The following is a 55,845-nucleotide window of genomic DNA, read 5'->3' on the forward strand; positions in this document are numbered from 1 at the left end:
CGACGCGGCTGCGCCGCTTACCCCTCACCGCGCGCCAAGTGGCGCGCGTGCTCTCCCACAAGGGGAGAGCGGGAGCTCGCTGCTCGCGCTCGACAACACACATGCGCCAGCGTTGCCGCGATGCGGATGCATCCGGGATTTGCTCCTTTCTCCCCCCAATGAGGGGGGTGGCGCGCCGCAAAGCGCAAACCTATGGCTTCCGTCTCCTTCCGGAGCCGGCGGGCGCCTTACGGCGCGCCATACCGCAGCGTTGGTCGGCAGCGGACCCCTCTTTCGAATGGCCTTGCATCGCGCTCAAACGCGCGACAGGCCAAGTCGTATGGCTCTTGCCGGGGGCTCATAGTGTAGCCCCGGGGGGTAGCCCGGTGCCGCCCGGAGGTCTTGGTCGCGTAACCAGACCCGCAGGCGCCGCACCCCGTCCCGCCACTCAAGACGCCTCATGAGCAACGCCCCTTAAAGCGGACGAGGTGGGCGAGAGTGTAGCGGGGGTTGCGAAGAGTGTCTAGGAATTTTTTCTTGATCGATCTTGACACCACAACGCATAAAATGTGGCAATATCAATTGTGTGACAGGTCGGTGTTGCCATAGTAGGGATATACTCCTAGAAAATCCCAAATGGACGCGGAAGATGCAAGAATGGAAACCGAGGTGACGCCCAGAATGGTTGAGGCTGGGCTGAGCGCCTACCTCAGCCATGAGGTTCGAATCCAGAACCGAAATCGTCACCCAGATTTTTCGGGCTATGGAGCGGGCTAGACTAGAAGAGGGGCGTGAGAAGCGGAGGCGCGTCTCGGCGTCTAACGCGGATCAACATATCTAGTACGAGTGCGCTGAGAATGTAGCGTTGCCGAGGATTTTTCAGCGTTTCATTGCGATTCTCTACACCAACTCTGACGATGAGTTTTTCCGGGCCAGAGGAGGACGTGTCGCGCTTCGATTCAAAGATGTATCTCTCGCGTTCGAACACGTAGCGCTCAACTAGGCCAAGGTTGGCGCAGAGGTCGCGTATTCGCTGAGAGTCAAAATCGATGATATCGAGATGATGGGCGAAGGCATTGCGAATGTTTTTAATAGTCATAAGGTCACGATGCGCTTCCGAGCCAATTAGGCCAAGGACGTAAGCCATATCTATTTTGACGCTAAACGTGCCAAGCGGGCCAGTAGAGCGGAAGAATGATCCGTGAATTTCATCGTGAGGGTGGAAGCGATAAGAGATAGCGTCTGTGAGTCGTTTGTCTAAGATAGCAGCTGCCACAATGGCAGCGGCCCGGTCGGTATCCTTGTCTAGGTTCTTAAGGACTTCCTGCTCTGAAGGATTTGAGATGAACCACCAATCCATAGCGGAGCCCCCGTGATGGATAAGAATCAGGATGATCAGTATAAGCCGGAAGAAGCCCAGCGCCGCCTGGAGGCTGCCCCTGCGTGGTGCCCGCAAGGTTGGCCCTAAGCCGATGAAGAATGTTCCGCCGAAACGGTCAAAGAAGCACAACAACCGTCGTAAATCCACTTAGCGCGAATGGACGAGCGAACTCGCGTTATCATTGCCGAGACGTTTCCCAATTTTCCCGAGCCGCTAGCCGAGGAATGGCTAGCGCCATTCGTTGCGGAGCTGGGCGCGCCTCGATTTCCTGGGAGGTGGCAGTACATTCTTGCCGGGCGCGGTATCGAATTTTGGAAGACTGCCTGTTGGACGTTGGAGCGTGTTGATCTGGTTGACGTAGTCACTGCGAAACTTAACCCAGCCACTATGCGCATGCTCGGCGAGATGGAGATGGCATATTTTGAAGGCATACGAACGCCGTATTCACAGATAACAGACGGCAAAGAACGAACCTTGCGTGCACTCGAATACCTTAAAGAGCATCATGTATTTCCGTCGCCTCCCGCGCTCCTGTATGACTCCACAGGCGCAGAAATCATGGACGGTAACCACAGAATACTGGCTTTCGTGCTAGCTAGAAGAATGCACCCGCCTGCTGCTTGTAGGGAACAGGAAGTGTGGGTTACTCAAGTTCCTGAGGTGGCGTGAGGTCAGTCCGACACTAGGTCAGTCAATCTCAGGCTGCGATTCGACCCACAGCTTTTAACACGCCTCCGCCGATGAGGGGTGGCAAGCCCGAGCGCAAACTGAAAAAAGAGTTCCCCACCGGCCGCCGAGCGCTCGCGCTCGGCGCCCACCCTCCCCTCCGGGAGGGATTCATCCTTCGAGGCGCGGCGCGAGCGCCGCGCGCCTCAGGATGACGACGAGCCTAGCAGCGGCGGCCGAGGGTGAAGACGCAGGCCGCGCCGCGGCCCACTCCCTTCGCCGCCGTCACCGTGCCGCGGGCGATGCCAGTACCGGCTTGCACCGCGCCTTGGCCGACGCCCTTGGCCGCCGTCGCCGTGCCTTGCACCGCGCCCTTGACCGGCTGCGCCGCAAGCGCCGGCGCGCTCATGGCGACAAAGATGAGCACCGCAAGAAGCGAACGCATGATCGTTCTCCTTCCTTGTTCCGACACGAGTTCCGTGATGGATGAACGGCGAGACGGGGGCGAAAGTTCCGCGGCGCCCTCTCCCCTCCTGCCTTCGCCGAAGCGAAGCCCTGTTGCGGGGCATGGTTGGTCACATGGGCGCTTCGGCTTCGCGCAGGCAGGTGGGGGAGAGGGCTTTCTGCCGCGATCTTGCGCGCGGAACGCGCCTGCAAGTCGCATGGCGGAAAGGGTGAGGGGGCGCTGCGTCCCGACGCGCCTCCGGCGCTTCCCCCTCACCGCGCTCGCATTTTCGATGCGCTCCCGCTCTGCTACTCAGTGCATTTGGTTTGCGCTACCGCTTCGCTACTTGAGCGCTGTGGAGCGCGTGCTCTCCCCCCAGGGGAGAGCGGGAGTTCGCTGCGAGAGCGGAGTAAACTGTCGAGCTTTCGAGGAGCTGCATGACCGAGACACATTCCGCCGATGAAGCGCCGCGCGCCGCATGGCGGGCGATGGGGATGAGCGACCTCGCCGCGGTCGAGGCGATCGCCGCGGCGGTGCACCCGACCCTGCCCGAGCGGCCGGACGTGTTCGCCGAGAAGCTCACCCTGTTTCCGCAAGGCTGCTTCGCGCTGGCGGGGGATGGCGCGGTCGTGGGCTACGCGTTCGCGCATCCGTGGCGGCAGGGCGGCGTGCCGAAGCTCGATGCGTTGCTCGGCGGGCTGCCGGAAGACGCCGATTGCCTGTTCCTCCACGACGTCGCGGTCCTGCCGCAAGCGCGCGGGCAAGGCGCCTCGGGCGCGCTCGTGGCGCTGCTCGTCGCGCTCGCGGGAGCCCGGGGCTTGCGCGCGCTCGCGCTCGCCGCGGTCTATGGCACGGGGCGGCATTGGGCGCGGGCAGGCTTCACGCCGGCCGGCGGCGAGAGCATCGCGGCGCAGCTCGCGCCTTACGGCGCCGGCGCGCAGTACATGGTTCGGCGGTTGGGGTGACCTACGCGACGATCTTGCGCAGCGTGGCGAGAGCGGCTTCGACCTTGGCCGCGGGCGGATCGGTGCGGGCGATGGCGTAGTCGAAGGCGAGCTGGACATCGGCGAGCGCGGCCATGGCCGGGACCGCGCGCGCGGGCGTGAACAGCGCCACATAGGGGTTCGCCGTGCCGGGCGGCACTTGCGCGTGCATCAGCAGCATCGCCTCGCAGAAATGCTGATTGGCGATGTCGTTCTGGTAGATGTAGTTGAGATAGGCAAGGCCGACGAGCGAGGTCTCCCGTTTCAGGGCGGACTGGACCGGCGCCTTGCCGGGCACCATGGAGTTGCCGGCAAGCGCGCAGGCCTTTACCGTCTCCTCGATCGATATGGTCGTCGCCATCTTTGTCCTCCGCCGTTGATCGGCGAGAGGTTTAGCAGACGGAGGTTGAGGCTTTGCCAACGGGCCGGCGCAGTCTGGATGACGCTACCGCTTCGCAGCTTGAGCGCGGGGAATCGCCATGAGCGATTGGACGTTCCGGGCGGTCAAGGCCCGCAACATGGCGCTCGAGGCCTATTGCCAGAACGCGGCGTGCCGGCGCTTCTCCGTGTTCGATCTCGATCGGCTGATCGCGGCGCTCGGGCCGGACTACCTCGTGTCGGATATTCCGCAATTGGCTTGCGAGGCCTGCGGCGGACCGATGGAGATCAAGCTCGCTCTTGTGCCGCCCGGACAGGACGAGTGAAGGCGCGGCCACCTCAGGATGACGGAACTTAATTATCCAGGAACGAGCGAAGCTTGCGGCTGCGCGACGGGTGCTTCAACTTGCGGAGCGCCTTGGCCTCGATCTGGCGGATGCGCTCGCGGGTCACGCTGAATTGCTGGCCGACCTCCTCCAAGGTGTGGTCGGTGTTCATGCCGATGCCGAAGCGCATGCGTAAGACCCGCTCCTCGCGCGGCGTGAGCGAGGCAAGCACGCGGGTCGTGGTCTCGCGCAAATTCGACTGTATGGCGGCGTCGATCGGCAGCACCGCGTTCTTGTCCTCGATGAAATCGCCGAGATAGCTATCCTCCTCGTCGCCGATCGGCGTCTCGAGGCTGATCGGCTCCTTGGCGATCTTCAGCACCTTGCGCACCTTCTCGAGCGGCATGGCGAGCTTCTCGGAGAGCTCCTCCGGGGTCGGCTCGCGGCCGATCTCGTGCAGCATCTGGCGCGAGGTGCGCACGATCTTGTTGATGGTCTCGATCATGTGCACGGGGATGCGGATGGTGCGCGCCTGGTCGGCGATACTGCGGGTGATCGCCTGCCGGATCCACCACGTGGCGTAGGTGGAGAATTTGTAGCCGCGGCGGTACTCGAACTTATCGACGGCCTTCATCAGGCCGATATTGCCTTCCTGGATGAGGTCGAGGAACTGGAGGCCGCGGTTGGTGTATTTCTTGGCGATGGAAATGACGAGGCGCAGATTCGCCTCCACCATCTCCTTCTTGGCGATGCGCGCCTCGCGCTCGCCCTTCTGCACGATGTGCACGATGCGGCGGAATTCGCTGATCTCGAGCCCGGTCTCGGCGGCGAGCTGGTGGATGGCGGAGCGGAGCTCCTTCACCATGCCGCGCTCGTCGTGGATGAAATCGGCCCAGCCGCGCTTCTTGAGGCGGCCCACCCGGCGCAGCCAGTTGGGGTCGAGCTCGTTGCCCTGATACTCGGCGAGGAAGTCGTCGCGGGCGACGCCATAGCCTTCGGCGAGGCGCAGCAGCCGGCCCTCATAGCCGAGCAGCTTCTTGTTGATGTCGTACAGGGTCTCGACCAGGCTCTCGATGCGGTTGGTGTTGAGCTGGAGCGACTTGATCTCGGTGACGATCTCGTCCTTGAGCGCCTTGTAGCGCTTCTCCTGGCTGGACGAGAGCGTGTCGTTCTTGAGCGCGCGCTCGACTAGCTGATCCTGGAGGCGGCGGAGCTTCTTGTAGTTGGTGGCGACGAGGTCGAAGGTCTCAAGCACTTGCGGCTTGAGCTCCGCCTCCATGGCGGCAAGCGACAGCGAGTTCTCGAGGTCGTCGTCGTCCTCGTACTCCTCCTCCTCCTCTTCCTCTTGGGTCTCGCCTTCGGCGGCCGGCGCGGCGGCACTGCCGTCGCCGTTGGTCTCGCCGGGGAGAGGCTGGGAGGGGACCTGCTTCGCGTCCGGGCCCTGATAGGTGGCTTCGAGGTCGATGATGTCGCGGAGCAGAATCTTGCCCTCGTTCAACTCGTCGCGCCAGATGATGATGGCCTGGAAGGTGAGCGGGCTTTCGCACAGGCCGGCGATCATCGCCTCGCGGCCGGCCTCGATCCGCTTGGCGATGGCGATCTCGCCCTCGCGGGACAGCAGCTCGACGGAGCCCATCTCGCGTAAGTACATGCGCACGGGGTCGTCGGTGCGCTCGGCGGGCTCGGCGCGCGTCGTCTCGGCCTTGACCACGGCGGCCTGCGCCACCACGGCCTTGCCGTCGGCGCCCTCGGCGCTTTCACCGCCGGCGGCCTCCTCGGCCTCATCGGTGTCGATGACGTTGATGCCCATGTCGGACAGCATCGACATGGTGTCCTCGATCTGCTCGGAGGACACTTCCTCGGAGGGCAGCACTTCGTTGAGTTCGTCGTAGGTCACGAAGCCGCGTGCTTTCGCGGTCTTGATCAGCTTCTTGACTGCAGCGTCGGACATGTCGAGCACGGGTCCGTCGGTGGTCTGGGCCTCGGGTTGCTCCTGGTCTTCGGCTTCAGCGGTTTTGGTTGCCATTCATGTCACTCCGGGGCGCATCCGTTATCGGGACGCCGGTTCTTCAGCCTTCACGGGAGGGCCTGTTCGCAACTCTTGATACGGGACGGCGCGCGGGGCACATCCCGAGAAGCGATTAACGGCCTCTCCCTTAATCGTCAATTAAGCATGGCCCGGTCGGGGTGCCCTCGCCTCGAATTTTTGCTTCTCGAGCGCCGGGCCTCCGGTCCTTGCCACTTCTCCCAGAACTTCCAGCCCAAAATCGAGACGAGAGACTCTGAGGCGCGCCGCAACTTCCGCAAACTCCCCCGGAAGGCCCCAAGGTTCCACTAAGACCTTGAAAGCTAAAACCTTCCGACGCGGGCACGCGGCGCGCTTTTCCGCTTGAACGGGATCGCGCGGGAACCCCGCGCCTTCCGTCATGACTTGGCGAGGGGGGTGCCCCCTGTCAAGGCCGCAAGCCCCTCCCGGCCAAGGAATTTCTCGTTTTGATCCGGATCAATGCGCGCCGAAAACGATGCAAGTTCGGGGCCGAACTAGGGACGGCCGGCCCCCCGCCCAAGTGCCTTTCGGGGAAGTAACTCGAAAGGATCGCCACGACAGTGTTAGTGTTGCGCGAGGAGCGCTGTTCAATTGACCGGTCCCGGCTCGGTTCTCCCGGCCAAGGCCGCAGAGAGATATCGGTGCCGCTCTACGACGGGTTCATTTCCTATAGCCATGCCAAGGACAAGCCGATCGCGGCGGCGCTGCAATCGGTCGTTCAGAAACTCGGCAAGCCTTGGTACCGCCGGCGGGCTTTGCGCGTGTTCCGCGACGATACGAGCCTTTCCGCCACGCCGCATCTTTGGCCTTCGATCGAAAAGGCGCTCGCAGAGTCCGGTCATCTGATTCTGCTCGCCTCGCCGGAGGCGGCCCGCTCGCCCTGGATCGCCAAAGAAGTCGCCTATTGGCTGAAACATAAGAGCGCGGACACGCTGTTCATCGGCCTGACCGACGGGTCGCTCGACTGGGCCGAAAAGAAAGGGGACTTCAAATGGACCGCCAAGACGCCGCTGCCGAAAATCCTCAAAGGGCGCTTTGCGAGCGAGCCGAAATGGGTGGACCTACGCGCCTACCGCGAAGGCGCCGACCCGCGCAACGCGCATTTCATCGAGCTCGGCGCCGATTTCGCCGCCGCCATTCGCGGCATGCCGAAAGAGGATCTGCTGTCGCAAGAGGTGCGCCAGCAGCGCCGGGCGCTCACCTTGGCAATGAGCGCTGCCGCATCCTTGCTCGTTTTCGCCGTAGCGGCCGGGTGGCAATGGCAAACCGCCGAATCGGAAAGAACCCTCAAGACTGAGCAACTACGCCAAGCGCAGATCAATGAGTCTCAATATCTCGGAGCTCGTGCGCGGCAAGCGGCAGAGAACGGGAATTTCGAATTGGCCAAGACTCTCATGGCGCTCGCTCTCCCGGAGCGTGTCGATATGTCCGACCGCCCAATCGAGCCGAGTGCGGCGGGCGCGATCGCCACTGCCATTGCGAAAGATCCGATCGACAGCATTCTTCTCGGCCACACCGGCCACATCAATAGCCTCGCGTTTAGTCCCGACGGAACAATGCTGGTGACGGCATCCGCCGACGGTACGGCGCGCGTTTGGAATGCGGCAACAGGTGAGACGCTTCATATCCTGCAAGGGGTTTACTCGGCGGCTTTCAGCAGTGACGGCAAGCGCATCTTGACTGCATCGAGTGATGCGACCGCGCGTATCTGGGACGCGGAGACGGGCGCACAACTTCTCGATGCCAACCCCGAACCCAACATCGACAGGAACGAAGGACGGTTCAGCAGAGATGGAACGAAGATCTTCATCGTATTGGAAAGCGGCGAAGGCAAGATTCTCGACGCAGCCACGGGCGCCGAGCTCAGCGTCCTGAAAAGCGATGACAACCCCATTTATGACGGGGACTTCAGCCCAGATGGCAAGCGTGTGGTGACTTCGTCCCGCGACAAGGTCGTCACCCTGTGGGACGCTGCGACCGCCCAACCGATCCGGACGGTGAAGGGTGGCAGCGACAAGGTCAGGCCAATCTACAGTCCCGACGGGCAGAGCATTTTGGTGACGACCACGGGCTATCAAGACACGGATCCAATCATGCAGTTGCTGGCAGCAACATCGGGAGAGACGCTCCAGATCGTCCGCTTTGGCGGGTACAACTCGCTGAGCGCGACGCCCGTATTCAGCGGCGACGGCAGTCGTCTTGCGGCCGGGTTCAAGGATGGCGCGGTCTATGCGTGGAGGACGGATCCGGCAAGCCCAGAGCGCGTCCTCGCCGGTGACGGCAAAACGGAAACTATCGCCTTCAGTCCCGACGGGAAGCGCGTATTGGCGGGAGCCTTCGACAGCGTCGCGATGTTCGACGCGGCAACCGGGCGGCGGCTTTACACGCTGCCGGATAGTTGGGGCGAGGCCTCCTTCAGCCCGGACGGTGGCCGCGTTCTCACGCGCCACCGCAAAAAATCGAGCATATGGGATTCGGCAAGCGGGAAACTGGTTGTCGCGCTGCAAGACGACAGACTTATGGATTTCGCGAGATTCAGCCCCGATGGCCAGCGTGTACTGACCATCTTCTACGATCACAAGCCGGTCCTTTGGGATGCAGTCACCGGCGAGCGGCTGCTTGAACTCGACTACGCGGGAGAGATCAGCGGCTACGCGGGAAAGATCCTCGACGCGGCATTCAGCCCCGACGGGACGCGAATCCTCACGGTAACACCAAGTGACAGCACCATCTGGGATGCGGCGACCGGCGAGCAGCTTCGGTCGGTGCAAGGAGGCGATCCTTCACGATACGAAGATCTAAACGCAGGCAATTTCAATCATGCGGGAACTCAGGTGGCGATGGGAGGAATCGGCGGTACCGGCCGAGTCTGGGACGCCGCCACTGGCAAGATGCTTCATTTGCTCGAGCCTCCCGGGCGCGTTTCAATCGAAGCACTTGCCTTCAATCCCGACGATACTCTTCTCGCGGTCGCATACGACGATGGCACGGTGCTCCTGTGGGATGCCACGAACGGCGAGCGGCTGAGAGCATTGAAGGGGCACGAATTCGGTGAGCTCGGCAAAATCACCTTCAGCCCAGATGGCGAGTCCATTCTAACGACTTCGAAAACAGATGGAACGGCGCGGCTATGGGACACGGCAACCGGGACCCCTATTGCGATCCTGGAGGGTTACGACAAGGGGTCCGAAGAAGGACGTAACGGATCTCTCAGCGAAATCACCGGCGCCGCTTTCAGTCCGGACGGCGACGAGGTGGTGGTCGCATCGAAGCAGAAGAAAATTCGCATCTGGCGGGTGCCGAGGAATTTGGAAGCCGCGGCCAGCTATCTGCGGGCTTCGATCAGCAGACACCTGTCCTGGGAGGAGCGTGAGGAGGTGGGCCTTGAGCAGCCGCCTGCACCCAAGGCTCAGAGCTGTGGCGAGGCCGCGGCCGATCCGTTCGATCCGCGCAGCGGCGGCATTGGCGTGTCCTGGGCAGAGCTTAACGAGGAGGCCTTTCCTCTCTGCGAGGCGGCCGTCTCCCGGGATCCGGCCGACGCCAAGCAGTTATATCAATTGGCCCGAGCCCAGCAGCGCGCCGACGCCTCCAACTGGGGCTGGATAGATTATTCGAGAGATTTCGCGTCGAGCTTCAGGACCGCGGCGGCGGCCGGCTATCCCATGGCGCTGCTCGCGGTGGCGGGCCTCAAGGACACGCCGCCGGACGAAGCGATGAAACTTCTCCTGCGCGCGCATGAGGATGGCGTGACCCTTGCGGCGAAATCCATCGCGCAGCGCTACGCCGAAGGCAATGGCGTTGCCAAAGACCCGGGCAAAGCGCTGGAATGGCTGCGACTTGGCGCGCAGCAGGGCGATCCTTGGGCGCATGGCGAGCTGGGATGGGTCTATCGCGAGGGAGATGCCAATTACGGCATCGTGCCCAATCGGGAGCAGGCCCTGCTTCATTTCATGCTTGCTCTCAACATATTCGATGCCCACGGCTACGAGGACGGCTTCGAAACCAAGCCGGCAATGCTGTATCGGGCGAGTGTGGCGCGGCAACTGCCGATGCATAAAGTCGCCGAGATCTGGAAGCTTGCGCAGGGCTGGAAGCCCGCCGATCCGCTACCGGAGCTCGCCACTACGTCACAGCAGCAAACCCCGCAAATTGGCGCCGCGCTTCACTAGAGTCCCTAATCTTCTTGCGCTGAGACTGGTTCGCCGCGCCCCTAATCGCGCTTTCCGGGCGGCGGCCGCCAAAGGGTCCCGGATGGCGCTTCGCTTATCCGGGCTACTCGGCTCAAGGGCGTCCGCCGAACAGGCCGCGGAACGGCCAGTTCCCGCGCCGCTGCCGCGGCGTCGCCGCCGCCGTCGGGATGTCGGTCGGGGCGTGGTAGCCGGGCGGGTCGGACCCGCGCACCACGACCGTGGTCCCGCCCATGCCCCGCGCCTCGACCAACTGATAGAGGGTCGCGGCATTCGGCAGCGACAGGCGGACGCAGCCATGGGACGCCGGCGTGCCCATCCCGGGATGGTTGGAGCCATGGATGGCGTGGCCGCGGGTGGTGAAGAAGATCGAGTGGGGCATGCCGGCATTGTCCCATTCCTGCGAATAGTGCATGCGCTCCATGCGGAAGGCCGAATAGGAGCCGGCCGGCGTCGAATATTTGGTGGCGCCGGTCGATACGGGCCAGCGGTATTGCACCTGGCCGTCGACCGTCACGGTCATGGTCTGGGTCGGTTTGTCGATCACGATGGAGATGCCGGCGCGCGCCGGCGTGGCCGCGGCGCAGGCGAGAGCGCTCGCAAGCAGCAGCGCAGCCAGAAGCCTGAGGCGTCCCATCCCCGTCACTCCCTCCACGGTCCGAGACACAGCCTTGCAAGCTCAAAGGCCGTGGCCCTCGGCTCGTACCCCACGAAGAGCCTAGTATAGCCGAATTGCGGTGACGACGCGGCAGCCGAAAATTGACGGCGCGCACCTTCGCGTCTGTCAGAGCAAAATCATGGCGGCGCCCCACACAATCACGGCGACTTTGGCCGCGCCGGCCCACTCGCCCCGGTCCCGATTGGCGCTGCGCACCACGCCGACCATCGCGGTCAAGATGTATGGAACGGGAAGCAGAAAGAGGGCGATGGCAACGGCTTCGGGCAGACCGGCCGCGACTGCCGCGATGGCGGCAGCCGTCGCCACGACGTTGGCGATCGTGCCATAGGCGATGGCGTGTCGCCAAAACGCTTCGACAAGCGGGATCTCCCCTCTCCACAGCGCTACCAAGTGTGCCACCGCAGGCCTCCATCCCGGAATCCTATATCTATCTGAATAGCATGCGTCGCCCGAATGCGCGGGGAGCGACATGCGCGGTCCTGGATTTCGCTTCGCTTCATCCGGGCTACGATTGCCGCCTCTGGGGCCGGCCGCGCTTCGGCTGCCGACGTCCCGTCAATACTTGGCGTTCAGCGTCACGAGATATTGGTCGACGTTCTCCAAGGTATCGCGCTTGGTGCCGTTCTGGTACTCGATCGCGATGGAGGTGTGGCCGCTGTCGGTGAGGTTATAGGCAAGCGCCGTGGTGAACAGGTCGATGTCGTCCTCCGACCGGTCGTCGAAATAATATTGATAGGTCGAAATCCATGTCAGCCGGTCGGACAGCACATCTGGGAGCAGAAAGACGTTGAGCCGCACCGTGCCGCCCCACCACCAATAGTCCGTGTCCGGTGTGAAATTGGTGAGCCCCGCATCATCGACGTGCATAGCCACCGTCTCGGCTTTCAGCTGGTAGAAATAGTCGAACCACGGCGAGAAAAGGCGATAAGAGCCGCCGAGCCGCCAATCGAGCTTGTAGGGCTCCCATGATGCCTGGAGGCCATAGGCCTGGGCCTCGCCGCGGAAGTCGGTCTGATAATAGGGCGTGAACGTTAGAGCCTGGAGATCGAACGGGCCGGCGGCGATCTCCACTTGCGCGTCGAACGAAGGCTGCAGGGCGCTCTTCTCAGTCGTGCGATCGGCGGTCAGAGTGCCGTCGGCGAGGACAGACACGGCGAAGGCATAGCCGGAGACGAAGGGCTTGCCCACCTCAACGCCACCCGGGCGCTGCCGGCACGGGTTCCTAGCGAAGACATAGGCGGCGACGGCGTGCACCTCTCCGGTTTCCGTCTCAGTCTCGGAATTGTCGGAGAACGCGATCGCCGCGCCCTTCGCGGCCGGATCTTCAAGGCTTGCGTTGTAGATGGAGATGTCGAGCTTGTCGCGACGGAGATAGAAGCCTTGCCCGGGGTCGCAAGCGGACTGCGGCTCTGTTGCTTGCACGGCAAGTTGTTCATGGGGAATGGCGCCGAATGTCGCCAAGTCGGCCTGTAGGGCTCCGATGCGGGAAATCTGGCTGTCGGTGAGGTTTGCGGCGTCCAGCCCTTCCAGCTTGAGATACGCTTTGTACTCCGCGCCGGGATCGAGCGCGCCGTTCCGATTGTAATCGATCTCTCTCAGTTGACCGCCGGTCGCTGCGTCTCCTGGACTGCTAGCCGCCATGATCACGGCGAGCGCGCACGCCGCCGCAAGAAGTCTGCACATGCCCCCGTCCCCCGTTCATATGACCACTTCGTACCCCTTCTTCTTGAACCAGCCGACCAGGACCGCGCCGATGTCGGCGACGGTCTTGACTGCGGCCATGTCGCCGGGGACCAGGCTGAGCTTGTAGCCGCTGAAGCCTGGCGCCTTGTTGAGGACGTTATGGAACGCGCGGACGGCGGGTTTGCCACCTCTGATGTAGCCGCCCGACGGGCCCGTTCCACTTGATCACGCGCCGCCCAGTCGGATCGAGGACCTGTCTTAAGGTCGCCATGACCCACTGGGCGCTGATGAATTTGCTGGACACGGTTGTGCCCCTCCCCGCTACACGCTTATAGCGGGTATATCGAACATATGCAACTTAATGGTGTAAAGGGTGCCGATGCGGACTTGCGGGCCGACGTATCGAGCCCGAAGGCAGCTCCAAGCTAATGGCGCTTTTCGGGGCGGCGGCCGCGCTTCAGGTGTTCGGCTTTGAGGCGGGCCACGGTTTCGGCGAAGCGCTTGTTGGCATCGCGCTCGCCGGCGTCGTCCGCCTCGTGGTGCTGACCGACGCTCGCCACCTGCTGCTGGAGCGCGGCGAAGCGCTCGAACTCGGCCTCGGACATGTCCGCCAGTTGATCGGCGCTCTCGGCGAGCTCCTTGTTGAGGGTCGGCAGCGCCCGCCAGCGATAGATGACGTCGGCGAACTGGGCCTCGACCTGGTCGCTAGGCGTCTCGGGCTGGAGGAAGGCGACGCGGGCGTAGGGGCTCTCGCGCATGAGCCGTTCAAACAGCGCACCGTGGCGGCCTTCGCTTAGCCTCGCGACGAGGCGTTCGCGGGTGATGAGGTCGTCCTCGAAGATGGCGCTGGTGACGGCGGCAAGAAGGCTTGCGAGCGGCTTATCCCGCACCTCCACGCTTGCCACCTCCTCGGCGAAATGATCGAGCAGCCAGGGATGATTGACGAGCGCAAGGGTGACGATCGCGGCGAAGCCGTAAACGGACGGCGGCGGCAGCTTCTCGCGCGGCGCGGGCGTGCGGGGCTTAACGCGCGGCGCCCTCTCTCCCTGTCGCGGGCGTGGCTGCTCTCGCCACAACGCAAAGAGGCGATTCTTGATCTCCCGCCGGTAATGGTCCCGCACGCGCGCATTCGTGATTTGTCCGAGCAAGGTCTCGAGCCTCGCCTCGAAGGCGGCGCGGCGCTCCGGCGTATCGAGGCGCGCCGCCTGCTTCTCCCTGAGCCAGAGAATGTCGATGAGCGGGCGCGCGCCGCCGACACACGCGGCAAAAGCAGCCGGCCCGGCGCTGCGGACGAGATCGTCGGGGTCCTGGCCTTGGGGCAAGAAGGCGAAGCGGAAGGAATGGCCTTCGCGCAAAGCTGGCAGCATGCGGTCGATGGCACGCGCCGCCGCCGCCTCGCCCGCGCGGTCGCCGTCGAAGCAGATGACGGGCTCGGGCGCGAGCTGCCACAAGATTTCCATCTGGCGCTCGGTGAAGGCAGTGCCCAACGTCGCCGCCACATTGGCAAAGCCCACCTGATGGAGCGCGATCACGTCCATATAGCCTTCGACCACGATCAGTTCGCCCCTGTCGAAGGCGGGGCCGCGCGCGCGCGCGAAGTTGAAGACGGTCGAGCCCTTGTCGAACAGTCGCGTCTCGGGCGAGTTCAGATATTTCGGCTCGGCTTGCGGGTCGAGGGCACGAGCGCCGAAGGCGACGACGCGGGACTTGGCGTCGAGGATCGGAATGGTGAGGCGGTTGCGGAAACGGTCATAGGTGGGGCGCCCATCGTCGGGCTTGATGAGGAGGCCGGCGTCGAGGAGCTGGACTTCGGTGAAACCCTGCTTGATGAGTGCCGATTTGAGCGCGTCGCGCGAGGATGGCGCATGGCCGATGCGGAACTCCTGAAGCGTCTCACGCGCGAGACCGCGCCCTTCGGCATAAGTCAGCGCCTCGCGTCCGGCTGCGGATTGGAGCGCCTCCTCGAACAGCTTGGCCGCGGCCTCGAGCGCATCGAGCAGGCTCAAGCGCTCCTTCGCCACGCGCTCGTATTGCGGGTCGGGCTTGGGTAGCGGCAGGCCGGCCTCGCCCGCGAGACGCTCCACGGCTTCCGGGAAGCTCAGGCCCTCCGTCTCCATGAGGAAGGTAAAGATGTCGCCGTGCTTGCCGGAGGAGAAGCAGTGATAGAAGCCCTTCTGGTCGTTGACGGTGAAGGACGGCGTCTTTTCGCGGTTGAAGGGCGACAGCCCCTTCCATTCGCGCCCGGCCCGCTTCAAGGGCACGCGGCGGGACACGACCTGGCTCACGGGAAGCCGGCCGCGGATCTCGTCGAGGAACGAATCGGAGAATTTCATGTGTTGGAGTGGGCGCTAGGCGATGCCCGAAAGCCACCTTTCACTTGCTGCTATTCCCGCAATTCACTATAGAACAAAAGGCGAACAGTTTGCTGTATATACAGAATGTATTGCGTAACGGCGGCTTTTGGCGTAGGTGGGAACTCGAATGCCCCCCCTCGCGACGAAGACGATTTCTTGTTCGAGGGCTTCGAATGGGACCCAAGGAAGAGACGGTCCAACGTCGTCAAACATCGGATCGACTTTACCAGGACGCAATTCGTCTTCTCGGACCCGGCGGCTGTGACGCTTGAGGCGCAGAGCCGCGGCGGCGAAATAAGGCAAATGATCGTTGGTGAGGTCGACGGACGGCTAGTAACTGTGGTCTTCACATTTCGCGAAGGACGTATTCGCATCATCTCGGCGCGGAGAGCGCAAATCGGAACGAAGGCGTTATGGCCAATAAGCGGAAGAAGGAAGAAGAAGACATCGTGCGCCTCGTCGCCTCCCTCGACGACGGCACCTACGTCGTCGAGCACGCCGACGGACGTCTTGAACGTGTCAAGGACGAAACCGACTGGGCGCGGCTCAAGGCGATGACCGAGGAAGAGATCGAGGCGGCGGCCCGCGCCGATCCGGAATGGGAAGGCTTGCTTGACATAGACTGGTCGAAGGCGGAACTCGTCTATCCCCGCCGCAAGGAGGCGATCTCGATCAGGCTCGACGAGGACGTGCTCTCCTATTTCAAGAGCCTTGGCACCGGCTATCAGACGCGCATCAACGCGGTGCTCAGGAGCTTCATGGAGCAGGCGCGGGCGAAGCGCAAATAGGCCAGCAAGATTCGATCAAGTAACTGAAAGCGGGGAGACTAAATGACAATCATCGTCGGTGTGCTGGTGGCGATTGCCGTAATCGCCGTCGTCGCATGGTGGTTCATGGATTTCGACGCACCCGAGGTTGTGGTCCCGGTCGCGGCGCCTGGGGCCGGCGCGCTGCTCATCTATTGGTACGGGACACCGCTCGCCTGGGCGGCAGGCATCGCGCTATTCGCCGTCGCGGGCGCGTTCGTCTATTTCCTAGTGCGCCGCGCCGGAAGCCGGAAGGCCGAGCCGCCGAAATAGAAGAAACAGGCCAGGAGGTTCGAAGAGGTCCGATGGAGACGGTCCTGATCATCGCGCTGGCGATCTTCGCCGCAGCTGCACTCATGGTGTGGTGGGTGCTCGATATCGATATCGCCGATATCGTGGCGATGATCGGAGCGCCGGCCGCGGGCCTCGGCCTTATCTACTGGTACGGCACGGCCCTGTCGTGGGCGGCGGCGATCGTGCTGTTCCTGGTCGGCGGCTTCGCACTTTATTATTGGGTGAACCGAAGGCAGCGGCCGCGCCTGTAGCGTGATGAGCCGGGCAGAGCCTCAGCCCTCCCCGGCTCTGTGTTGCTTATGGCGCCGGCTAATTGACGACCCGGGTGCAGGTGCCGAACTGGGCGAAGGTCTGGCCCAGTTGCGAGACCGAACCGGAATAGGCACCCGTTTGCTTGTTCACGACCGCGGTCCAGGTCTGGAGGGCGCGACGGCCGTGGAGGATGAGAACCTTCTCGTCCTCATAGACGTCCCCCGAATGCAATATGCCCTCCCCGCCGAACAGACCCGAGAACAGGTTCTTCTGCTTGACGTTGAGCGTCACGGCGGGCGGGAGATTGTTGTCCTGAGCCGATACCCGCTGACAGCCGCCGGCGGGTGTACAGGCAAACACCTCGGCAAGGGCACAATCGTAGGTCGCCGCAGCCTGCGTCGGCATCAAGCAAACACTTGCCAAAAGCGCCAACGGCGCGAACTTCCAAACTCGCATAACGTAACCCCTATGTTGAGATCCGATGACCTGGCACCATGCTGGGTCATTCGCCGCCGCGCCACAAGAAAACGGGATTTCGAGCAAAAAGAAAAGCCGGGCGGAGCGGACCGCTCCACCCGGCTCACCTCCTCGTTAGCGGATCGCTTTAGTCGGCCGCTTTGCTGGCCGAGCGCTTCACCTCGCGGCGATTTACGATTACGAGCTTGCCGGCGCCATCGCCGCAAGCAAGCGACACCGTCTCGTCCTTGACGGCGTCGAGATTGAAGGTCTCGCCCGGGCTCAAGCTGACGCGGACCCGCGTCGAGCCAAGCCCGCCGCCACCGGGCGATGCGTCGAACACCACGGCGCTCACCGTGCACTTGCCGCCGTCCGGCGCGTAGTAGGCGATGACGCGCTTGTCGCCGATCATGGCGAGGATCGGCTCGTACGGGCCGACAGGCCCGAGATTGGCTTCAGGCGTTTGAGCAATCGCCGGCGTCACGAGGGCGACGGCCGCGAGCGCACTCGCGGCAAGAGATGCGCATTTCAAAGATCGCAGCAACATCGATAGGCCTCCTTTGGAATCTTCGAGCACAGAATCACTCCGTGCTGCATTGCGTCGTAGGTAACGACGCATCGCGACAAATCGATGTTGCGGTGCACTGACAAACTGACGCGTGTCGGGCTGACGCAGGGTTTCACAAAAGAGTCGATTTGCCTTGCCGATTGCGCAAGCGATGCACACGCATTGTGCGAAGTGCATGTTCTGGATTCCGGCTTCCGCCGGAATGGCGCTTAACTAGGCAGCGCTTAGCCGAGCTTCGCTTTCACTGCGGCGCTCGCTTTGCCGAAATCCATCTGACCTGCGTAGCGGCTTTTCAGCGCGGCCATGACCTTGCCCATGTCCTTGACGCTTGACGCGCCAGTTTCGGCGATCGCTTCATCGATGGCCTTCGCCATGTCGGCGTCGGAGAGCTGCTTGGGAAGAAACTCGCGGATGATGGCGATCTCTTCCGCCTCTTGCGTGGCAAGCTCGGCGCGGCCGGCATCGGCGTAGATCTTTTGCGACTCCTCGCGCTGCTTGATCATCTTGGCGAGCAGTTCGAGGAGCTCGGCGTCGGTCGCCGCCGTTTTGCCGGCTGTGCGCGCGGCGATGTCGCGGTCCTTGATGGCGGCGCTCACCAGCCGCAAGGTCGAGACGCGGCGCGTGTCGCGCGCCTTGGTCGCAGCTTGCACGGCGGCGGTGATGGTCTCGCGCATCGATCTCGGTTCGGCGTTGCGGGAAGAAGCTCCCAAGGTAATCGACGTGGTCGGGCGGCGCAAGCGAATTTGCCCATCTAACATCTTGTTTTCACAAGAAAATATTTTGTCGTGTGGATTGACCGCGCAGCGGGGCTAACGTAAAGAACCGCGTGAGGTTGGCTTGCCATGGCGGCGAGCCGCCCATAGTTGGCACGCCCATGAACGACACACCTGACCCCCTGGCCGCGGAGGCCGTTCCTTCCCGCGTGCGGCGCGTGCCGCCCTGGGCCGACGCGGCGCCGACGGCGCTGCTCGTGCTCGCCGACGGCATGGTGATCGAAGGATACGGCGCGGGGGCCACGGGCGTCGCGGTGGGCGAGGTGTGCTTCAACACGGCGATGACCGGCTATCAGGAGATCCTCACCGACCCGTCCTATGCCGGCCAGATCATCACCTTCACCTTCCCGCATATCGGCAATGTCGGGGTCAACACCGAGGACATGGAGACGGCGAACCTCGCCGCCTCGTCCGGCGTGCGCGGCTGCGTCATGCGCGCCCCCATCACGGCGCCGTCGAACTGGCGCGCCGGCCAGAACTTCGATGCGTGGCTCAAAGCCCGCGGCATCATCGCCATCACCGGCGTTGATACGCGCGCGCTCACCGCGCTGATCCGCGAGAAGGGCATGCCCAACGCGGTGATCGCGCACGCGGCCGACGGCAGATTCGACCTCGACGCGCTGAAGCGCGAGGCGGCGGCGTGGCCCGGCATGGTCGGCCTCGACCTCGCCAAGGAGGTGACGTGCGGCCAAAGCTACAATTGGGACGAGACCGCGTGGCGCTGGGGACACGGCTACGGGCGGCAGGAGGCGCCGCGCTTCCACGTGGTCGCCATCGACTTCGGATTGAAGCGCAATATCCTGCGCGAGCTCGCCACCGTGGGCTGCCGGCTCACCGTCGTGCCGGCGACGACCAGCGCGGAAGAAATCCTCGAGCGCAAGCCGGACGGCGTGTTCGTGTCGAACGGTCCCGGCGATCCGGCTGCGACCGGCGTCTACGCCGTGCCGGAGATCAAAAAGCTCGTCGACTCCGGCGTGCCGGTGTTCGGCATCTGCCTCGGCCATCAGATGCTGGGAATCGCGCTCGGCGGACAGACCTCGAAGATGCATCAAGGCCACCACGGCGCGAACCACCCGGTGAAGGACTTTACAACGCGGAAGGTGGAGATCACCTCGATGAATCACGGCTTCGCCGTCGACCGCGAGAGCCTGCCGGAGACGGTCGAGGAAACGCATATGTCTTTGTTCGACGGGTCGAATTGCGGGCTCAAGGTGAGGGACAAGCCGGTGTTCTCGGTGCAGTACCACCCGGAGGCCTCGCCGGGGCCACAAGACAGTCATTATCTCTTCACACGCTTCGTGGCGCTGATGGAGGAAACCAAGAAGGGCTGAGGCGCGCGAGGCGCGCCTCGCGCAGATCAAGGAGGGTCCAGTCGATGATAAGCCTCAATATGAGAGTGCCGGGTACCGCCTTGACGGCAGTGGCGGCGATGAGCTTTTGCCTGGCAACGCCGGCTCACGCCAAGAGCAACACCGCCGCGGTGGTCGGCGGCATCATCGCCGGAGCGGCGGTCGGGGCGGTGGTGTCGAGCGAGATCAACCACTCAAAGAAGGTCTACGTGAGGGAGAAGCCCAAGCCGTCATCGTGGGATCAGTCGTTTTCGCCAAAGCCCGGCGTCATGTGCTATCCGGCGCACCGGGCCTGCTACAACTCAAACGGCGCCTATAGCGCCAACTGGACTTACAAGGTTTACGCGCGATGAGCACGATCATGACCCTCACATTGCAGATCCGCAACGCGCTGCTCGCGCTCATCGTTTGCCTCGCCGTGGGGCTTGTTCCGGCCCTGGCGGAGGACAAAGACGACGACCTCAGGCTCGACGACGCCTGGGAAGACGCCATCGGCGACCAGGAGCCGGTGCTGACCGAAAAGCAGTTCGCGCTGCTCAACAACCTTGCGTTCCAAGCGGCGGCGGCGAAAATCTGCGACGGCTTCAAGCTCAACCCCGACAAATTCTCCGCGGGGATCGCCGAGGCGACGACGCCAGCGCCAAAGAATATGTCCGAGGAGGACGCGCAGGCGTGGAACGCCGCGGTCCTCATCCGGTTCGGCATGAGCTACGGATTGCTGCTCGCCGAAGGCAACGACAAGCCGAAGAAATTCTGCGCGAGCGCGACGGAGCTCAAAACCGACGGCGAAGTGCCCAACGTCTGGCAGTAACTTCTACTCGGCGGCCTCGACACGCGGGGCCGCCCAATCCGCGAGGGAGAACGCGGCCTCCTCCGCCGCCTTTCTGACTTCGCGCGCGAGCTCTGCGTCATCGACGGCGCGCGCCACCGCCATGCCGCCGATACAGAGCGCGGCAACAGCTAACGCCCGCGACCTGGCATCGGGACCAGATAGGCACCGGCCGATGCTACTTCTGGATGTCGAAGCGCCGGATCAGCCCGTCCTCGATTTGGAACACGTGGCCGGCAATCTCGTCGAACAACACCTTTCCATCATGGTCGCGCGCCGTCAGATGAACCTCGACATGTGCTGTTCCATCGCCGCCGATGGAAAATCCAGCCGGCTCGGCGCGTGAGTCCATCATCGCCCATTGTCGCGTCCAGTATTCGCGAACGCCGTCACGTCCCTCTACGTGGCCGCCTTCCAGCCCGTTTGCCCACACGACGTCCGGGTGCATGAACGCCAGCGCCGTGTCTAGGTCGCGGGCATTGAAGCGGTCGTAGAGGCGCTCAAGCAGCCTTTTTGCATTGGTCATCGCGCGGTCCTTTCGGAACTACTCGGCGGCCTCGACACGCGGGGCCGCCCAATTCGCGAGGGAGAACGCGGCCTCCTCCGCCGCCTCTCTGACTTCGCGCGCGAGTTCTGCGTCATCGACGGCGCGAGCCACCGCCATGCCGCCGATACAGAGCGCGGCAATCGCCATGGCGCGCCGGCGCGAGGCCGGACCGGAAAGACCTTCCTCCAGATGCCCGACCACATAGTCCAGCACTTGGGCGTAGGCGCGCTTCACCGGCTCGCCGCTTCGCGCCACGTCGGAAGGCAGCGCCATCAGCGGACAGGAATTCTCGCGATCGTCAAAGCGCGCTTGCGACAGATAGGCGGCGATGAACGCGTGGGCGATGCCAGCTTCCGCGGTGTCGCCGGCGGATTGGCGCCTGGCTGAAGCGCAAGACAGGACGCCGGCGACCACCTCGGCATAGAGCTCGTCCTTAGCATTGAAATGATTGTAGAAGCCGCCACGGGTCAGTCCTGCCTCGGCCATGATCTCGTCGATCGACACGCCATTGAGGCCGCGGCGATTGAACAAGCGCCGAGCGGCATCGACGATGCGGCTGCGCGTCTCGGCCTTGTGCTGCGGGGTGTAGGGCATCGCTTATCTTCCCTCTTCAAGAATCATTCTGTCTTCCCACCGCTCGAGCAGGCGGCGGCAGATCCGTTCGGCCGGCCCGATCATCAGACGGAGCAGGAGGCGCCCAAGCACGCCCCATTTGGCGCGAGCGGCAAACTCGAGAATGACTTTCGATCCTTGCGGAACCGGCTCGACTCGCCAATGACCTTCAAGCTCGGTCAGCGGATAGGGATAGTCCGGGGCCGACGTGTGAACGGCGAAGACAAACGCCCGTCCGTCATCCCATACCGTGCAGGTCTCGCTCCAGGAGCGACCGCCGGTATCGTGGCAGCGACGCACCATGCCAAGGCCTTCCCCCGAAACCACTTCGACCTTGCTGAGATTGTCGGCCACGTCCGCATAGCCGGCATGGTCGGTCATCACCCGCCAGGCGACGTCCGGAGGCACCGGGATGACGCGGCTCGCGAATTTGTGAAGCCTGCCGTCCGCGACCCAGCTCTTGACCTCTTCCGCTTGCATTTCCTCCTCCTCCATCGACCAGTGACCCCGGAGCGTAACCCAAAGCCAATTTATGTTCTTGAACATATTTAGTTCTGCGGGACACTCGCGCACGATCTGGCGAGGGACATGAGGAGGGTTGAATTTATGGGTACCGTGGAAATCATCGGCTTCGACATTTCGAACTGGGTGCGCGCCGCGCGCATCTTCTGCGAGGAGAAGGGCGTCGATTACACGCTGACGACGAACGGGATGAACGAGTTCGCCGACATGAAGGGCGAGACGCACCTCCAGCTTCATCCCTTCGGCCGCATCCCGGCGATACGCCACGGCGACGTGGTGTTGTTCGAGACCTTGGCGATCGGCCACTACATCGACCGCATGTTCGACGGCCCGCGGCTTGTGCCGGAGGACCCGCTCGAAGCGGTGCGCATGGAGCAGTGGGTCAGCGCGCTCCTCGACTATGGGTCGCGCTCGATCATGGGCCGCTGCGTCGTGCAGTACGTGCTGCCGCAGTTCACCGGCAAGCCGATCGACCGCGCCACCATCGACGCGGCCATCCCGGACATTCGCGCGCATCTCGCCGTGTTCGACCGGGCGCTCGACGGCCGCACGTTCCTGCATGGCAACAGGCCGCGTCTCGACGATATGATCCTGATGCCGATGGTCGACGCACTGGTGACGGTGGCCCCGGAGGGTCCGGAGCTGGTGGCCGAGGCGCCCAACGTGGCGGGGCTCCGCGCGGCCTTCCAGGGGCGGCCGAGCTACCACGCGACGATCCCGCAGATGTTCCGCAAAGCGGCTTAACCACCCCCCAAGCCCTTTGCTGCCAAGGCCCGGCGGTCTCTCCCGCCGGGCCTCCATTTTTCCCGCTGCTGTGGCGGCGCGCCGCTTCCCGTGGCGGGCGCTTTCGCCTATATGGTGCCCTCTAGCCCTTAGAATCGCTCTCCCAAGGTCCCGGCCCGAGACTGGCGCCGGACACCCGCTGCCGGACCATGCCCAAACGCGAAGACATCAAGTCCATCCTGATCATTGGCGCAGGACCGATCGTGATCGGGCAGGCCTGCGAGTTCGACTATTCGGGCACCCAAGCCTGCAAGGCCCTGAAAGAAGAGGGCTACCGCATCGTGCTGGTGAACTCGAACCCGGCCACGATCATGACCGACCCCGAGCTCGCCGACGCCACCTATATCGAGCCGATCACCCCGGACGTGGTCGCCAAGATCATCGAGAAGGAGCGGCCGAACGCGCTGCTGCCCACCATGGGCGGGCAAACCGCGCTCAACACCGCGCTCAGCCTCCACCGGGGCGGCGTGCTCGGCAAATTCGGTGTCGAGATGATCGGCGCCAAGGCCGACGTTATCGACAAGGCGGAGGATCGCGAGCTGTTCCGCGAGGCGATGCACAAGATTGGGCTCGAAACGCCGCGCTCGCGGCTCGCCGACGCGGCCACCCTCAAGCGCGCCGACCGCAAGATCTACAAGGAGCAGGTCGCCCGCATCGAGGCCGAGAATCCGGACCCCGAGGCGCGCGCCAAGGCCATGTTCGAGTTCGAGGCCGATTGGGCGCGGCACGAGAGCGAGCGGCGCAGGCGCTATGTGGAAAAAGGCCTGATCGAGGCGCTGGAAGCACTCCAGGACATCGGCCTTCCGGCCATTATCCGCCCCTCTTTCACCTTGGGCGGCACGGGCGGCGGGGTCGCCTTTAACCGCGAAGAGTTTATCGAGATCGTCGAGCGCGGGCTCGACGCCTCCCCGACTTGCGAAGTCTTGATCGAGGAGTCGGTGCTCGGCTGGAAGGAGTACGAGATGGAGGTCGTCCGCGACAAGGACGACAACTGCATCATCATCTGCTCCATCGAGAACGTCGACCCGATGGGCGTGCATACCGGCGACTCGATCACGGTGGCGCCGGCGCTGACCCTGACCGACAAGGAATACCAGATCATGCGCAACGCCTCGATCGCGGTGTTGCGCGAGATCGGGGTGGAGACCGGCGGCTCCAACGTGCAGTTCGCGGTGAACCCGGCCGACGGACGGCTCGTCATCATCGAGATGAACCCGCGCGTGTCGCGTTCTTCCGCCTTGGCCTCGAAGGCGACCGGCTTTCCCATCGCCAAGATCGCCGCCAAGCTGGCCATCGGCTACACCTTGGACGAGCTTGCCAACGACATCACCGGCGGCGCGACGCCGGCCTCGTTCGAACCGACCATCGATTACGTGGTGACGAAGATCCCGCGCTTCGCCTTCGAGAAGTTCGCGGGCGCCACGCCGACCCTCACCACGTCGATGAAATCGGTGGGCGAGGCCATGGCGATCGGCCGCACCTTCCAGGAGTCGCTGCAAAAGGCGCTGCGCTCCATGGAGACGGGGCTCGCCGGCCTCGACGACATCACGTTCGAGGGACTCGGCCAGGGCGACGACAAGAACGTGATCCGCGCAGCGCTCGGCACGCCCTCGCCCGACCGGCTGCTGAAAGTCGCGCAAGCGCTCAGGCTCGGTTTCGACCACGAGCAAATCTACGACTCATGCCGCATCGATCCGTGGTTCATCAACCAGCTCCAGGACATCGTCGACGCCGAGGAGCGCGTGCGCCAGCATGGGCTACCGCAGACCGCCGCCCAGTTTCGCGCGCTGAAAGCACAGGGCTTCTCCGACGAGCGGCTGGCGCGCCTCGCCGGGCTCGATCCGGGCGAGGTGGCGGCGCGGCGGCGCGCGCTCGATGTGCGCCCCGTCTACAAGCGCATCGACACGTGCGCGGCGGAGTTCGCCTCGCCCACGGCCTATATGTACTCGACCTACGAGGCGGGGTTCGCCGGCGCGCCGGCCTGCGAGGCGCGGCCGTCGGACAAAGAGAAGGTCATCATTCTCGGCGGCGGGCCGAATCGCATCGGCCAGGGCATCGAGTTCGACTATTGCTGCTGCCACGCGGCGTTCTCGCTGTCGGCGGCAGGGTTCGAGACCATCATGGTCAACTGCAACCCGGAAACCGTGTCCACCGACTACGACACCTCGGACCGGCTCTATTTCGAGCCGCTGACGGAAGAGGATGTGCTGGAGATCGTGCGCACCGAGAGTGTGAACGGCACGCTCAAGGGCGTCATCGTGCAGTTCGGCGGCCAGACGCCGCTCAAGCTCGCAGCGGCGCTCGAGGCCGCGCATGTGCCGATCCTCGGCACCTCGCCCGACGCCATCGACTTGGCGGAGGACCGCGACCGGTTCAAGGCGCTGATCGAGCGGCTTGGGCTTAGGCAGCCGAACAGCGGCATCGCCCGCTCCGCCGCGCAAGCCGTCGATATCGCCAACACTATCGGCTTTCCGCTCATCATCCGCCCGTCCTACGTGCTCGGCGGCCGCGCCATGGAGATCGTGCACGACGAGCCGCAGCTCGCCCGCTACATTGCCGAAGCGGTGGTGGTGTCGGGCAAGAGCCCGGTGCTGATCGACTCATATTTGCGCGACGCCATCGAGGTGGACGTCGATGCGCTCGCCGACGGAACCGGCGACGTGTTCATCTGCGGGGTGATGGAGCATATCGAGGAAGCGGGCGTGCATTCGGGCGATAGCGCCTGCTCGCTGCCGCCGCATTCGCTCAAGCCCGAGATCATCGCCGACCTGGAGCGCCAGACGGTCGAACTTGCGCGCGCCTTGAACGTTATAGGTCTGATGAACGTGCAGTTCGCCATCCAGAACGACGAGATCTACATCCTCGAGGTCAATCCGCGGGCGTCGCGGACCGTGCCGTTCGTGGCCAAGGTGATCGGGCTCCCCATCGCCGGCATCGCCGCGGAGGTCATGGCCGGTCGGAAACTCGCCTCGTTCGGGCTGAAGCGGCCGAAGCTCGGCCATATCGCCGTCAAGGAGGCGGTGTTCCCGTTCGCCCGCTTCCCCGGGGTCGACCCGGTGCTCGGCCCGGAGATGCGCTCGACCGGCGAGGTGATGGGCATCGACCGCGACTACGCGGTCGCCTTCGCCAAAAGCCAGCTCGGCGGCGGCTCAAAGCTCCCCCTGTCGGGCACGGTGTTCGTGTCGGTGAAGGACAGCGACAAGGATAAGCTGGTGGCGCCGGTCCGGCAGCTCGTGGACATGGGCTTCCGCATCGTCGCCACGCGCGGCACCAAGCGCCACCTCGACGCTCACGGCATCCCGTGCGAGCGGGTCAACAAGGTGCTGGAGGGCCGGCCTCATATCGTCGACGCCATCACCAACGGCGAGATCGACATCGTGTTCAACACCACGGAAGGGGCCAAGGCCCTCGCCGACTCCATGTCGATCCGGCGCTCGGCCTTGCTCTACCACATCCCCTATTATACAACCCTGGCTGGCGCACTGGCCGTGACCAAGGCCATCAAGGCGCTCCGGGAGGGCAGTCTGACCGTGGCCCCCTTGCAAAGCTATGTCGGCAAAGGCGCAGCCAAACTGGCCGAGCCGGCATAGAAAAACGGTCAAAATCAACCGATTCTTGACTCAGACTGGGCAATTCCTTGAGACTATTTCAAGGGGAAACCCCCCGAAGGAGCTTTGACTGACATGGATAAAGTGCCGATGACCGCGGAGGGCTATGCAGCGCTCGAGGCCGAGATCAAATATCTCAAGACCGTCGAACGCCCGCGGATCATCAAATTGATCTCCGACGCGCGCACCCATGGCGATTTGTCGGAGAATGCCGAATATCACGCCGCCAAGGAGCAGCAGGGCATCACCGAGATGCGCGTCGCCGACCTCGAGGACAAGCTGTCGCGCGCCGACATCATCGACGTGACCAAGCTCAAGGGCGATCAGATCATGTTCGGGGCGACCGTCACCCTGGTCGACGAGGACACCGAGGAGAAGGTCAAGTACCGCATCGTCGGCGAGGTCGAGGCCGACGTGAAGCAGGGCAAGATCTCCATCACCTCGCCCATCGCCAGAGCCCTGCTCGGCAAGCGCCGGAAGGACGTCGTCGAGGTGTCGACCCCCGGCGGCGGCAAATCCTACGAGATCCTCAAAGTCGAATATAAATAAACGCCCTATCATCGCCGCATCGGTCTCCTAGACCGCCGGCATGATGACGCGTCGGCAATTGGGACAGGGGCTCGGCGCTGCGGTCCTCCTGCTCGGCTCCAATCGCTTGGCCCGCGCGACGATCGACGGTGGCGGTGCATTCGGCTGGCTGGGCGACGAGTTTGCGCGCATCGAGACCGAGAGCGGCGGCCGCTTGGGCGTCGCGGCTCTGGATACGCATACCGGGCAGCGCGCGGGCCATCGCGCCGACGAGCGCTTCCCCATCTGCAGCACGTTCAAGTTGCTCGCAAGTGCTGCGATCCTGGCACGAGTCGACGCCGGACAGGAAAGCCTCGACCGCGAGGTCGCTATCCGTAAGGAAGACATCGTCACCTACGCGCCAGTGACCGAGAAGCATGTGGGCGGCTCCATGCCGCTCGCGCGCGTGTGCGAAGCGGCTGTCACGTTGAGCGACAACACGGCGGGCAATCTCTTGCTCGCCGCGCTCGGCGGACCCGGCGCGCTCACTTCCTACGCACGGTCGCTCGGCGATGAGGTCACACGGCTCGACCGCATCGAGCTCGCACTGAACGAGGCGGCGCCGGGCGATCCGCGCGACACGACCACGCCTGCGGCGATGGCCGGCGATCTCCATGCGCTCCTCGTCGGCAATGCCCTGACACCACGCTCCAGGGACCAGCTGACCGCGTGGCTCATCGCCAGCAAGACCGGCGCCGCGCGGCTGCGGGCCGGCTTTCCCGCCGGGTGGCGCATCGGCGACAAGACGGGGACGTGCAACGATTTCACGGCGGGCGATGTCGGCATCGCCTGGCCACCCCAAGGAGCGCCGGTGATCATTGCCGCCTACCTCAAAGAGACCGAGGCTCCACCCAAGCGGCGCGACGAAACTTTTGCGGCCGTGGCTCGGGCGATCGCGCCGGCGCTGAAAGGCTAGAGCCGAGCACCCGGCCCGCGTCCGGTCACTCGCCACCGGCGGTTTGGCTGACACACTCCCACGGGTGCGCACCGAGGCCGCGGCTTCCCGGGCGATAGCCCTTGGCCAACTCGTACTCCTCGGAAGCAGCCTTAAATAGCGCCGCCAAAGTCCCATCCTCTTTCGCTTTAGCGAGGGATTTGTCGATCGCGGCCAGCAGCCCGACCTCGCCCCTGCGAACGGCAAGCCCGTATTCTTGTCGATGCTCGTCCTTTATGGCATTGGGCATGTCGGCGAGCTCGAACTCCTTGACCTTGAGCCGGTCCAAGCCACTGTCGAGCCGTGCGTCGAGCTGCGCGGAGCGGGCGAAGGTCGTATCGGTGATGGCGAAGTCGATCTGTCCGTTGAGGAGCTCGTTTCGGAGCGTCTCGGTGTTGGGCAGGGTGACGACCGCGATGCCGAGGTCTTGAGTTAAGGCGTCGGCGAGCGCCGCATTGGTCGTGTCGCCCTGCACTCCCACCTTCTTGCCCGCGATCAAATCCGCGATCGGCGCATCGGCGAGGTTGGCGGGATAGATCAGCGCGTGAGTTGTGCAGAAATAGCTCTCGGAGAAGACGACGTTGAATTTGCGCTCGCGCTCGCGCTTCTTGGTGATTGACGAGATGACGAAATCCGCCGTGCCGTCACCGGCGCTGGGCAGCAGCTTGGGCCACGGCACCGACCGCCAGCTCGGCGTTATCGGGCGGTCCATCACCGTTGAGAGGTCGCGCAAGATCAGCTTGGCAAGCTTGATGTCGAAGCCATGGTCGCCCCATTTGAACACGTCTTGGTCCTGGGAATTGGACACGTAGATATTGGCCTTGCCGGTGGCCTTGATGCGGTCATAGACGCTCTCGTACTGGGTCACGGCGATTGGCTCGCTCCAGGCGCTGACCGGGGTCTTGTCGACGCAGTCGGTCACGGCGCGCACGCGCCAGAAGCGGGTGCCGTTGAGATTGCCGACGAAATAGGGGTTGGAGTCGGTGCAGATCGGGGCGCTGCGCCCGGTGTCGAAGTCCTGGTCGCCGGCGCTTTCAAGCTCGAAGCGGAGCGACATGCCGGGCTTGGGCGGGTCGTAGGTCCAGGCCAAGCGGACGTCCTCGCCGAGATAAGCGGAATCGCCGGCGATGGTCCAGTGCGGCGCGGCGGGGCTTACGAAGCGGTCCCTGATGATGTAGGCAAGCGCGGCGATCAGTACGAGGGCGACAAGACCGGCGACCAAAGGCCAGCGACGCGGCCCGGGTTCCGGTTCGGATTGGGGATCGGGAGGTGTCTTCACGTCGGCGCCTGCGCCCGGCTTGGCGCCGCGCGCCGGTTTTCTCGCACTGCGCGTTGCGGCCTTGTCGCCGGCCCTTGTGCGCGCCGCTCTGGCCGGTTTCGACTTATCCGCCGCACGCCGGTCGCGCAGCATTTCGGCGACCGGGGCGACATGGGCCGCCAGATCGCCGGACCATGCATCGGTCCATTGCGTGTCGGAGATGAAGAACTCGAGCTCCTCGGAGGGCTCCACGTCCGCGACGCGAATTGTGAGCACCGGCTTGCCCTTGCTGACCGCGCGCTCGACCTCCTTGCATACGAATTTGGAGTCGTTGGCGTCCTGCGACAAAACTAGGATGAAGGCGCGCGCCTGCTCGATGCCGCGGAGAATTTCAGAAGCGTATTTATGGCCCCGGCGTACGTCGCGGGGCGCGACCCAACATTTCAGCCCCCGTGCCTCGAGCGCCGCCACGATGGTGTGGGCTTTGCTCGCGTCCGCCTTGGCGTAGCTGACAAAGGCGTCGTAGCCCTGATCCTTACCGCTCACGCGCCCACCCCTGGCCTCCACGCCCGGGCATTTAACCGGAAATCAGGGCTTGGCGGAACCTAAGGTTAGACGGGCGAGCCGCTCGCCAGCGCCGCGCGCAAGCCGGCGGCGGCCCCTTTGAGGGCCGGAAACTCGGCAAGAATCACATAAACCGGGAGGGGCGCGAGGAACGCCCTCATGCGGCCCTTGTGCTCGAAAGCCTCACGGAAATCGCCCTGGGCGAGCCGCGTCAAGAGCTTTGGGGCGATGCCCCCGCCGAGATAAACCCCGCCACGGGCGCCGAGCACCAGCGCGATGTCGCCGGCGAAGCGGCCGAGCCAAACGACGAACATGTCGAGGGCCTCGCGGGCAACGGCATCCCCTTGCAGGGCGCGCGCCACCACGCCGTGCGGCGGCAGCGGCTCCTCGTTGTGGCCGTGCGAGGCGGCGACCGCCTGATGCAGATCGCTCAAGCCCGGACCGGACAAAGCCCGCTCCACCGACAGGCGCTCGCGGCCGCGGCGCAGGCGCTCGACCAAGGCAAGCTCGCGCTCATCCTCGGCGCCGAGGGTGACGTGGCCTCCCTCGCCCGGTACCGGGACCCAATGGGTGCCGGACCAGACGAGGCCGGCCACGCCGAGGCCCGTGCCCGGGCCGAGCACCGCCTTGGTGCCGAAGGCGACCGGTGGTCCGCCGCCGATCTGGTGCAGCTCGGCCTCGGCGAGATGCGGCAGCGACAGCGCGAGCGCCTCGAAATCGTTGAGCACATGAACGCGCTTTAGCCCGGCTGCCGCGCAGAGCTCTTGTCTGGCAACGACCCAAGGCGAATTGGTGAGCTGGATCGCCGCCTCGGTGACCGGCGCCGCGACGGCGATCGCGGCGTGGTCGACCGGCTCGGCCAGACCCTCAAGATAGCGGCCAATGGCGCCGGCGAGCGTCGGGTGTTCGGCCACCTGGAAAGTCTTGACGGAGGCGAGCTCCAAGGTGACGAGGTCGGCGAGGGCAAAGCGTGCATTGGTGCCGCCGATATCGGCGACGAGGGCGCGGGAGGGGATTTTGCTCATATTGCTCATATGAGATTTTTCGGCCGCGCAGCCCCGTGAGTAAACCGATTTGTGATCGGTCGCGCACCTTGCCCCCCGCGCCTCGGGGCACTAGGCTTCCAAGGGGGACATCGGCAGGGTAACACCTAAGATGCTGATCAGGCTCGGTACAGGGCTCCGTTTCAGGCTGGCGATCGCGTTCGCCGCATTTGCGGCGTTTTGCTTCGTGCTGCCGCCCGCCGTGCTCGCCTTCGGCCATGGCGCCAACACCATCGCCTGCCTGTCACACGCCGACGCGGTGAACCACGGAAACGCTCATGATCATGGGCCGGCCGACCAGGAAGGCGGGACACCCTCCGAGGGGCATCACGCCAATTGCTGCGGGCTGTTCTGCCTGAGCGCCCTGCCCGTCGGCGGCGAGGCCCTAGCTCCGGCGCCCGCCGGCGGGTCATACGTGCTCCCGCTGAACATCCTGCTTCCGGGCGGCGTGCCCGAGCGTCTGGACCGACCTCCGATCTCGCTCGTGTTTGTCTGAGCGTCCAGAGGGCGGGATGTTCGCGTCTCCGCCCGGCGGACTTCGTCAACGACAAACGAGAGGGATAGGTCATGTTCTCCCAACTCCGGGCATGCGCCGCCGCTCTAGCGGCCGCCGCTGCCCTGTCAGCCTGCCAGACCTTCTCGCCCGACGGGGGGATGGGGAGGGTCGCGGCCATCGCCGGCGACGGGCTGAACCAAGGCGTGGTTCGGGTCCGCTCGCCCGAGGACGCTGCCGCGGCCCAGGATGCGGTCGCCCGCCTCCTGCACGCACCGCTCAGCGCCGACGCCGCGGTGCAGATCGCGCTCTACAACAATCTCGGGCTGCAAGCGGCATATAATCGGCTCGGCATCGCCGAGGCCGTCGCCGTGCAGTCGAGCCGGCCGCCGCTGCCGATTTTCGCGTTTGAAACGGTCTCGACACCGCTCGAGCTCGACTTCGAGCGCAAGATCATCGCCAGCATCTTGTCGCTTGCCACATGGCCGGCGCGGTCGAAGATCGCCGGAGTACGCTTCGAGCAGGCACAGCTCCAGGCGGCGCAGGAGACGCTCAATGTGGGCGCGGACGCGCGAAAGGCTTATTGGCGGGCGGTGGCCGCGCGCGAGATTCTCGCCGCAGTCAGCAAGGCCGCAGCCAACGCGGACGCCTCGGCCAAGCTCGCCGAGAGCCTGAAGCAGAGCGGCGCGCTGAACACGCTCGAGCACGCCCGCCGCCAGGTGTTCGCCAAGGAGATGGCGGCGCAGGTCACGGCGGCGCGCCAGCAAGTGTCGGCGACCCAGGAACGGCTGACCCGCGTGCTCGGTCTGTGGGGCACCGATCTTAGCGGTGTGCTGCCCGGCGCCCTGCCGCCGCTTGTCCGCACGACGCGGTCGCTCGCCGCGGTGGAACAGGAGGCCATGGACCGGCGCGTGGACCTCGCCATCGCCAAGCTCGAAGCCGAGGCGCTGGCACGCTCCTATGGACTCACGCGCAAGACGCGGTTCATCAACGTGGTCGACGCGAGCGGCATCTCCAAGACGCAGAAGGATAAAGGCGAAGGGCCGTCCGTCGACGGCGGCGGTTTCGACATCGAATTTGTCGTGCCGATCTACGATTTCGGCAGAGCGCGTGTGCGCGAGGCCGAGGAGCGCTATATGGAAGCGCTGAATCTGCTGGGCGAGAGGGCGGTCAATGCGCGTTCGGAAGCGCGAGAGGCATATGGCGCCTACGCCGCAGCCTACAAAATCGCCGTGCAGTATCAGAACGAGGTGCTGCCGCTCCGCGCGACGATCTCGCGGGAGACGGAGCTGCAATACAACGCCATGCAGGTCGACGCCTTCGCGCTCCTGCAGGAGGCGCGCGCCGACACCCTGGCCAAGGTGGCCAGCATCGAGGCCAAGCGGAACTTCTGGCTTGCCTATACCGACCTCAGCGTCGCCGTGCTTGGCGGCGGCGACTTGAGTCCGGCGGCCGAGGCCGTGATGGCCGCGGACACGAGCGGCGCTGCGGGTCATTAGAGAAAGGATGCGTACCATGCTCTCGCGACGGAATTTTCTTACGGGGTCGGCGGTGCTGATCAGCGCGGCAGCGGTGAGCGGCAGAGTAGAGGCCGCCGCCATACCCGAAGCGCCAAGCTATACGCTGCCCACCATGAAACCGCCCCTGCCGCCCGCGGCGGGTCCGGACTATCAGCCAGTGGCGACGCTCAACGGCTGGTCCTTGCCCTTCCACATGAACGGCAACGTCAAGGAGTTTCACCTCGTGGCGGAGGAGGTGGAGCGCGAGATCGCGCCCGGCATGGTCGCCAAGCTGTGGGGCTATAACGGCCAATCGCCGGGCCCAACTATCGAAGTCGTCGAAGGCGACCGCGTGCGCATCTACGTGACCAACAAGCTGCCGGAGCACACCACCGTTCACTGGCACGGCGTGCTGTTGCCGAACGGCATGGACGGCGTCGGCGGACTGACGCAACCGCATATCCCGGTGGGCAAGACCTTCGTCTACGAGTTCGCGTTCAGACACAGCGGCAGCTTCATGTACCACCCCCACTCCGACGAAATGGTGCAGATGGCCATGGGCATGATGGGCATGATCGTGGTCCATCCCAAGGACCGCGCCTTCCGGCCGGTCGAGCGCGACTTCGTGTTCGTGATGAGCGCCTACCGGTTCGACCCCGGCACGTCGCTGCCGCACGTCGCCGAGATGACCGACTTCAATATTTGGACGTTCAACACGCGCGTGTTCCCCGGCATCGACGTAATGCCGGTCAGGCTCGGCGACCGGGTGCGTATCAGAATCGGCAATCTCACCATGACCAGCCACCCGATCCACCTGCATGGCCACAATTTCGCGGTGAGCTGCACCGACGGCGGCTGGGTGCCGGAGACCGCCCAGTGGCCGGAGACCACCACGGACGTGCCGGTGGGCTCCATTCGCGCCATCGACTTCGTGGCGGACAATCCCGGCGACTGGGCGTTCCACTGCCACAAATCGCATCACACCATGAACGCGATGGGCCATGAGGTGGTGAACCTCATCGGCATGAGGCAGGCCGCTTTACGCCAAGCGCTCGACCACGCGACGCCCGGCGCCATGGCGATGGGCACCGACGGCATGGCGGACATGGGCGTCATGTCGATGCCGCTTCCCGCCAATACCTTGCCGATGATGACCGGGACCGGTCCGTTCGGGCCGATCGAGATGGGCGGCATGTTCACGGTGATGAAAGTCCGGGAGGACCTCGCGCCCGGCGATTATGGCGATCCCGGTTGGTACAAGCATCCGCCGGGCACGGTGGCTCACGCGGTTGATGCCGATCCCGATGCGGCGGCAACGGCTCCGGCAACGCCTGAGGGTCACATGCATCAGCACTAAGGGAGCGCCTTGTCCGGGCGCGGACGAAGACGCCGCGGACCGCGCCCCAACCGACTGCAATAGCAACGAAGTGGAGAAGCGACATGCGCAACTACGGACTCGTCAGCCGGCTCGCCCTTGGGACTTTCATCTCGGTGGTGGTTTCGAGCGCTCTGCTGACGTTTGCGGCCGCCCACGAGGCGCATCAGGCGACCTGCAGCGAAACGGCGATGAACGCGGTGGAGGCCGATATCCAGTCGATGCCCGACGGGGATGCCAAGGCAACCGCCATGCAGGAATTGGAGATGGCCGAAGAGATGATGGGCAAGGAGGACATGAAGGGCTGCGAAGATCACATGCACGCCGCCATGGAGGCCTTAGAGGAATAGGCGCGCATGTCTCACTCAGTCTCAAAGGTATCAAAAGCCAGATTCATTGTGCTTGGCGCGGCCGGCGCGCTGCTAGCAGCTATCGCCGCCATCGCGGTGGTTGTCTATTCCGGCCTGTACAACGTCGCCGCCGATATTCCGCATACCAAACCTGTCTTCTGGCTGATCGAGACAATGCGGGAACGGTCCGTCGCCGTGCGTGCCACGGACCTCGCCGTGCCGGGCGATCTCGACAATGCCGACCGCATCGTTTCAGGCGCCGGACAGTATGCTGATATGTGCGCGGGCTGCCATCTTGCGCCCGGCATGAAGCGAACCGAGATGAGCCGCGGCCTTTACCCGAGGGCGCCTGAGCTCCGCCGCGGGAGCGACCTCTCGCCTGCGGAGGAATTTTGGGTGGTGAAGCACGGCATCAAGGCGACAGGCATGCCGGCTTGGGGTGTGACCCATAGCGACGAGATGCTTTGGGACGTCGTGGCTTTCTTGCGGAAACTACCCGAGCTTTCGCCAGAGCAGTATCAGGCTCTTGTGAAAGAGGCGCCAACCCACGATGAGATCATGCAGGATCAGCCGAAGCAGAAGATGGAGGCGGACGACGGCCATGGCGGTCACGCTCACTAATCGTTTCAAGACCTTCCCTGCCGCGCAGACGATCGCTCGACTGACTGCGGCCTGCCTGCTGCTGTCCAGCACATGGGCCCTCGCCCATGAGGAGGCGACCGGCGTGGTCAAGGAACGCATGGACCTCATGGACTCCCAGAAGGACGCCATGAAGATCATCGGCGACATGGCCAAGGGCAAGGCGCCGTTCGATGCCGCCAAGGCGGCGGAGGCCGCCCGCGACATCGAGACGACCTCCAAGCAAATCCACGAGCTGTTTCCGGAAGGCTCGGACGGCCATCCGAGCGACGCCAAGCCTGAAATCTGGACGAATTGGGAGGAATTCACGAGCGACGCCGAGGAGCTGCAAGCGGCCGCCAAGGCGCTGGCGGCGGCGCTCGACGCTGGCGATCCCGCCTGGAAAGGGAACTTCCAGACGGTGACCGACGCCTGCAAGGCCTGCCACAAAAGCTTCCGGGCCGAGGACGACTAGGCCAGGCGGCCTCCTTCCCGGTTGATGAAGGGCTCCCAGGGGCCCACAATTGGGCTCGTTCCGCCTCAGGAGCCCCTCGCCGGCACGCCATGATCGACAAGCTCGAATTCATCATTGCGCTCTCGCGCGAACGGCATTTCGGCCACGCGGCCGAAGCCTGCGGCGTGAGCCAGCCGACCTTCTCCGCCGGCATCAAGCAGCTCGAGGACACGCTCGGCGTGCTCCTGGTGCAGCGCGGCTCGCGCTTCCGCGGCTTCACGCCGGAGGGCGAGCGGGTGCTCGATTGGGCGCGGCGCATCGTCGGCGACACCCGCGCCATGCGTCAGGAGATCGACGCGCTGAAGCACGGCCTCTCCGGCCACATCCGCATCGCCGCAATCCCGACCGCGCTCGCCATGGTGTCCATGCTGACCACGCCCTACCGGGCGCAGCACCCCGATGTGCGCTTCACTGTCTGGTCGCGGAACTCCATCGAGGTTCTCGGCATGCTCGAGAATCTGGAGATCGATGTGGGGCTCACTTATCTCGACAACGAGCCGTTGGGGCGGGTACAGACCGTGCCGCTCTACAGCGAGCAATATCGCCTGCTCGCCTCCGCCGACAGCCCGCTCGGCAATCGCGACCGCGTAACCTGGGCGGAGGTGGGCAAGGTGCCGCTCTGCCTGCTCACGCCGGACATGCAGAATCGTCGGATCATCGAGGGGCTGCTGCGGCATGCCGGCGCCGACGTAGCGCCGACTCTTGAATCGGATTCCATCGTCGTGCTGTTCGCCCATGTGCGGACCGGCCGCTGGGCGTCCGTCATGCCGGCGAAGCTCGCCGAGGTGCTTGGCCTCACCGAGAAGGTGCGCACCATCCCCATCGTCGAGCCGGAGGTCACCCACTCAATCGGGCTCGTCGTGCCTCAGCGTAACCCATTGACACCTTTGATCAATGCGCTGGTGACCGAGGCCAAACTGCTGGCGCCAGTGCTGAACGGAAGCGCCGCCCCGGGGCCGTCGCGTCGTGCGACGCGGCCGCGGGCCGCCGAGTGAAGATGTCGCCAGTCCGCTTCGATCGCGGGGAATTCTCCGGCGCCATCGCCGATCTTGGCGTTCTGGTGCCGATCGCCGTGGCGCTCATCATGCAGAACGGCCTGTCGGCGAGCGCGGTGCTGCTGCCGGCGGGGCTGCTCTACGTCGCCGCAGGCTTGTACTACCGGCTGCCGGTGCCGGTGCAGCCACTCAAGGCGTTCGGCGCCATCGCCATCGTCGAGGGCCTCGGCGCCAACGAGATCGCAGCCGGCGCTTTGCTCATGGGGGCCGTGTTCGTGGCGCTTGGGGCTTCAGGCTGGCTCGACCGCGTCGCCAAAATCTTCCCTCAACCGATCATCAGAGGCATTCAGCTCACAGTCGGCCTCTTGTTCCTGAAACTGGCGTGGACCTTGACCGTCGCGCCGCCGGCGGCATTCGCCGATCATGACGCGCCGTTGTGGTGGCTTGCGGGCGGCACGGTGGCGGTTGTCGTCGTCGCGCTCCTTATGCCGCGTCACGCCGTGGCCCTTGTCCTGTTTGGGTTGACGCTCGCCGCGATGGTGGTTGGCGCGCATGGCCCGCTGGAGCTAGGCCCCTCCTCTATCACACTGCCGGAGCTGACCCTTGGCGCCTTCGCCACCGCTACCGTCGTGCTCGTCCTACCGCAGCTGCCTCTGACCTTCGCAAATTCATGCCTGGCGACGGCAGACGCCGCCCGCACCTATTTCGGCGCGGCGGCGGAACGCGTGCGGCCCGGGCGCTTGGCGCTAAGCCTCGGTGCGGCGAACTTGTTTGCCGGTGCGATCGGGGGCATGCCGGTATGCCATGGCGCGGGCGGCATGAGCGCCCATTACGGCTTCGGCGCGCGCACCGGCGGCACGCCAATCATCCTCGGAGCTGTCCTGCTGGGCCTCGCGCTCGTCATCGGGGCAAGTCTCACGACTCTGCTGACGGGCTTTCCCATACCGATCCTCGCCGGCCTGCTCGGCATCGCCGGGCTCTTGCACGTTGCGCTGATGAGGGATTTGCGCGAGCCGGCGCATTGGGTCCTGGCAATCGCGGTTGGCGTCACCGGCCTTCTCACCAATCTCGCCATCGCCTTGGCGGCAGCCCTGCTCGTCTGGTGGGGCGCCAAGCTGTCAGGGATCAGTGCTCAGAGATCAGAAGTCAGAAGTCAGAAGTCAGAAGGATCTGAGCACTGACCTCCGACTTCTGAAACCTGGTTACGGCATGATGGCGACGCCCCAGGGCAAGCGGCCCACAGGTACTGACTTCTCGGCCTTGAGCGACTCGGCATCGATGATCGTCACGTCGTTGGTGAGGCCGTTGGCGACGTAGTACTTCTTGAAGTCTGGCCCGAACTCGCCGTGCCACGGTCGCTGCCCGACCAGGACGTACTCGATGACCTCTTTCGACTTGGTGTCGATCACCGCCACCCGGTTGGAGGGGCCGAGCGGCACCCAGATCTGCGAGTCATCCTTGTTGAAGTCCATGCCGACCGGCTGGAGCTGCTCGGGACGCACGCCGGGCACCTCGAAGCCGATCTTCTTGACCACCTTCCAGCTGGCGGGGTTGTCCCAATCGCTCGTGTCGATGACCGAGATGGTACCGCCGATCTCCGACGACACCCACAGCTCCTTCATGTCTTGCGTGAACTTCGCCTCGCGCGGACGGCTGTCGACCAAGATGTTGCCGACGAGCTTGATCGACTTGTTGTCGATGATGTGCGCCATGCTCGTGCTCTCCGAGGTGGCGGCGGTGTAGCGGTCATCCGGGCTCACAATCATGCCCTCGGGTTCCACCCCCACCGGAACCTCGCCGAGCACATCGCCACTCTTGATGTCCATGACGGTGACGAGGCTGTCGTCCTCGTTGGCAATGTAGATGGCGACGCCCTTCGAATCGATCGCCATGAGCTCAGGATCGGGACCGGATTCGAGTTGGCGGACGACCTCCATCTTCCCCGTGTCGATGACGTCGATGATATCGCCATCGCCGGCCGCCACGAACAGCTCCTTGGAGTCGGGGCTCAGCACGATGCCACGGGGGCGGCGCGCGGTCTTGATGGTCTTGATGGTCTCCAAGGTCTCGCTGTCGATGACAGTGATCGTGTTGTCCTTCTCATTGGAGACGAAGATCTTCGCGGCATGAGCGGGCACGGCAGCGAGCAAAATGGCAGTCACGCAAGCCACAGAAAGACTGATGCGAGTCATCATCGACTAACCCCTGGTCAGAGCTATTTGAACTTGCACTTGGACTCCGCTTTGTCGAAGCCAAGCGTGTCGGTGAGATTGATGGGATGCAGGAAGCCATCCTGCGGCGAGGTCGAGACCGGCACGCGGGTGCCACCGCCGAGAATGATCGGCTGGCGCATCTGGTGGTCCCAGTCACGGAAGCTGAGCGCCTGGCCCTTGAAGGCTTCGAGCCTGAACTGGTCGGACAGCATGTACCTCTTCACCGCCTTGGGCGCGACCTTGCCGGACTTCATGGCTGACTCGGAAAGCGACCTGAAGCCCAGCCAAGCCGTGTAGTCACGCTCGACTGGCGGCCTCTCGGCAAGCCGCGGGATGGCGTTCTGGAAGTGCATGGCGCCAGACTCGGTGTAGGACTTGTCCCAAGCGGTCGCCTGAAGGCCCTGCGTGCCGACCACGGGGCGCGGCGTGTAGGTGCGATACATCAGGTAGTCGCCGAAGTCGTCGTCGCTGTTGATAACCCACACGACGTCATGGTCGGGGGCGCTCTCCGTCTCCATGGGCATCTGCTGCTGAATCTGCTGATGACCCGAGTCGAGATTCCGGGCGCCGGGCGGTAGAGCGTAGATGTGGTCTTCCACCACCTTGCCGCCGAAGCGGGCGGCGCGTTTGACCTGCTCCAGAAAGTCCCGGTCCTCCTCCGTGTCGCGGCGAATGACGAACCACTCTGGCCACTTCTTCCAGATCAGGTACTGCGCGAGCGCGTCCGCGCGCATGGCATAATCCGGGATGATGTGGAAGACATTGTCGCGGCACTCTTCCTGACGCAGCTTCGTCGCGCTCGAGCGGATGTTCAGGATGATGGCGTCCTTGGCGTCGGGCAGGTCGGCGACGGCAAGCAGATCGTCGGGCTCGAGATCGGCGATAAAGAACCGCTCGCCATTGGCCAGCGCTTCCTTGGCCTTGGCGACGACGTCCCCATCCTCAGGAACGATCGCCTCGATCAGCTCGAAGGAGTGGCCGACGAAATTCCCGGCCTGGTTCGCCTCCTTGAGCATGAGGCGCGCGCCCTGAATGCCTTTGTCGGGGATGGGCTTCTCGGCATAGGAGAGCGGCAGCGGCTCCTCGTACTCCTTACCGAGATAGACGATGCGCATGTTCTTCATCTTAGGTTGTTTCGGCGCATCGGCTTCTGGCTTGGCGGGCTCAGCGGCTTCGGCATCGGCGTCCGCTTTAGGCGGCGCGGCGCTCTCCGGTGCGGCAGGCGCTTCGTTCTCGATCGGCGTCTCAACGGGAGCCGCGTCCGGAGCTTCCGCAATCGCGGGCGCAGCCAGCAACGCGACGAAGAGCGCGAGGGCCGAGGCGAAAAGTGGTGCGGCGCTTCGGGACCTGAGGACTGAACTCAACAGCTGCATCTCTCGGGGTCTGGGGCTCGTTGCAGGAGGTTTGGGATGTGAGGCTCCAGGCGCGTGATATGTCTCAAACATGCCGTCGATTAGCAATGCGCACTGCACAATTTTTACGTAGCCGAAGTGGCATAAAGCGATGCCAAATCTTCCCAAAATATAGGGCGTTAGCAGGAAGCTTCCAGAACATGACAATCTTTTAATGAGATTTGTCACGCCATTGGCGGCTTGGGGTGGTTCAAGGGTAAACGAAAAGCCGCCAGATCTCGGCCTGGCGGCTCTTCGAATCGAACCCTTCCGCGCGGCGCTATTGACCCGGGGTCTGCGCCGGAGTGGAGACGTGCTTCACCGAGCTTGGGTTCTTGACCCGGATGAAGGCGATGACTTTCCACAGATCATCTGAGGTCTTGATAATGGTGCCGAATTGCGGCATGGGCCCCGTCACGATCTCCTTTTTGACGCGGGTGTAACCCAGCTTCTGGAGCTCGTCCGAGCCAAGCGCAATCAGACGGAACAACGTGTCGTCGTCGGCGCCGTAGACGAACGTGTCGTTGGTGAGCGGCGGACACATGCCGCCGCCACCGCCGCCGCCATGGCAGCCATTGCAGCTGAAGGAGAGGTACTTTTTGTGTCCGACTTCCTCTATTGCTGCGACGTCGTCGTTGTAGGGGTTGTGTAAGCCGCCGATCGGCGTGGCCGCGATGAGGTCGAGCGGCGGGGTCTGGTCGTCCTTCGGGCAGCATTCGTCGGCAGCGATCGCCTGCCAAGCAAACACACTCATGCCGCTGACAAGGCCGGCGGCTAGCACTCCGATGATGATTTTGCGCACGGTCACGTTTCCTTACCCTGGTTGCAGTCTTAGTTGAGCCTTATCAAAGAACCTCCGGCGAACGCCGGCGCGTGGAAATGCTTGCCCTGCCGCCAGGGCGAGGCCTCGGGCACATAGTGCCCTTCGGGGCGGAACTTGTCATGGAAATCGAGGGGAAAGGACTTACGGCGGCGGCCGACGGCCACCGGCCTCACGACCTGGGGCCTGGACCCCAGCGTGAGATCTCCCAATCCTTCGGCGCCGTCTCCAGAAGAGCCGGCCGCGCTGTCCCTCACGGTCGCGATGACGTCATCCTCCGTGAACCCAAGCTGGCTGGAGCTCTGCTTCCAGCCCGGGAAGGCGGGAAGCGCTCTCTTCTGTCTTGCTGGGTGCTGTCATAGTTCAAATAGGAGGCAGAGTCATACAGCCAGGCAAAGATGCGGCATTTTGCCTTCCCTCGCCGAGTCCAGGGCCGAGGCCGAGGGTCAATTGGTAACCTCGAAGTCCATGTCCTCGAAGGTGTAACGGGGCACCTGGATCCAGACGCCATCCTCTTGGACCGGGACCTTGTGGATCTTGACGTCCTTCACGACCAATTTGCCGGTCTTCTCGTCGACCCAGAAATCGACGTCGTAGTACTCGTCGGTGCTGCCGGGCTTGCGGAAGTCCGTGCAGGCGAAATATTCGCCCTCTTTCTTGAGATAGCGCACGGGCTGGTGCATCTCGACGAACTCGAGGGGTATCTCCTCGCCGGTCTTTTCGTCGGTCAGGACTAGCGCCCCCTCCTCGTTCTTGTGTTCGGCGATGTAGTTGTGGATGGCGCTCATCACATGCCAGGCGCGGACCACTTCCATGTCGCCGGGATGTTCCTGCACGGGCAGCCACCACCACGCCACGGGAAGCCGCGTCACCATGATATAGCCGTCGCCGTCGCGCTTCGGCCCCTTCTGGACCCTGATGTCGATGAGATCGAGGCTGTCGCCTTCAGGCTGCGGCTTGAACCAGAAATCGAGCGCGTATTGCTTCTTGGGCTCGTCCTTGTCGTGGAAGATGGCGTTGGAGAACCAGCCATAGCCCCGCATGCCGCGCACGACCCGGATCTTCCCGTAGACGAGGTTGAGGTCTTCGTTGAGCTTCGGATCGTGAAATACGAACACGCCGTCCTTCGAGCGCTCGTTGATAACCGCCTCGGTTCTCTTGGTCACCGAGGTCTCGTCGAAGTCGGGATAGTCCGCGGCCACGGAGGGAGCAACCACTGAAATGCAAAGGGCCACGGCTAACGCCGTGGCCCCCGCATGCTTGAGCATGTGCTTCAACATGGGCATCACTGCTTTGCGGTTCCTCCGCCGTCGCCTTCGGCGGCCTGCGGCGAGGCTGACGCCCGGGTGAGGGAAAGCACGCGGATCGCTTGCGCGGCCTCCTGGTTGTCGTTCAGATTGGCCACATCCTCGGCGGTTTGATTTTGCGCATTCTTGACGGTGGGATCGGCGCCGGCGTCCATCAGGAGGCCGATCATCGGCGCGCTGTTGTTCGCGGCGGCGATCATGAGAGCCGTCATGCCATTGTGAGCCTGGGCATCGACGTTGGCGTCCTTGTCGAGAAGCGCCTTGGCGATGTCGGTTGGGCGCGTGCTGCCGGGAAGGAAAATCGATCCTTCCGCCGGGCCGGTCTGGGCCGCGATGATCATCAGCGGGGTCAAGCCCTCGGTGCCCGAGGCGATGCTAGCGTCGGCGCCGCCCTCTATCAACGCCTTGGCCGCCTCGTACTTCATCTCGGCGACGGCGAGAGCGAGCGGACGGAACTCCTGCTGACCCGGAACTTCGAGGTCGGCACCGTGATTGATCAGAGTTTTGATCGACGGAACGTGGTCGCGCATCAAGGCCGCGGCGAGTGGCGTGATGCCGTTGCCGTCCGCCTTATTGGGATCGGCGCCGAGCTCGACAAGGAGATCGATGGTCTTGTCGTGACGCTGCCGCGCGGCGCTGGTGAGCGGCGTCCAGCCTTGCAAGTCGGGTTTATTGACGTCGGCGCCCTTGCTGACCAGAAACCTGATACGCTCGTGATCGTTGGCGATCAGGGCATTGGCAAGTTCCTGCTGCGGGTCGGCGCCCTCCTCGAGCCACTTCTCGAGTCTTTCTTCGGTGACGACCTGGTCCGGGGTGGCAAGGTCGGGACGCGCCTCGAACTTCTGGTCGGCGAGCTTGATATAACTGCCATGGGCCGGCAAATCGCCAGGGACCACGCACTTGCTGCACTGGACGAGCGGGACGCCATATTCCTTTAGGATTGCCTCGACTTCTTCTTCGTGGTCCTCCAGGGCCCAATCGAGCAGATATTTGAGGAAGACGTCCGTCGGACGAACGCCGATAGCGAGCTCGAACTCCATCGGTACGGTGTCGTCGTCGAGATTGATCGGCTGAATGGCCACGGGCTCGTTCTTCATAGTCTTCACCCACCCGGCGAAGGGCCCGAACACGGCCGCGACGTCTAGCTCGCCGTCGAGCATACGCTGCACGACATACCAGGGCTGGTTTTCCGGAACGAGGTCGCCGTCATGGGTTTGCAACTGCAGATCGACATTGTCTATGATGCCGCGCTTGGCCAAAGCCCGGCGAACGCCGGAGGTCTGGAACACGCCGATCTTGAGATCCTTGAGCTTCGGATCGTCGAGGCCGGAAAGCTCGAGCCCCTTGTCGTCGCGATAGGCGAGAACATAAGGGGTCTTGTAGATGGGGACCGTGGTTAGCAGCCGCCCATACGACGCCGGGATGTCGAACATCAGGTCGCAATAGTGCTCTTCGAAAGTCGACCGGGTCAGGCCGCGCTCGATGAAGGGCTGCCAGTGATACTTGATCTGGGCACCCGTGGCCTTGGCTAGGAGCTCAGCAAGCTTGTTCTGAAAGCCCTCTCTCTGAATGTTGGAGAGCGGCATGTTGCCAGGATCGGCGCAGACATTGAGCTGGCCGAGCTTCTTGCCCTTGTAGGCCGCCTTGGCGGCGGCGCGGATGGCGATGTGTTCGCTGGGCGTCAGCTCGTCGAACGTTTTGTTGAGGTCGCGTTGAATGGTCTTCTTGTCGGCGGCCGAAGCGCCGGCAAGGCCAAGACCAAGGATGCAAACGGCCGCGGCCGTGAGAATGCGGAAATGGGGGAAGATCACTGGCCTACTTCGCTTTTGTTAGCGGCGGGCGCAAACGCCAGGGGCCGAAAATCCCATCGGCCTAACCCGCCTGGGTGCCTAGACTTCTGGCACTTATATAAGGAAAAGGCGCCCGATGCCGCAAGGGCATCGGGCGCCGTTAATCTACACGTTTCCGCTAACGATTACTCGTAGATGCGGAAGACGTTCAGCTCACCACCCTGCGGGATATGATTCAGGCCAGCAGCCTTCGTCATAGCCGTGGCACCGATGGCGCCAAACTTGTCCTCGAGATCGAGGCCAGCCGTCACGGGAAGGCCGATCCAGCCGCCGATGCCGGAGTAAACGCCGACATACTGCTTGCCGCCGACCTTGTAGGTGATCGGGTTGCCGATGATGCCCGAACCAAGCTTGCGGCTCCACAGGACCTTACCGGAATTCCGGTCGACCGCGCGGAAGTCGCCACCCAGCGAGCCATAGAACATCAGACCACCGTCGGTGACCATGGTGCCACCCCAGTTCGGATACGGATCCGGGATTTCCCATACGGTCTTGCCGGTCAAGACGTCATACTTCTTGATCTTGCCGGTGGTGCCGGGTTTCTCAGGATACATGTACACGTTCGCGAACACGTAGACCGTGCCCTGGTTCGTGTGCGTGCGCTCCTGGGGCTCCAGCTCCATGCACCAATTGTTGGTGGGCATGTAGAAGATGTTCGGCTCTTTGGGATCCACCGAACCGGGCTGCTGGTCCTTGCCACCCATAGCAGACGGGCAGGAAGAGACGTTGCGGCCAACTTCGAGCGGAGAATGGTCACGCACCTTGATCGGACGGCCAGTCTTCATGTCGACCTTCTCGGCCCAGTCCGTCGTCACGTATTTCGTGGCGCGGAGGAGGGTACCGTCGGTACGATCCATGACATAGGCGAAGCCGTTACGATCGAAGTGAGTGAGAGCCTTCACCTTCTTACCGTCGATATCCATGTCGGTAAGGAAGTTCTCGTTGACGCCGTCATAGTCCCACTGATCGAAGGGGGTCATCTGGTAGGCCCAGACCGCCTCGCCGTTCTCAACCTTACGGGCGAAGATGGTCATCGACCACTTGTTGTCGAACTCACCAGTGTTGCACTCTTCGTGGGTCTTGTCGGGGCAACGATAGGACGGGCTCCACAGGCCGGGGTTACCGGTCGAGTAGTAGACCAGCTTCAGCTCCGGATCATAGGAGAACCAACCCCAGGCAGCGCCGCCGCCGATCTTGTAGTCCTCACCAGGGAAGGTCTTGATACCAAGATCTTCACCAGCCTGGCCGAAATGCGGGTTGGCCTTGTTGGTCTCGGGGGTCAGGCACACGTCCGCGTCGGAACCCGTGCTGTGGCACACCCAAGCCTCAGAGCCGTCCTTAAGGTTCCAAGCCGCAACGCGTCCGCGAGCTGCGAACTCGTCACCGCCGAAGCCCGAGAACACCTTGTTGTCGACAATGATCGGAGCCGAAGTGATCGTCTCACCCTTCTCGGGGTAAGCGAACTTGACCACCCAGACTTCCTTGCCGGTCTGGCCATCGAGGGCAATGATGAAGCCGTCGAGAGTGCCATACACGAACTTGCCGTCGGCATAGGAGCCGCCACGGTTGACGGTGTCGCAGCAAGCGCGCGGCACAGCCGACTCGTCACGGTCGGTCTTCTTCACGTACGACCACACCTGCTTCGGGTTGTCAGGATCGGTAAGATCGAGCGCCTGCACAACGTTGCAGTTGGCCATGGACGGGCAGCCCGAGATCATGAACAGCATGGTCTTGCCACCGACGTCCTTGATCACGAGCGGCTGACCTTCATGACCGCGGAGGGCGTTGGTGCCCTGCAGCCACGACATCTGCAGCTTGTTGACGTTCTTGGTATTGATGTCGGCGAGCGTGCTGTGACGCGTAACCGCGAAGTCACGAGCGGGGGCTGGCCACTGGTCGGGGTCAGCCATGCGCTTCAGCTGCTCTTCGTCTGTGTTTGCCATTGCCTGACCGGAAAGGCCCATCGTCACGGCGACGATGGTCCCGGCCAGAACACCAAACTTCATTTTCATATCGTTCTCCTCTCCCTAGCTACTCAGTTCACCGAACGAAAGCTGAGCTATTCTGTGTGTTGCTTGGGTAACGTTTCACCCTTGAGCGAAATGCCAAGAGAGCACCGAGCCCTTGCAAGTTTTCAAGCTGTCACTGTGGATATGGGAGGATGCCCGAAAGCGGCGAAGCAAACAATTCCGCCTCGCGCCCGCTCCTGGCGGCGGGTTCTCCGATGAACACATCACGCGGTGACACCTCACGAGGAATCCAGCCTAACACGGTGTGCGATGTGGGCATTCCAGATAGTTGATCGGAATGTACATCCCACACATTGCCAAGCTGCCCGCTCATAATTGCCAAATGTCCTGCCTTTGCAAGTGAAAAGTGCTCAAGGCAATCAAATGTGCCAAATGCCATTGCGCTTCGCTGCGCTGCATCAATGGCGCGGTTCAGGGAAATTTCGTGTCAAGTCAAAATTGTGCGGAATTGGTGTGCAGCGCATCGCCGGGTTGATGCAGTTTCTGAGTGTATTGATGGGACGAAAAGGCGAACACCGAGACGCCAAGAATCAGACCTCTTAACCGGCTTGGCCGCGTCCCCTCGCCCGTGGGCCGATACCTAGTAGGGTGGCATATGGGCCGGGGCCCGGTGCTGCAACAGCATCGGGCCCCGTTCGTCTAGGAAGCTTTTCCGCGCTCACCGCGCGCGTCCGCGATGGCTGCCCAGCTCCAATTTCATTCTTTGGAGGTTTTGACCTGAGTCGTCGGGAGATGTTGGATGGCGATTCGCATCAGCTCCGGTAACGTCCGCACGCCAAGCTTGGCTTTCAGCTGCGTGCAGGTGTTGGCCACGGTCTTGTAGCTGACATGCAAATGCTCGGCGATGACGCCGTACGGCTTTCCCTCGGCGACGAGGGCGAGCGTCTGCAGTTCGCGCACCGTCATCCGCCGCAAGGGATTGGTCGTGCCCCTCGCCTCCATGAAGGCGACCTCGGAAGCCAGGTCATGGCTGAGATACGGCCGGTTCTCGCGCACTTTTTGGAACGCCTTCACCACCTCGTCGGGCGAGGTATCCTTCAACACGTATCCGGTCGCGCCCACTTCCAGCGCGCGGCTGACGATGACCGGGTCGGAGTGCATGGTGAAGACCAGAATCGGCGTGCGCTGATCGTGCAGACGAAGCCGCCGAATGAACGACAAGCCGCTGAGCGCGCCGGTACGCATGGCGAGGTCGACGATGATCACGTCAGGCTTCTGGTTGCGGTAGAGGCGGAAACCTTCGGCCAGGCTTTGTGCCTGGATGATTTCACTCACGCCGGCGTCCTCCAGGAGCTGACGGCAGCCCTGGAGGACAATGGGATGGTCGTCGATGACGAGAACCTGAGTCATGATAGCTCCCCGACCAGCTCTGGCGCTCCTGAGCGCTCTTTGCTTTCGCGTACCGGAATCTCTATGCGAATCGTCGTGCCCTTGGCAGGCGTGCTGTCGACTACACACGTCCCACCAAGGGATCGCACTCGCTCGGTCATGGTGGCAAGTCCGAACCCCTTGGGCGTCGACGGCGGGATCCCCTTCCCGTCGTCGCTGATGGTCAGATGCAGCCACGCCGCCAGCTGCGCACGACCTCTACCGCGCTTGATCGGCGTTTCCGCCAAGTCAACGCTAACGGCTTTCGGGTCGCCATGGCGAATGGCGTTGGCAATGCCCTCTTGGATGCACCGGTAGACGGTGAGGTCGATCGGCTCCCCATAGGACTTCCCGAGCTCGCCGAGGCCCAATTGAATCTGCGTGTCGGGATGACTGCGTTGGTAGCGGGCCGTGAGCTCGTCGATCAGCTCGCTGAGCGTAACGCTGCCGAGCGGCCCCGGCCGGAGCTTCTTGATCAGCGCCCGGTTCATCGCCTTCAGCCGGTCGGTAATCGTGAGAATTTCGCCGACGCGCAGGCCTATCTCGTTGACGCGTTCCGTAAGATTCTGTGTCGAGATCCTCTGGATCGAGGACGCATTCGCGGTGATACCGAACAAACAAGGTCCCGCCTCGTCGTGAAGCTCGTTGGCGATCTCGCGCCTTTCTTCCTCCTGGAGGGTAATGAGCTGGCGGTAAAGCCTGCTGTTTTCGTCGCGCGCGGTATCGAGCGCCCCGGCCAGTGTGTTGAACCGATTGGTGATGACAGCAAGCTCCTTGACCTTGGAGGGCTTCAGCCGCGTCGCGTAGTGTCCATCCTCGAGATTGAGCATGCCCTTGGAGAGGTGCGCCAGAGGATCGAGCACGCGTCCGAGCACGACATAGAGAACCGCAAGCACGATCACATTGAGGACGAGCCACACGATGGCAATCGAGGAGAAATCCTGCCAAGCCTCGGCGATCTCGTCGGCCGGCTCGCCGACGATGACGATGGGCGTCGAACGATCCACCGTCACGACGCGGAGCGCGCGGCCACCCTTCTGCGGCCGGACCAGCGCAGCAAACCATTTCGGAACGTAAGGCCTGGCGCCATCACCGACAATGTCATGGGGCGAGGCGATCGTGAGGTGTCCGGTCACGTCCATAAACATGATGCGGACGTGGCGAAGATGCTTGAGCTGCTGCGGCAATTGCTGCTTCACCGCTTCCAAATTGTCCTGACTGGCCAGGTCGTTCAAAGTCGCGACAACGAGACGCTGGGCAACTTCGAGCGAAGCTTCCATCTCGACCCTCGTGGCCGTGCGCGTGTTGACGATCGAGATCGCGCCCGCCACGAGCGCGGCAAGGAGATTGATCGCGGCTATCGCGATAAGAACCTGCGTCCGGAGCGGGCGTTCATACCAAAGCTTTTGCAGCACGATCTCCACAATGATCGGTGGGTCACACCACCGGGAATGAGCCAATTGCAAGGGCTCTTGATGATTAGATTTAACGGCACGGGCGGCTTGCCCCGCCCCCCAACTCTCGGCGGGGGCCCAAGAAAAATCCACTGTCTCAAGGTCCTTATAGGGGATTCTTACAAGAGTCAGTGCAGGCTGGAAGGGAGGAAATAGCAATGGCAAGCCTGGAAATAGGCTTGCCAAGCATTCCCGAAACGCCTTGCTGGGCGGCGGCGGCGGACAGCGTATAACCTCTGGCGGCTAGGCCATCTCCCGCGCCTTCCCGCTGCATCGAGCGGCCCACGCCGCCGGGACCTCAAAGTCCAATGGTTATGTAGGGAAGAGCAGGAAATGCCACCTTGCGGAGAATCGCGGTGTGGCCTAGGTAGCGTTCGTTCCGGCCAGTTTCCGATGGTTTATGTCGCGGGGAGCGGAGACCCGAGGCCTAGGATTGGGCTTTCTACCGGTCCATATGGACTATTCAGAGGAGGTGCGATCAATGAAGCTGGCAACCCTGACATACCTGGCAAGTGCGCTTGCGATTGGGTTCGGTGGCGGCATCGCGCAGGCGGCCGAGATGGCCGTGGCGGCCGACAAGTGCGATAAGGCGTGGTCCATGGCCTCGCCGGGCGGCGATGCCATCTCGGAAGGCGCCACGGTGCCTTTCGTCCTGGATTACACCATGGTCGATTCGGACAAGGATGGCGCGATCAGCAAGGACGAGTTCAACAAGGCTTGCGCGGACGGCATGGTCAAGGCTGACGAGGCGACCGTCAAAGACATGGAGTAGGCTGGCCGGCCAAGGCCGCTCAGGATTTTTCTAGAGGGTATGCACTCGCTTGTGGGCACACCCTCTTGTTATGTGAAGCAGGTCAGGTGGCGCGCTTGCCGAAAGCGAGGATGCCGGCCACCGGCACGACGAAGCCGATCAGGACGGCCATGATGGTCAGCGCCGGCAGGTCGGCGTAAGAGCCGCGGCCGACCTCGAACCAATAATTGAGATATTTGGTCTGGAGCTGGCCCGCCACCAGCGCCACGTTCATCAGCGAGGCCATCAGCGCGAACCACGTGGCGCGGCGCCCGGCCGGCGCGTTGATGGCGACGAGGGTGAGAGCCGGGATCATGCTGAGCTCGGCGAACGGCGATTCCGTCGTGATGTCGATCAGCGCGATAGTCCGGGCGCCAAAACCGAGATTGGCCTCGGTCCATTGATCGAGGCGAAGCGTGAGCGCGATGTTGGGCAGCGCCAGCACCGTGCCGATGACGGTCAGCCACAGCAGCACCTTGGCGATCGGCTTGCGCGTGATGACGTCGGAGAATAGCCAGGCGCCGGCGAGCGCGAGTCCGGCGCCGATCTGGGCCAAGGTGCCGTAGAACGCCTCGTCGAAGCCGAGCATATCGATGGTGAACCAGCGATAGCCTTCGCCGACGCCCGGGGCCGAGCGGTAGAGGAAGATCACCAGCGCCGCGTAGAAGATGCGCTGGCGGAAGGCCGGATCGAGATCGGCGGTGATGCGGTAGAGCATCAAGGCGATGACCGTGAGCGAAATGGCAAACACCAGCTCCTGGCCGAGCGGCAGGCCGCCAAGGCCGATGGCCGCCACCACGGCGCCGAACACGAGCCCCCCGCCGAGTATCCGCCAATCGACGGGCTTCCGTTCGCTCGTGTCGAGGCGGACGAGGGCGGCACCGGTGACCGAGATGGCCGGGATGGCGAGGCCGAGCAGAAACACGGTCTCGTAGCTATAGATCTGCGCGAGCCAACCGGAGAGGCCCGACACTGAGAGGACGCCCGACCACAACGCCAGCCGGCCGAGCACCTGGACAAGGCCGAGCTCGCGCTCCACTTCGGCCTTCGGCTTCGGCGTGCCGTCGGGGCGGACGCGCTCCACCACCTCGGTAGTCATGGCGTCGGCGATGACGTCCTGCATGACCACGCCGACAACGATGAGAAGTTGCGCCATGACATAGAGCGCGTTCTTGCTGGCAAACGCGATCCAGCCGCCGGCGGCGCCCGCCAGGATCACAATGCCCGACGCCACCAGGCTCGCGCCGATGAACACATACATGCGACGCTGCGAACCTAAGATTGGCACGGAATCGGCGAGCTGCCCGAACACCATCTTGATGGTCCAGGGCAAGGTCAGCCAGACGGCGAGCGCGGCAAGCTCGGCCGGGGTAAAGGTCAAGGCCTCTTTGACCCAGAACGCCTCGGCGATGGCGACGAGGCCGAGCGCGCCATAGGCGTAGTAAATCATGAGGAGCGGCACGTAGCGCAACCGCATGGCGCGGACCGGCGTGATCAGCGCGGCTTTCAGCTTGTCGAGGAGGGTTCGGTCCTGAGGGGCGCTTTTGGCGGGGGAAGCGGCCGTCATCCCGGTTCCATAGCAGCCTTAACGAGAGGCCGCCTAGTTCAGCGCGGCGCGAGGTGCTGGGTCAGGTCGTGGTCCGGGACCTTGGTCAAGTCCTTCTGCAAATCCTTGACCACAAGGTCGGCGATCGGCTTGGCGAGCTTCTGCTTGAGCTCGGTGAGGACGCCGGGGGGCGCCACCAACATCAGCTGGTCGAACTGGCCGCGGTCATGACCCAAGGCAAGCTCGTCGGCGACCAGCTTGACGAAATCCTCCTTCGCTGCCTGCTTGAGGTCGCGCCGCGGCTCGACGGCGGACCGGCCTGGCGTGGCGCTCTCCATGACCCGCCCGGGCCGGTCGCGGTCAAGATCGCTGGCGCGGTCGTGAAGGTCGGTGGACTCGAGGCTGGCGATGGTGCGGAAGGCGCCGTTCTCGTCGCGCTCGACAAAGCGCGCCCTGCCGCCATCGGCAATGGCATACCAAATCTTGGCTTTCTTCATGGCCTCACCGTTCATTGGGCTCGCGGAGTGTCATTATATAGGCGGCTAGGTCCTCGAGTTCAGTCTTGGTGATGGGAATCACCGGCATCGGGTGTTTGGGGATGACGATAGCCGCCATGATTGCCCCTTCGGTCTGGCCCTCCTTGCCGGCGATCTCGCGGAAGCTCGGTATGTCGACGCTGGCATGGGACTGCCCGCTGTCAACAAGATGACAATTCGAGCAGAGCCTTTGAGCGAGGTCCTTGCCGTGCTCCGGATCGGGGGCGCTGGTCACCGGACCGGCGAAAGCCGCGCTCGTGGCGAATACCGCTCCCAGGGTGAAAACAATCCGTGCGTCCATGGGTTCCTGCCATCCCTGCCGGTGCAAGTCTCCCCTTGCGCACCGTAGACTCAGGCGGCCATCGCCTTCAACCTCGCCGGATCGAGCAGATGCACGCGGCGCGCTGATTCGAGGCGCACGAGACCGATCTCCTTCAACTCGGCGAACATGCGCGACACGGTCTCGAGCGTAAGCCCGAGATAGTCGGCGATGTCGTGGCGCGGCATGGCGAGATCCAGCACCTGCCTGTCGCCCGAACGCCGCGTCATCTCCAGCAGGAAGGCGGCGAGACGCTCGAGCGCATTCTTGCGGCCGAGAAGGAGGAGGTGGTCCTGGGTGTGGCGCAAGCCGATCATGGTGCGATTGAGCAACTCGTGCACCAAGCCGGTGGAGGCGCCCGCGCTCAGTAGGCTCTGCCATTTGAAGGCGACGAGCTTGACCGGCACGACCGCCTCGGCGGAGGTGTGGTGGACGTCGTCGACCTCGAAGCCGAACATGTCGCCCGGCAGATGGAAGGCGCTGATCTGGCGGCGCCCGTCAGGAAGCAGCTTCGACACGCGCACGACACCCGAGACGAGCTTGTAGACGTAACCCGCGGTCTCGCCCTCGGCGAATATCTCGGCGTTGCGTCCAAAATTCATCGGCACGCTCGACGGGAGATAGGATTCAGGCCCTGCCGTGCGGGGCGCGGGCCGGAGCTGGCGGTGATCCCGTGGCAGTTCGGCGGTGATGGGGGTCGGCGTCAGCATCGGTGATCCTCCAAGAGATCGATTTGACCGATGTCAAAGCTACGCCTCGCGGGGGCGCGCCGAAATTCGGGCCGAACACCTAAGGGAAACTACGTAGGCGCTAGGGCCTTAGCCGGCGCTCCGGGGCACCGGCCTTGCCCAAGGCCTCGCGCACCGCGGCGAACAGGACGCCGCCAAGGAGCGGCTTTTCCACTACGCTCGTGACGCCCGCCGCGGCGGCGCGGGCCATGACCTGGCTGGTGGCGTGGGACACCATCAAGACGACGGGCATGTCGCCGCGGGAGAAGGCGCCCTCCGCGTCCCGCCCCGCCATTCGCGTAAACACGTCCTGGTCGAGCACGAGACAGCCCCGTTGCGGAATGGCCGCGGCCATCGCGGGGTGCAGAGAGTGTTCGTCGCAAAAGCGCGTCGTGAAGCCTTCGAGCTCGAGGGAGAAGCGCAACGAATCGGCGAGGACGCCGTCGCTTACCGCGATGAATATGGTTTCGGTTTCCGGCAATCGATTCTCCGCACACGGGCGTCGTGGCCCGCTGCCGCGGACCGTGGTTCATGGCGGAAGATTATGCGTGGGGCGGAGAGGCGCCTTGAGCCAGGTCAAGCGCCTAAGCGCTAGTTTCGGCACGATTCCGCGCGCGGCGGTTATTTCTGCGCGTTTCTATCGGCCGGCAGCTTTGCCTGAATCGCCATGCGAATCAGCTTCGACAGGGTCTTGGCCTGCATCTTGGCCATGAGGTTGGCGCGATAGACCTCGACCGTCCGTGGGCTGATGCCGAGATCCTGGGCGATGATCTTGTTGGGGTTGCCGCTGACCAGGCCTTCGAGCACCTGCCGCTCACGCTCGGACAGGGTGGCGATCCTGGCGGCGATGGCAGGCCCGTTCCCCTCATCGGCGCCGCGCTCGAGGGCGCCATGGACCGCGCTCAAGATCGTCTCCTCGTCGAACGGCTTCTCGATGAAATCCGCGGCCCCGGCCTTCATCGCCTCAACCGCCAAGGCCACGTCCCCATGGCCGGTGATGACGATGGCGGGAAGGCTGCCCCCTTTGGCTCTCACTTTGTGAAGCAACTCGATGCCCGTCATGTCCGGCATGCGCACATCGGTGATCAGGCAGCCGTCCTGTACGCCTGGGAACCCGGCAAGAAAGGCGCTCGCCGAGTCGTAGACGCGCACCGCCAAGCCCGCCGCGCTCAACATGAAGGCGAGCGATTGGCGCACGGCCTCGTCGTCATCGACGATATGGACCACGCGGTTATCCGGCATGGGACGTGTCCTCAGGTGAGGCAGATAACAAGGTGAAGCAGAACACAGTCCCGCCGCCGGGATTCGGCTCCGCCCAGATCCTACCGCCATGCGCCTCGATGATGCGCTTTGAGATAGACAGGCCAACCCCCATACCCGCCGCTTTGGTCGTCACGAACGGCTGAAACAGCCGATCGGCGATCGTCGGACTCAGGCCTTGGCCGGTGTCTGCCACCCTGACTTCGATCATGTCGCCGTCCACGGCGGCGGTGGTCACGAGCAACAGCTTGCGGTCGCAGCCATGCATGGCCTCGATCCCGTTGCGCATGAGGTTGAGCAAGACCTGCTGGATCTGGACCTTCTCGACCATGACCGCATCGGTATGGCTCTCGAAGCGAAATAGGGCTTTGACCCCCTCCTCCCTGGCGCCCACCAGCGCGAGCGCGCTCGCTTCCTCGACGAGCTTGTTGATGTTCTCGGCCTGCTTCTCGGTTTCGCCCCGCGCCACGAACTCGCGGAGCTGGCGGATGATCTGTCCGGCGCGCAAGGTCTGCTTCGTCGTCTCGCCTAGCGCATCACGAACTTTCGGCGCGTTCGGATGGTCAATGCCTTCCAGCAGCCGGCCGCACCCTTGAAGGTAGTTCGAGATCGCCGACAGCGGCTGATTTAGCTCATGCGCCAAGGTCGACGCCATCTCGCCCATTGCGGTCAGCCGCGACAGGCGGGCGAGCTCGGTTTGCAGCTCCTGCAACTGATGCGCCGTTTGCTGCCGCTCGGTGAGGTCGCTGACGAAGCCCGTGAAGAAGCGGCGCTCGCCCGATCGCATCTCGCCGACCTCGAGTTTCATAGGAAAGGTCGATCCATCCGCGCGCTGGCCGGTGACCACACGGTCTATACCAATGATGCGCTTCTCGCCCGTGGTCAAATAACGGGAAATGTACCGGTCGTGTTCCTCCCGATAGGGGCTTGGCATCAGCATGGACACGTTCGCTCCGGCCACTTCCGGCTCCGTGTAGCCGAAGAGCCGCTCCGCGGCAGCGCTGAACGATTGGATGACGCCCTCTTCGTCGATGACGACGGTGGCGTCCGGCACGGTGTCAAGGATCGAGCGGAGATGAGCTTCACGCGCGCGCAAGTCGCGTAAATGCTTGCGATTGCGGATTCGGGTGCGGCGGAGCAGTTCGCCAAAAAACGAGACGCCGCAACCCACGATTACAAAGAAGACGGCGACGGCAAGCTCGGGACTGGAAAATTCGCCACTAACTCTAATAAGGGCCAATCCCAGCAGCGAACTCAGCAGCGTCGCTACCAAACCAGGACCCAATCCTCCAACGCCCGCGGCTAACAGGACGGCGGGTATGAAGGCGAGAAACGCTGCATGCTCCTGTAGCCACGGATGCAGCCCCCAGCGCAACATGAGGGCAAGACCAACGGCGCCGATCGCGGCCCAGTAGTGAGCTGCGGAGGTCTCCGGATCGAGCAGCGCGCGCCGGTATCGCTCGACGCCGCCTTCCCCTGGGCGTCTGTCAAGGGGCCTCTGCATGGGGCGAATTCT

54 protein-coding genes are annotated in these 55,845 nt (G+C 63.7%); 23 read left to right on the plus strand and 31 right to left on the minus strand.

Annotated elements, in window-relative coordinates; genetic code table 11:
* Positions 1–757 precede the first annotated feature (757 nt).
* A complete protein-coding gene (locus ACRECX_RS11240; protein WP_431558928.1) occupies positions 758–1,489 on the minus strand; it encodes an MltR family transcriptional regulator in 732 nt (243 codons plus the stop codon).
* A 760-nt stretch (positions 1,490–2,249) separates the two neighbouring features.
* On the minus strand, positions 2,250–2,471 hold the full coding sequence (locus ACRECX_RS11245) for a hypothetical protein (RefSeq protein WP_431558929.1): 222 nt from the start codon (positions 2,469–2,471) through the stop codon (positions 2,250–2,252).
* 437 nt (positions 2,472–2,908) lie between these two features.
* On the opposite strand from ACRECX_RS11245, the gene ACRECX_RS11250 reads away from it, so the two are divergent.
* A complete protein-coding gene (locus tag ACRECX_RS11250; protein WP_431558930.1) occupies positions 2,909–3,436 on the plus strand; it encodes a GNAT family N-acetyltransferase in 528 nt (175 codons plus the stop codon).
* A gap of 1 nt (position 3,437) precedes the next feature.
* On the opposite strand, the gene ACRECX_RS11255 is transcribed toward ACRECX_RS11250, so the two are convergent.
* Positions 3,438–3,815, minus strand: a complete 378-nt coding sequence (locus ACRECX_RS11255; RefSeq protein ID WP_431558931.1) for a hypothetical protein — start codon at positions 3,813–3,815, stop codon at positions 3,438–3,440.
* Positions 3,816–3,933: 118 nt separating this feature from the next.
* On the opposite strand from ACRECX_RS11255, the gene ACRECX_RS11260 reads away from it, so the two are divergent.
* Complete coding sequence (locus tag ACRECX_RS11260) at positions 3,934–4,158, plus strand: hypothetical protein (RefSeq protein WP_431558932.1); 225 nt, start codon at positions 3,934–3,936, stop codon at positions 4,156–4,158.
* Between the two features lie 28 nt (positions 4,159–4,186).
* Here the strand turns inward: ACRECX_RS11260 and rpoD are convergent, their stop codons facing one another.
* Positions 4,187–6,184, minus strand: a complete 1,998-nt coding sequence (gene rpoD / locus ACRECX_RS11265; protein ID WP_431558933.1) for an RNA polymerase sigma factor RpoD — start codon at positions 6,182–6,184, stop codon at positions 4,187–4,189.
* Positions 6,185–6,771: 587 nt separating this feature from the next.
* Here rpoD and ACRECX_RS11270 point away from each other — a divergent pair.
* Complete coding sequence (locus ACRECX_RS11270; protein WP_431558934.1) at positions 6,772–10,374, plus strand: PQQ-binding-like beta-propeller repeat protein; 3,603 nt, start codon at positions 6,772–6,774, stop codon at positions 10,372–10,374.
* A gap of 112 nt (positions 10,375–10,486) precedes the next feature.
* Here ACRECX_RS11270 and ACRECX_RS11275 read toward each other — a convergent pair whose 3' ends face one another.
* From ACRECX_RS11275 to dnaG, 4 genes are all read right to left on the minus strand, one after another.
* The gene (locus ACRECX_RS11275; RefSeq protein ID WP_431558935.1) at positions 10,487–11,029 is read right to left on the minus strand and encodes a L,D-transpeptidase; all 543 of its coding nucleotides are present in this window, start codon (positions 11,027–11,029) and stop codon (positions 10,487–10,489) included.
* A 147-nt stretch (positions 11,030–11,176) separates the two neighbouring features.
* A complete protein-coding gene (locus tag ACRECX_RS11280; RefSeq protein WP_431558936.1) occupies positions 11,177–11,470 on the minus strand; it encodes a hypothetical protein in 294 nt (97 codons plus the stop codon).
* A 156-nt stretch (positions 11,471–11,626) separates the two neighbouring features.
* On the minus strand, positions 11,627–12,754 hold the full coding sequence (locus ACRECX_RS11285; RefSeq protein WP_431558937.1) for a hypothetical protein: 1,128 nt from the start codon (positions 12,752–12,754) through the stop codon (positions 11,627–11,629).
* Positions 12,755–13,179: 425 nt separating this feature from the next.
* Positions 13,180–15,087, minus strand: a complete 1,908-nt coding sequence (gene dnaG, locus ACRECX_RS11290) for a DNA primase (RefSeq protein ID WP_431558938.1) — start codon at positions 15,085–15,087, stop codon at positions 13,180–13,182.
* A 105-nt stretch (positions 15,088–15,192) separates the two neighbouring features.
* Here dnaG and ACRECX_RS11295 point away from each other — a divergent pair, with 105 nt between their 5' ends.
* Genes ACRECX_RS11295 through ACRECX_RS11310 form a run of 4 tightly spaced genes read left to right on the plus strand, consistent with a single transcriptional unit; the run spans position 15,193 to position 16,459 of the window.
* On the plus strand, positions 15,193–15,666 hold the full coding sequence (locus tag ACRECX_RS11295; RefSeq protein ID WP_431558939.1) for a BrnT family toxin: 474 nt from the start codon (positions 15,193–15,195) through the stop codon (positions 15,664–15,666).
* On the plus strand, positions 15,558–15,896 hold the full coding sequence (locus ACRECX_RS11300) for a BrnA antitoxin family protein (RefSeq protein ID WP_431558940.1): 339 nt from the start codon (positions 15,558–15,560) through the stop codon (positions 15,894–15,896). Before ACRECX_RS11295 ends, ACRECX_RS11300 begins: the two co-directional genes overlap by 109 nt.
* Positions 15,897–15,938: 42 nt before the next feature.
* Positions 15,939–16,187, plus strand: coding sequence for a hypothetical protein (locus ACRECX_RS11305; protein WP_431558941.1), 249 nt, complete (start codon positions 15,939–15,941; stop codon positions 16,185–16,187).
* A gap of 32 nt (positions 16,188–16,219) precedes the next feature.
* A complete protein-coding gene (locus tag ACRECX_RS11310; RefSeq protein WP_431558942.1) occupies positions 16,220–16,459 on the plus strand; it encodes a hypothetical protein in 240 nt (79 codons plus the stop codon).
* 58 nt (positions 16,460–16,517) lie between these two features.
* On the opposite strand, the gene ACRECX_RS11315 is transcribed toward ACRECX_RS11310, so the two are convergent.
* The 3 genes from ACRECX_RS11315 to ACRECX_RS11325 form a co-directional block, all read right to left on the minus strand.
* Complete coding sequence (locus tag ACRECX_RS11315) at positions 16,518–16,865, minus strand: hypothetical protein (RefSeq protein ID WP_431558943.1); 348 nt, start codon at positions 16,863–16,865, stop codon at positions 16,518–16,520.
* A 199-nt stretch (positions 16,866–17,064) separates the two neighbouring features.
* Positions 17,065–17,463 (minus strand): hypothetical protein, encoded by a 399-nt coding sequence (locus ACRECX_RS11320; RefSeq protein WP_431558944.1) that lies wholly within the window; start codon positions 17,461–17,463, stop codon positions 17,065–17,067.
* Between the two features lie 245 nt (positions 17,464–17,708).
* Positions 17,709–18,158: a GatB/YqeY domain-containing protein gene (locus ACRECX_RS11325; RefSeq protein WP_431558945.1), complete on the minus strand. Its 450-nt coding sequence runs from the start codon at positions 18,156–18,158 to the stop codon at positions 17,709–17,711.
* 200 nt (positions 18,159–18,358) lie between these two features.
* Here ACRECX_RS11325 and carA point away from each other — a divergent pair, with 200 nt between their 5' ends.
* The 3 genes from carA to ACRECX_RS11340 are packed head-to-tail and all read left to right on the plus strand — an operon-like array spanning position 18,359 to position 20,417.
* Positions 18,359–19,588, plus strand: a complete 1,230-nt coding sequence (gene carA, locus ACRECX_RS11330) for a glutamine-hydrolyzing carbamoyl-phosphate synthase small subunit (protein ID WP_431558946.1) — start codon at positions 18,359–18,361, stop codon at positions 19,586–19,588.
* Between the two features lie 44 nt (positions 19,589–19,632).
* Positions 19,633–19,959, plus strand: a complete 327-nt coding sequence (locus ACRECX_RS11335; RefSeq protein ID WP_431558947.1) for a hypothetical protein — start codon at positions 19,633–19,635, stop codon at positions 19,957–19,959.
* Positions 19,956–20,417, plus strand: coding sequence for a hypothetical protein (locus tag ACRECX_RS11340; RefSeq protein ID WP_431558948.1), 462 nt, complete (start codon positions 19,956–19,958; stop codon positions 20,415–20,417). Before ACRECX_RS11335 ends, ACRECX_RS11340 begins: the two co-directional genes overlap by 4 nt.
* A gap of 196 nt (positions 20,418–20,613) precedes the next feature.
* On the opposite strand, the gene ACRECX_RS11345 is transcribed toward ACRECX_RS11340, so the two are convergent.
* The 3 genes from ACRECX_RS11345 to ACRECX_RS11355 are packed head-to-tail and all read right to left on the minus strand — an operon-like array spanning position 20,614 to position 22,074.
* A complete protein-coding gene (locus ACRECX_RS11345; protein ID WP_431558949.1) occupies positions 20,614–20,961 on the minus strand; it encodes a nuclear transport factor 2 family protein in 348 nt (115 codons plus the stop codon).
* Positions 20,962–20,979: 18 nt separating this feature from the next.
* Positions 20,980–21,576 carry a TetR/AcrR family transcriptional regulator gene (locus tag ACRECX_RS11350; RefSeq protein WP_431558950.1) on the minus strand — a complete coding sequence of 199 codons (597 nt, stop codon included), beginning with the start codon at positions 21,574–21,576 and terminating at the stop codon, positions 20,980–20,982.
* A 3-nt stretch (positions 21,577–21,579) separates the two neighbouring features.
* Positions 21,580–22,074 (minus strand): SRPBCC family protein, encoded by a 495-nt coding sequence (locus tag ACRECX_RS11355; protein ID WP_431558951.1) that lies wholly within the window; start codon positions 22,072–22,074, stop codon positions 21,580–21,582.
* 126 nt (positions 22,075–22,200) lie between these two features.
* Here ACRECX_RS11355 and ACRECX_RS11360 point away from each other — a divergent pair, with 126 nt between their 5' ends.
* The 4 genes from ACRECX_RS11360 to bla all read left to right on the plus strand — a co-directional run bounded on the left by ACRECX_RS11360 (position 22,201) and on the right by bla (position 27,990).
* Positions 22,201–22,860 (plus strand): glutathione S-transferase family protein, encoded by a 660-nt coding sequence (locus tag ACRECX_RS11360; protein WP_431558952.1) that lies wholly within the window; start codon positions 22,201–22,203, stop codon positions 22,858–22,860.
* Positions 22,861–23,048: 188 nt separating this feature from the next.
* Entirely contained in the window at positions 23,049–26,489 is a 3,441-nt protein-coding gene (carB, locus tag ACRECX_RS11365) for a carbamoyl-phosphate synthase large subunit (protein WP_431558953.1), read from the plus strand.
* A gap of 93 nt (positions 26,490–26,582) precedes the next feature.
* Positions 26,583–27,056 carry a transcription elongation factor GreA gene (gene greA / locus ACRECX_RS11370; RefSeq protein WP_431558954.1) on the plus strand — a complete coding sequence of 158 codons (474 nt, stop codon included), beginning with the start codon at positions 26,583–26,585 and terminating at the stop codon, positions 27,054–27,056.
* A 40-nt stretch (positions 27,057–27,096) separates the two neighbouring features.
* The gene (gene bla, locus ACRECX_RS11375; RefSeq protein WP_431558955.1) at positions 27,097–27,990 is read left to right on the plus strand and encodes a class A beta-lactamase; all 894 of its coding nucleotides are present in this window, start codon (positions 27,097–27,099) and stop codon (positions 27,988–27,990) included.
* 25 nt (positions 27,991–28,015) lie between these two features.
* Here bla and ACRECX_RS11380 read toward each other — a convergent pair whose 3' ends face one another.
* Positions 28,016–29,812 (minus strand): TIR domain-containing protein, encoded by a 1,797-nt coding sequence (locus tag ACRECX_RS11380; RefSeq protein ID WP_431558956.1) that lies wholly within the window; start codon positions 29,810–29,812, stop codon positions 28,016–28,018.
* Between the two features lie 65 nt (positions 29,813–29,877).
* Complete coding sequence (gene glk / locus ACRECX_RS11385) at positions 29,878–30,855, minus strand: glucokinase (protein WP_431558957.1); 978 nt, start codon at positions 30,853–30,855, stop codon at positions 29,878–29,880.
* 130 nt (positions 30,856–30,985) lie between these two features.
* Here glk and ACRECX_RS11390 point away from each other — a divergent pair, with 130 nt between their 5' ends.
* From ACRECX_RS11390 to ACRECX_RS11425, 8 genes are all read left to right on the plus strand, one after another.
* Positions 30,986–31,369, plus strand: coding sequence for a hypothetical protein (locus tag ACRECX_RS11390; protein WP_431558958.1), 384 nt, complete (start codon positions 30,986–30,988; stop codon positions 31,367–31,369).
* A 71-nt stretch (positions 31,370–31,440) separates the two neighbouring features.
* Positions 31,441–32,865 carry a TolC family protein gene (locus tag ACRECX_RS11395; protein WP_431558959.1) on the plus strand — a complete coding sequence of 475 codons (1,425 nt, stop codon included), beginning with the start codon at positions 31,441–31,443 and terminating at the stop codon, positions 32,863–32,865.
* A gap of 16 nt (positions 32,866–32,881) precedes the next feature.
* Positions 32,882–34,222: a multicopper oxidase domain-containing protein gene (locus ACRECX_RS11400; protein ID WP_431558960.1), complete on the plus strand. Its 1,341-nt coding sequence runs from the start codon at positions 32,882–32,884 to the stop codon at positions 34,220–34,222.
* A gap of 83 nt (positions 34,223–34,305) precedes the next feature.
* On the plus strand, positions 34,306–34,590 hold the full coding sequence (locus ACRECX_RS11405; RefSeq protein WP_431558961.1) for a hypothetical protein: 285 nt from the start codon (positions 34,306–34,308) through the stop codon (positions 34,588–34,590).
* A 6-nt stretch (positions 34,591–34,596) separates the two neighbouring features.
* Positions 34,597–35,211: a c-type cytochrome gene (locus ACRECX_RS11410; RefSeq protein WP_431558962.1), complete on the plus strand. Its 615-nt coding sequence runs from the start codon at positions 34,597–34,599 to the stop codon at positions 35,209–35,211.
* Positions 35,192–35,683, plus strand: coding sequence for a c-type cytochrome (locus tag ACRECX_RS11415; RefSeq protein WP_431558963.1), 492 nt, complete (start codon positions 35,192–35,194; stop codon positions 35,681–35,683). The genes ACRECX_RS11410 and ACRECX_RS11415 overlap by 20 nt, the downstream gene beginning before the upstream one ends.
* Before the next feature lie 89 nt (positions 35,684–35,772).
* A complete protein-coding gene (locus tag ACRECX_RS11420) occupies positions 35,773–36,717 on the plus strand; it encodes a LysR family transcriptional regulator (protein WP_431558964.1) in 945 nt (314 codons plus the stop codon).
* 2 nt (positions 36,718–36,719) lie between these two features.
* Complete coding sequence (locus tag ACRECX_RS11425) at positions 36,720–37,898, plus strand: putative sulfate/molybdate transporter (protein WP_431558965.1); 1,179 nt, start codon at positions 36,720–36,722, stop codon at positions 37,896–37,898.
* A gap of 21 nt (positions 37,899–37,919) precedes the next feature.
* Here ACRECX_RS11425 and ACRECX_RS11430 read toward each other — a convergent pair whose 3' ends face one another.
* The 8 genes from ACRECX_RS11430 to ACRECX_RS11465 all read right to left on the minus strand — a co-directional run bounded on the left by ACRECX_RS11430 (position 37,920) and on the right by ACRECX_RS11465 (position 49,111).
* Positions 37,920–38,909 (minus strand): PQQ-dependent catabolism-associated beta-propeller protein, encoded by a 990-nt coding sequence (locus ACRECX_RS11430; protein ID WP_431559020.1) that lies wholly within the window; start codon positions 38,907–38,909, stop codon positions 37,920–37,922.
* 23 nt (positions 38,910–38,932) lie between these two features.
* Positions 38,933–40,294: an ABC transporter substrate-binding protein gene (locus tag ACRECX_RS11435; RefSeq protein ID WP_431558966.1), complete on the minus strand. Its 1,362-nt coding sequence runs from the start codon at positions 40,292–40,294 to the stop codon at positions 38,933–38,935.
* Between the two features lie 307 nt (positions 40,295–40,601).
* Positions 40,602–41,123: a c-type cytochrome gene (locus ACRECX_RS11440; RefSeq protein WP_431558967.1), complete on the minus strand. Its 522-nt coding sequence runs from the start codon at positions 41,121–41,123 to the stop codon at positions 40,602–40,604.
* Between the two features lie 464 nt (positions 41,124–41,587).
* Positions 41,588–42,421, minus strand: coding sequence for a hypothetical protein (locus tag ACRECX_RS11445; protein ID WP_431558968.1), 834 nt, complete (start codon positions 42,419–42,421; stop codon positions 41,588–41,590).
* A gap of 5 nt (positions 42,422–42,426) precedes the next feature.
* A complete protein-coding gene (locus ACRECX_RS11450) occupies positions 42,427–44,259 on the minus strand; it encodes a quinoprotein dehydrogenase-associated putative ABC transporter substrate-binding protein (protein ID WP_431558969.1) in 1,833 nt (610 codons plus the stop codon).
* 164 nt (positions 44,260–44,423) lie between these two features.
* Positions 44,424–46,310, minus strand: a complete 1,887-nt coding sequence (locus ACRECX_RS11455) for a PQQ-dependent dehydrogenase, methanol/ethanol family (protein WP_431558970.1) — start codon at positions 46,308–46,310, stop codon at positions 44,424–44,426.
* A gap of 714 nt (positions 46,311–47,024) precedes the next feature.
* Positions 47,025–47,678, minus strand: coding sequence for a response regulator transcription factor (locus ACRECX_RS11460; RefSeq protein WP_431558971.1), 654 nt, complete (start codon positions 47,676–47,678; stop codon positions 47,025–47,027).
* Positions 47,675–49,111 carry an ATP-binding protein gene (locus ACRECX_RS11465; RefSeq protein ID WP_431558972.1) on the minus strand — a complete coding sequence of 479 codons (1,437 nt, stop codon included), beginning with the start codon at positions 49,109–49,111 and terminating at the stop codon, positions 47,675–47,677. Before ACRECX_RS11465 ends, ACRECX_RS11460 begins: the two co-directional genes overlap by 4 nt.
* 520 nt (positions 49,112–49,631) lie before the next feature.
* Between ACRECX_RS11465 and ACRECX_RS11470 the strand changes: the two genes are divergently transcribed.
* Entirely contained in the window at positions 49,632–49,922 is a 291-nt protein-coding gene (locus ACRECX_RS11470) for a hypothetical protein (RefSeq protein ID WP_431558973.1), read from the plus strand.
* 82 nt (positions 49,923–50,004) lie between these two features.
* Here the strand turns inward: ACRECX_RS11470 and ACRECX_RS11475 are convergent, their stop codons facing one another.
* From ACRECX_RS11475 to ACRECX_RS11505, 7 genes are all read right to left on the minus strand, one after another.
* A complete protein-coding gene (locus tag ACRECX_RS11475) occupies positions 50,005–51,507 on the minus strand; it encodes a hypothetical protein (protein WP_431558974.1) in 1,503 nt (500 codons plus the stop codon).
* A gap of 38 nt (positions 51,508–51,545) precedes the next feature.
* The gene (locus tag ACRECX_RS11480; protein WP_431558975.1) at positions 51,546–51,983 is read right to left on the minus strand and encodes a host attachment protein; all 438 of its coding nucleotides are present in this window, start codon (positions 51,981–51,983) and stop codon (positions 51,546–51,548) included.
* Positions 51,984–51,987: 4 nt separating this feature from the next.
* Positions 51,988–52,323 carry a c-type cytochrome gene (locus ACRECX_RS11485; protein ID WP_431558976.1) on the minus strand — a complete coding sequence of 112 codons (336 nt, stop codon included), beginning with the start codon at positions 52,321–52,323 and terminating at the stop codon, positions 51,988–51,990.
* 50 nt (positions 52,324–52,373) lie between these two features.
* Positions 52,374–53,051 (minus strand): helix-turn-helix domain-containing protein, encoded by a 678-nt coding sequence (locus ACRECX_RS11490; RefSeq protein ID WP_431558977.1) that lies wholly within the window; start codon positions 53,049–53,051, stop codon positions 52,374–52,376.
* A 100-nt stretch (positions 53,052–53,151) separates the two neighbouring features.
* Positions 53,152–53,550, minus strand: coding sequence for a hypothetical protein (locus tag ACRECX_RS11495; protein ID WP_431558978.1), 399 nt, complete (start codon positions 53,548–53,550; stop codon positions 53,152–53,154).
* A gap of 140 nt (positions 53,551–53,690) precedes the next feature.
* A complete protein-coding gene (gene fixJ, locus ACRECX_RS11500; RefSeq protein WP_431558979.1) occupies positions 53,691–54,311 on the minus strand; it encodes a response regulator FixJ in 621 nt (206 codons plus the stop codon).
* Complete coding sequence (locus tag ACRECX_RS11505; RefSeq protein ID WP_431558980.1) at positions 54,301–55,833, minus strand: sensor histidine kinase; 1,533 nt, start codon at positions 55,831–55,833, stop codon at positions 54,301–54,303. The genes fixJ and ACRECX_RS11505 overlap by 11 nt, the downstream gene beginning before the upstream one ends.
* Between the last annotated feature and the right edge of the window lie 12 nt (positions 55,834–55,845).

It is taken from the genome of Methyloceanibacter sp. (assembly GCF_050726195.1).
Classification (GTDB): domain Bacteria; phylum Pseudomonadota; class Alphaproteobacteria; order Rhizobiales; family Methyloligellaceae; genus Methyloceanibacter.

What these genes read in the sequence shown, in the direction of transcription:
- ACRECX_RS11320 (WP_431558944.1), bottom strand. Translation starts at nt 17,463, where the DNA reads ATGTTGCTGCGATCTTTGAAATGCGCATCTCTTGCCGCGAGTGCGCTC.
- ACRECX_RS11480 (WP_431558975.1), bottom strand. Translation starts at nt 51,983, where the DNA reads ATGAAGAAAGCCAAGATTTGGTATGCCATTGCCGATGGCGGCAGGGCG.
- ACRECX_RS11305 (WP_431558941.1), top strand. Translation starts at nt 15,939, where the DNA reads ATGACAATCATCGTCGGTGTGCTGGTGGCGATTGCCGTAATCGCCGTC.
- ACRECX_RS11285 (WP_431558937.1), bottom strand. Translation starts at nt 12,754, where the DNA reads ATGTGCAGACTTCTTGCGGCGGCGTGCGCGCTCGCCGTGATCATGGCG.
- carB (WP_431558953.1), top strand. Translation starts at nt 23,049, where the DNA reads ATGCCCAAACGCGAAGACATCAAGTCCATCCTGATCATTGGCGCAGGA.
- ACRECX_RS11345 (WP_431558949.1), bottom strand. Translation starts at nt 20,961, where the DNA reads ATGACCAATGCAAAAAGGCTGCTTGAGCGCCTCTACGACCGCTTCAAT.
- ACRECX_RS11325 (WP_431558945.1), bottom strand. Translation starts at nt 18,158, where the DNA reads ATGCGCGAGACCATCACCGCCGCCGTGCAAGCTGCGACCAAGGCGCGC.
- ACRECX_RS11420 (WP_431558964.1), top strand. Translation starts at nt 35,773, where the DNA reads ATGATCGACAAGCTCGAATTCATCATTGCGCTCTCGCGCGAACGGCAT.
- glk (WP_431558957.1), bottom strand. Translation starts at nt 30,855, where the DNA reads ATGAGCAAAATCCCCTCCCGCGCCCTCGTCGCCGATATCGGCGGCACC.
- ACRECX_RS11475 (WP_431558974.1), bottom strand. Translation starts at nt 51,507, where the DNA reads ATGACGGCCGCTTCCCCCGCCAAAAGCGCCCCTCAGGACCGAACCCTC.
- ACRECX_RS11255 (WP_431558931.1), bottom strand. Translation starts at nt 3,815, where the DNA reads ATGGCGACGACCATATCGATCGAGGAGACGGTAAAGGCCTGCGCGCTT.
- ACRECX_RS11490 (WP_431558977.1), bottom strand. Translation starts at nt 53,051, where the DNA reads ATGCTGACGCCGACCCCCATCACCGCCGAACTGCCACGGGATCACCGC.
- rpoD (WP_431558933.1), bottom strand. Translation starts at nt 6,184, where the DNA reads ATGGCAACCAAAACCGCTGAAGCCGAAGACCAGGAGCAACCCGAGGCC.
- ACRECX_RS11275 (WP_431558935.1), bottom strand. Translation starts at nt 11,029, where the DNA reads ATGGGACGCCTCAGGCTTCTGGCTGCGCTGCTGCTTGCGAGCGCTCTC.
- ACRECX_RS11395 (WP_431558959.1), top strand. Translation starts at nt 31,441, where the DNA reads ATGTTCTCCCAACTCCGGGCATGCGCCGCCGCTCTAGCGGCCGCCGCT.
- ACRECX_RS11245 (WP_431558929.1), bottom strand. Translation starts at nt 2,471, where the DNA reads ATGCGTTCGCTTCTTGCGGTGCTCATCTTTGTCGCCATGAGCGCGCCG.
- ACRECX_RS11410 (WP_431558962.1), top strand. Translation starts at nt 34,597, where the DNA reads ATGTCTCACTCAGTCTCAAAGGTATCAAAAGCCAGATTCATTGTGCTT.
- ACRECX_RS11250 (WP_431558930.1), top strand. Translation starts at nt 2,909, where the DNA reads ATGACCGAGACACATTCCGCCGATGAAGCGCCGCGCGCCGCATGGCGG.
- ACRECX_RS11400 (WP_431558960.1), top strand. Translation starts at nt 32,882, where the DNA reads ATGCTCTCGCGACGGAATTTTCTTACGGGGTCGGCGGTGCTGATCAGC.
- ACRECX_RS11340 (WP_431558948.1), top strand. Translation starts at nt 19,956, where the DNA reads ATGAGCACGATCATGACCCTCACATTGCAGATCCGCAACGCGCTGCTC.
- fixJ (WP_431558979.1), bottom strand. Translation starts at nt 54,311, where the DNA reads ATGCCGGATAACCGCGTGGTCCATATCGTCGATGACGACGAGGCCGTG.
- ACRECX_RS11430 (WP_431559020.1), bottom strand. Translation starts at nt 38,909, where the DNA reads ATGACTCGCATCAGTCTTTCTGTGGCTTGCGTGACTGCCATTTTGCTC.
- ACRECX_RS11355 (WP_431558951.1), bottom strand. Translation starts at nt 22,074, where the DNA reads ATGCAAGCGGAAGAGGTCAAGAGCTGGGTCGCGGACGGCAGGCTTCAC.
- carA (WP_431558946.1), top strand. Translation starts at nt 18,359, where the DNA reads ATGAACGACACACCTGACCCCCTGGCCGCGGAGGCCGTTCCTTCCCGC.
- ACRECX_RS11315 (WP_431558943.1), bottom strand. Translation starts at nt 16,865, where the DNA reads ATGCCGACGCAGGCTGCGGCGACCTACGATTGTGCCCTTGCCGAGGTG.
- ACRECX_RS11295 (WP_431558939.1), top strand. Translation starts at nt 15,193, where the DNA reads ATGTATTGCGTAACGGCGGCTTTTGGCGTAGGTGGGAACTCGAATGCC.
- ACRECX_RS11350 (WP_431558950.1), bottom strand. Translation starts at nt 21,576, where the DNA reads ATGCCCTACACCCCGCAGCACAAGGCCGAGACGCGCAGCCGCATCGTC.
- ACRECX_RS11445 (WP_431558968.1), bottom strand. Translation starts at nt 42,421, where the DNA reads ATGTTGAAGCACATGCTCAAGCATGCGGGGGCCACGGCGTTAGCCGTG.
- dnaG (WP_431558938.1), bottom strand. Translation starts at nt 15,087, where the DNA reads ATGAAATTCTCCGATTCGTTCCTCGACGAGATCCGCGGCCGGCTTCCC.
- ACRECX_RS11470 (WP_431558973.1), top strand. Translation starts at nt 49,632, where the DNA reads ATGAAGCTGGCAACCCTGACATACCTGGCAAGTGCGCTTGCGATTGGG.
- ACRECX_RS11390 (WP_431558958.1), top strand. Translation starts at nt 30,986, where the DNA reads ATGCTGATCAGGCTCGGTACAGGGCTCCGTTTCAGGCTGGCGATCGCG.
- ACRECX_RS11425 (WP_431558965.1), top strand. Translation starts at nt 36,720, where the DNA reads ATGTCGCCAGTCCGCTTCGATCGCGGGGAATTCTCCGGCGCCATCGCC.
- bla (WP_431558955.1), top strand. Translation starts at nt 27,097, where the DNA reads ATGATGACGCGTCGGCAATTGGGACAGGGGCTCGGCGCTGCGGTCCTC.
- ACRECX_RS11460 (WP_431558971.1), bottom strand. Translation starts at nt 47,678, where the DNA reads ATGACTCAGGTTCTCGTCATCGACGACCATCCCATTGTCCTCCAGGGC.
- ACRECX_RS11455 (WP_431558970.1), bottom strand. Translation starts at nt 46,310, where the DNA reads ATGAAAATGAAGTTTGGTGTTCTGGCCGGGACCATCGTCGCCGTGACG.
- greA (WP_431558954.1), top strand. Translation starts at nt 26,583, where the DNA reads ATGGATAAAGTGCCGATGACCGCGGAGGGCTATGCAGCGCTCGAGGCC.
- ACRECX_RS11335 (WP_431558947.1), top strand. Translation starts at nt 19,633, where the DNA reads ATGATAAGCCTCAATATGAGAGTGCCGGGTACCGCCTTGACGGCAGTG.
- ACRECX_RS11405 (WP_431558961.1), top strand. Translation starts at nt 34,306, where the DNA reads ATGCGCAACTACGGACTCGTCAGCCGGCTCGCCCTTGGGACTTTCATC.
- ACRECX_RS11505 (WP_431558980.1), bottom strand. Translation starts at nt 55,833, where the DNA reads ATGCAGAGGCCCCTTGACAGACGCCCAGGGGAAGGCGGCGTCGAGCGA.
- ACRECX_RS11415 (WP_431558963.1), top strand. Translation starts at nt 35,192, where the DNA reads ATGGCGGTCACGCTCACTAATCGTTTCAAGACCTTCCCTGCCGCGCAG.
- ACRECX_RS11260 (WP_431558932.1), top strand. Translation starts at nt 3,934, where the DNA reads ATGAGCGATTGGACGTTCCGGGCGGTCAAGGCCCGCAACATGGCGCTC.
- ACRECX_RS11485 (WP_431558976.1), bottom strand. Translation starts at nt 52,323, where the DNA reads ATGGACGCACGGATTGTTTTCACCCTGGGAGCGGTATTCGCCACGAGC.
- ACRECX_RS11360 (WP_431558952.1), top strand. Translation starts at nt 22,201, where the DNA reads ATGGGTACCGTGGAAATCATCGGCTTCGACATTTCGAACTGGGTGCGC.
- ACRECX_RS11310 (WP_431558942.1), top strand. Translation starts at nt 16,220, where the DNA reads ATGGAGACGGTCCTGATCATCGCGCTGGCGATCTTCGCCGCAGCTGCA.